Origin of the sequence: Bittarella massiliensis (ex Durand et al. 2017), assembly GCF_017566145.1 — a bacterium.
Classification (GTDB): Bacteria; Bacillota; Clostridia; order Oscillospirales; family Ruminococcaceae; genus Bittarella; species Bittarella massiliensis_A.
Map to the genome: position 1 here is coordinate 1 of NZ_JABFCL010000004.1, position 57311 is coordinate 57311.

At 59.6% G+C, this 57311-nt stretch carries 53 protein-coding genes and 2 tRNA genes (1 of these 55 running past the window's edge); 19 read left to right on the plus strand and 36 right to left on the minus strand.

The window, feature by feature from the left end; translation table 11 throughout:
- The first annotated feature begins 305 nt into the window (after window positions 1-305).
- Entirely contained in the window at window positions 306-1235 is a 930-nt protein-coding gene (gene metA / locus HJY11_RS06125) for a homoserine O-acetyltransferase MetA (protein ID WP_208075123.1), read from the plus strand.
- A 78-nt stretch (window positions 1236-1313) separates the two neighbouring features.
- Here metA and HJY11_RS06130 read toward each other — a convergent pair whose 3' ends face one another.
- Window positions 1314-1631, minus strand: a complete 318-nt coding sequence (locus HJY11_RS06130; RefSeq protein WP_208075124.1) for a hypothetical protein — start codon at window positions 1629-1631, stop codon at window positions 1314-1316.
- 137 nt (window positions 1632-1768) lie between these two features.
- Between HJY11_RS06130 and HJY11_RS06135 the strand changes: the two genes are divergently transcribed.
- Together HJY11_RS06135 and HJY11_RS06140 are read left to right on the plus strand one after the other, a co-directional pair.
- Complete coding sequence (locus tag HJY11_RS06135) at window positions 1769-1960, plus strand: hypothetical protein (RefSeq protein ID WP_208075125.1); 192 nt, start codon at window positions 1769-1771, stop codon at window positions 1958-1960.
- 131 nt (window positions 1961-2091) lie between these two features.
- On the plus strand, window positions 2092-2553 hold the full coding sequence (locus HJY11_RS06140) for a hypothetical protein (RefSeq protein WP_208075126.1): 462 nt from the start codon (window positions 2092-2094) through the stop codon (window positions 2551-2553).
- Between the two features lie 77 nt (window positions 2554-2630).
- On the opposite strand, the gene HJY11_RS06145 is transcribed toward HJY11_RS06140, so the two are convergent.
- From HJY11_RS06145 to HJY11_RS06170, 6 genes are all read right to left on the minus strand, one after another.
- Entirely contained in the window at window positions 2631-3302 is a 672-nt protein-coding gene (locus HJY11_RS06145; protein ID WP_243764279.1) for a sigma-70 family RNA polymerase sigma factor, read from the minus strand.
- Window positions 3268-3708, minus strand: coding sequence for an anti-sigma F factor (spoIIAB, locus tag HJY11_RS06150; RefSeq protein WP_044993271.1), 441 nt, complete (start codon window positions 3706-3708; stop codon window positions 3268-3270). The genes HJY11_RS06145 and spoIIAB overlap by 35 nt, the downstream gene beginning before the upstream one ends.
- 16 nt (window positions 3709-3724) lie before the next feature.
- The gene (locus HJY11_RS06155; RefSeq protein ID WP_208075127.1) at window positions 3725-4030 is read right to left on the minus strand and encodes an STAS domain-containing protein; all 306 of its coding nucleotides are present in this window, start codon (window positions 4028-4030) and stop codon (window positions 3725-3727) included.
- 211 nt (window positions 4031-4241) lie between these two features.
- On the minus strand, window positions 4242-5543 hold the full coding sequence (locus HJY11_RS06160; protein ID WP_208075128.1) for a bifunctional folylpolyglutamate synthase/dihydrofolate synthase: 1302 nt from the start codon (window positions 5541-5543) through the stop codon (window positions 4242-4244).
- 116 nt (window positions 5544-5659) lie between these two features.
- Window positions 5660-8275 carry a valine--tRNA ligase gene (locus HJY11_RS06165; RefSeq protein ID WP_208075129.1) on the minus strand — a complete coding sequence of 872 codons (2616 nt, stop codon included), beginning with the start codon at window positions 8273-8275 and terminating at the stop codon, window positions 5660-5662.
- 148 nt (window positions 8276-8423) lie between these two features.
- Window positions 8424-9929, minus strand: a complete 1506-nt coding sequence (locus HJY11_RS06170) for an FAD-dependent oxidoreductase (RefSeq protein WP_208075130.1) — start codon at window positions 9927-9929, stop codon at window positions 8424-8426.
- A 360-nt stretch (window positions 9930-10289) separates the two neighbouring features.
- Here HJY11_RS06170 and HJY11_RS06175 point away from each other — a divergent pair.
- Window positions 10290-10366: transfer RNA gene (locus tag HJY11_RS06175), tRNA-Pro, on the plus strand.
- Window positions 10367-10561: 195 nt separating this feature from the next.
- Here HJY11_RS06175 and HJY11_RS06180 read toward each other — a convergent pair.
- A complete protein-coding gene (locus HJY11_RS06180; protein WP_208075131.1) occupies window positions 10562-11707 on the minus strand; it encodes an IS3 family transposase in 1146 nt (381 codons plus the stop codon).
- Between the two features lie 281 nt (window positions 11708-11988).
- Here HJY11_RS06180 and HJY11_RS06185 point away from each other — a divergent pair, with 281 nt between their 5' ends.
- The 15 genes from HJY11_RS06185 (at window position 11989) to HJY11_RS06255 (ending at window position 31363) form a co-directional block, all read left to right on the plus strand.
- Window positions 11989-14094, plus strand: coding sequence for a DEAD/DEAH box helicase (locus HJY11_RS06185; protein ID WP_243764284.1), 2106 nt, complete (start codon window positions 11989-11991; stop codon window positions 14092-14094).
- Window positions 14087-14746: a DUF2290 domain-containing protein gene (locus HJY11_RS06190; protein WP_208075133.1), complete on the plus strand. Its 660-nt coding sequence runs from the start codon at window positions 14087-14089 to the stop codon at window positions 14744-14746. Before HJY11_RS06185 ends, HJY11_RS06190 begins: the two co-directional genes overlap by 8 nt.
- A gap of 422 nt (window positions 14747-15168) precedes the next feature.
- Window positions 15169-16107 (plus strand): DUF4145 domain-containing protein, encoded by a 939-nt coding sequence (locus HJY11_RS06200; RefSeq protein ID WP_208075134.1) that lies wholly within the window; start codon window positions 15169-15171, stop codon window positions 16105-16107.
- Window positions 16108-16310: 203 nt separating this feature from the next.
- Window positions 16311-16676, plus strand: a complete 366-nt coding sequence (locus HJY11_RS06205; RefSeq protein WP_208075135.1) for a cupin domain-containing protein — start codon at window positions 16311-16313, stop codon at window positions 16674-16676.
- 416 nt (window positions 16677-17092) lie between these two features.
- Window positions 17093-17722, plus strand: coding sequence for a TetR/AcrR family transcriptional regulator C-terminal domain-containing protein (locus HJY11_RS06210; protein ID WP_208075136.1), 630 nt, complete (start codon window positions 17093-17095; stop codon window positions 17720-17722).
- Between the two features lie 106 nt (window positions 17723-17828).
- Window positions 17829-18974 (plus strand): lactaldehyde reductase, encoded by a 1146-nt coding sequence (gene fucO, locus HJY11_RS06215; protein ID WP_208075137.1) that lies wholly within the window; start codon window positions 17829-17831, stop codon window positions 18972-18974.
- 200 nt (window positions 18975-19174) lie between these two features.
- Window positions 19175-21871, plus strand: a complete 2697-nt coding sequence (locus HJY11_RS06220) for a putative bifunctional diguanylate cyclase/phosphodiesterase (RefSeq protein ID WP_208075138.1) — start codon at window positions 19175-19177, stop codon at window positions 21869-21871.
- A gap of 249 nt (window positions 21872-22120) precedes the next feature.
- Entirely contained in the window at window positions 22121-22468 is a 348-nt protein-coding gene (locus tag HJY11_RS15770; protein ID WP_438820426.1) for an SDR family NAD(P)-dependent oxidoreductase, read from the plus strand.
- Complete coding sequence (locus tag HJY11_RS15775) at window positions 22362-22787, plus strand: SDR family NAD(P)-dependent oxidoreductase (protein WP_438820427.1); 426 nt, start codon at window positions 22362-22364, stop codon at window positions 22785-22787. The genes HJY11_RS15770 and HJY11_RS15775 overlap by 107 nt, the downstream gene beginning before the upstream one ends.
- A 664-nt stretch (window positions 22788-23451) precedes the next feature.
- Window positions 23452-23742 carry a hypothetical protein gene (locus HJY11_RS06230; protein ID WP_208075139.1) on the plus strand — a complete coding sequence of 97 codons (291 nt, stop codon included), beginning with the start codon at window positions 23452-23454 and terminating at the stop codon, window positions 23740-23742.
- Window positions 23739-25436: a sulfatase-like hydrolase/transferase gene (locus tag HJY11_RS06235; protein ID WP_208075140.1), complete on the plus strand. Its 1698-nt coding sequence runs from the start codon at window positions 23739-23741 to the stop codon at window positions 25434-25436. The genes HJY11_RS06230 and HJY11_RS06235 overlap by 4 nt, the downstream gene beginning before the upstream one ends.
- 86 nt (window positions 25437-25522) lie before the next feature.
- The gene (gene yidC, locus HJY11_RS06240; RefSeq protein WP_243764280.1) at window positions 25523-27592 is read left to right on the plus strand and encodes a membrane protein insertase YidC; all 2070 of its coding nucleotides are present in this window, start codon (window positions 25523-25525) and stop codon (window positions 27590-27592) included.
- A gap of 383 nt (window positions 27593-27975) precedes the next feature.
- Window positions 27976-28689, plus strand: coding sequence for a DUF2461 domain-containing protein (locus HJY11_RS06245; RefSeq protein WP_208075142.1), 714 nt, complete (start codon window positions 27976-27978; stop codon window positions 28687-28689).
- 50 nt (window positions 28690-28739) lie between these two features.
- A complete protein-coding gene (locus HJY11_RS06250) occupies window positions 28740-29564 on the plus strand; it encodes an MBL fold metallo-hydrolase (protein ID WP_208075143.1) in 825 nt (274 codons plus the stop codon).
- A 164-nt stretch (window positions 29565-29728) separates the two neighbouring features.
- Complete coding sequence (locus HJY11_RS06255) at window positions 29729-31363, plus strand: putative polysaccharide biosynthesis protein (RefSeq protein ID WP_208075144.1); 1635 nt, start codon at window positions 29729-29731, stop codon at window positions 31361-31363.
- Between the two features lie 67 nt (window positions 31364-31430).
- Here the strand turns inward: HJY11_RS06255 and HJY11_RS06260 are convergent, their stop codons facing one another.
- The 28 genes from HJY11_RS06260 to ffh all read right to left on the minus strand — a co-directional run.
- Window positions 31431-32378: a nucleoside hydrolase gene (locus tag HJY11_RS06260; RefSeq protein WP_208075145.1), complete on the minus strand. Its 948-nt coding sequence runs from the start codon at window positions 32376-32378 to the stop codon at window positions 31431-31433.
- Between the two features lie 181 nt (window positions 32379-32559).
- Window positions 32560-32635: transfer RNA gene (locus HJY11_RS06265), tRNA-Gln, on the minus strand.
- 194 nt (window positions 32636-32829) lie between these two features.
- Window positions 32830-33021 carry an alpha/beta-type small acid-soluble spore protein gene (locus HJY11_RS06270; RefSeq protein ID WP_059003892.1) on the minus strand — a complete coding sequence of 64 codons (192 nt, stop codon included), beginning with the start codon at window positions 33019-33021 and terminating at the stop codon, window positions 32830-32832.
- A gap of 107 nt (window positions 33022-33128) precedes the next feature.
- Complete coding sequence (locus tag HJY11_RS06275; RefSeq protein WP_208075146.1) at window positions 33129-33608, minus strand: hypothetical protein; 480 nt, start codon at window positions 33606-33608, stop codon at window positions 33129-33131.
- 248 nt (window positions 33609-33856) lie between these two features.
- Complete coding sequence (locus HJY11_RS06280; protein WP_208075147.1) at window positions 33857-34720, minus strand: hypothetical protein; 864 nt, start codon at window positions 34718-34720, stop codon at window positions 33857-33859.
- 138 nt (window positions 34721-34858) lie between these two features.
- A complete protein-coding gene (gene ftsZ / locus HJY11_RS06285; RefSeq protein WP_021658878.1) occupies window positions 34859-35923 on the minus strand; it encodes a cell division protein FtsZ in 1065 nt (354 codons plus the stop codon).
- 205 nt (window positions 35924-36128) lie between these two features.
- Window positions 36129-37199: a cell division protein FtsQ/DivIB gene (locus HJY11_RS06290; protein WP_208075148.1), complete on the minus strand. Its 1071-nt coding sequence runs from the start codon at window positions 37197-37199 to the stop codon at window positions 36129-36131.
- A gap of 3 nt (window positions 37200-37202) precedes the next feature.
- Complete coding sequence (locus tag HJY11_RS06295; protein WP_243764285.1) at window positions 37203-38444, minus strand: UDP-N-acetylglucosamine 1-carboxyvinyltransferase; 1242 nt, start codon at window positions 38442-38444, stop codon at window positions 37203-37205.
- Between the two features lie 152 nt (window positions 38445-38596).
- Window positions 38597-39718: an undecaprenyldiphospho-muramoylpentapeptide beta-N-acetylglucosaminyltransferase gene (murG, locus tag HJY11_RS06300; protein WP_208075150.1), complete on the minus strand. Its 1122-nt coding sequence runs from the start codon at window positions 39716-39718 to the stop codon at window positions 38597-38599.
- A 153-nt stretch (window positions 39719-39871) separates the two neighbouring features.
- Window positions 39872-40960: a putative lipid II flippase FtsW gene (gene ftsW, locus HJY11_RS06305; RefSeq protein WP_208075252.1), complete on the minus strand. Its 1089-nt coding sequence runs from the start codon at window positions 40958-40960 to the stop codon at window positions 39872-39874.
- Window positions 40961-41107: 147 nt separating this feature from the next.
- Window positions 41108-42118, minus strand: a complete 1011-nt coding sequence (mraY, locus tag HJY11_RS06310; protein ID WP_208075151.1) for a phospho-N-acetylmuramoyl-pentapeptide-transferase — start codon at window positions 42116-42118, stop codon at window positions 41108-41110.
- Window positions 42119-42200: 82 nt separating this feature from the next.
- On the minus strand, window positions 42201-43577 hold the full coding sequence (locus HJY11_RS06315) for a UDP-N-acetylmuramoyl-tripeptide--D-alanyl-D-alanine ligase (RefSeq protein ID WP_208075152.1): 1377 nt from the start codon (window positions 43575-43577) through the stop codon (window positions 42201-42203).
- On the minus strand, window positions 43574-45019 hold the full coding sequence (locus HJY11_RS06320) for a UDP-N-acetylmuramoyl-L-alanyl-D-glutamate--2,6-diaminopimelate ligase (protein WP_208075153.1): 1446 nt from the start codon (window positions 45017-45019) through the stop codon (window positions 43574-43576). The genes HJY11_RS06315 and HJY11_RS06320 overlap by 4 nt, the downstream gene beginning before the upstream one ends.
- Before the next feature lie 131 nt (window positions 45020-45150).
- Window positions 45151-47364: a penicillin-binding transpeptidase domain-containing protein gene (locus tag HJY11_RS06325; protein ID WP_208075154.1), complete on the minus strand. Its 2214-nt coding sequence runs from the start codon at window positions 47362-47364 to the stop codon at window positions 45151-45153.
- Window positions 47365-47440: 76 nt separating this feature from the next.
- Window positions 47441-47905, minus strand: a complete 465-nt coding sequence (locus tag HJY11_RS06330; RefSeq protein ID WP_208075155.1) for a hypothetical protein — start codon at window positions 47903-47905, stop codon at window positions 47441-47443.
- A gap of 7 nt (window positions 47906-47912) precedes the next feature.
- Window positions 47913-48875 (minus strand): 16S rRNA (cytosine(1402)-N(4))-methyltransferase RsmH, encoded by a 963-nt coding sequence (gene rsmH, locus HJY11_RS06335; protein ID WP_208075156.1) that lies wholly within the window; start codon window positions 48873-48875, stop codon window positions 47913-47915.
- Window positions 48876-48897: 22 nt separating this feature from the next.
- Complete coding sequence (gene mraZ, locus HJY11_RS06340; RefSeq protein WP_208075157.1) at window positions 48898-49320, minus strand: division/cell wall cluster transcriptional repressor MraZ; 423 nt, start codon at window positions 49318-49320, stop codon at window positions 48898-48900.
- A 430-nt stretch (window positions 49321-49750) separates the two neighbouring features.
- Complete coding sequence (locus tag HJY11_RS06345; RefSeq protein WP_208075158.1) at window positions 49751-50203, minus strand: ATPase; 453 nt, start codon at window positions 50201-50203, stop codon at window positions 49751-49753.
- Window positions 50200-50691 carry a pantetheine-phosphate adenylyltransferase gene (coaD, locus tag HJY11_RS06350; RefSeq protein WP_208075159.1) on the minus strand — a complete coding sequence of 164 codons (492 nt, stop codon included), beginning with the start codon at window positions 50689-50691 and terminating at the stop codon, window positions 50200-50202. The genes HJY11_RS06345 and coaD overlap by 4 nt, the downstream gene beginning before the upstream one ends.
- On the minus strand, window positions 50692-51234 hold the full coding sequence (rsmD, locus tag HJY11_RS06355) for a 16S rRNA (guanine(966)-N(2))-methyltransferase RsmD (RefSeq protein ID WP_208075160.1): 543 nt from the start codon (window positions 51232-51234) through the stop codon (window positions 50692-50694). It abuts the gene before it with no gap.
- Between the two features lie 125 nt (window positions 51235-51359).
- The gene (uvrC, locus tag HJY11_RS06360) at window positions 51360-53180 is read right to left on the minus strand and encodes an excinuclease ABC subunit UvrC (protein ID WP_208075161.1); all 1821 of its coding nucleotides are present in this window, start codon (window positions 53178-53180) and stop codon (window positions 51360-51362) included.
- Window positions 53181-53264: 84 nt separating this feature from the next.
- Window positions 53265-53528 carry an HPr family phosphocarrier protein gene (locus tag HJY11_RS06365; RefSeq protein WP_021661156.1) on the minus strand — a complete coding sequence of 88 codons (264 nt, stop codon included), beginning with the start codon at window positions 53526-53528 and terminating at the stop codon, window positions 53265-53267.
- A 216-nt stretch (window positions 53529-53744) separates the two neighbouring features.
- The gene (locus HJY11_RS06370; RefSeq protein WP_208075162.1) at window positions 53745-54461 is read right to left on the minus strand and encodes a DUF554 domain-containing protein; all 717 of its coding nucleotides are present in this window, start codon (window positions 54459-54461) and stop codon (window positions 53745-53747) included.
- Window positions 54458-55216 (minus strand): tRNA (guanosine(37)-N1)-methyltransferase TrmD, encoded by a 759-nt coding sequence (trmD, locus tag HJY11_RS06375; protein WP_368041548.1) that lies wholly within the window; start codon window positions 55214-55216, stop codon window positions 54458-54460. The genes HJY11_RS06370 and trmD overlap by 4 nt, the downstream gene beginning before the upstream one ends.
- A complete protein-coding gene (gene rimM, locus HJY11_RS06380) occupies window positions 55213-55713 on the minus strand; it encodes a ribosome maturation factor RimM (RefSeq protein WP_208075163.1) in 501 nt (166 codons plus the stop codon). Before rimM ends, trmD begins: the two co-directional genes overlap by 4 nt.
- Window positions 55714-55802: 89 nt before the next feature.
- A complete protein-coding gene (locus tag HJY11_RS06385) occupies window positions 55803-56036 on the minus strand; it encodes a KH domain-containing protein (RefSeq protein ID WP_208075164.1) in 234 nt (77 codons plus the stop codon).
- A gap of 23 nt (window positions 56037-56059) precedes the next feature.
- Window positions 56060-56302 (minus strand): 30S ribosomal protein S16, encoded by a 243-nt coding sequence (gene rpsP / locus HJY11_RS06390; protein WP_185916596.1) that lies wholly within the window; start codon window positions 56300-56302, stop codon window positions 56060-56062.
- A 156-nt stretch (window positions 56303-56458) separates the two neighbouring features.
- A protein-coding gene (ffh, locus tag HJY11_RS06395) for a signal recognition particle protein (protein ID WP_208075165.1) crosses the window boundary here: on the minus strand, window positions 56459-57311 show its 3' portion. The gene runs 470 nt beyond the window's last position; only the last 853 of its 1323 coding nucleotides appear in the window; its start codon lies beyond the right edge, outside the window — the gene reads right to left on this strand; it ends in the stop codon at window positions 56459-56461.

The following is a 57311-nucleotide window of genomic DNA, read 5'->3' on the forward strand; positions in this document are numbered from 1 at the left end:
CTCGGAAACCGCACTCCCGTGCGCTCCCCTCGCGGACAGCTTTTGTATAATACCATGTCCCCCTCCCCCCTGTCAATAGATTTTTAAGACCTTTTTTTAGTTTTTTGCAGGGTTATACACAAGGTAATCATTTTCCCCTTTTTGCGCCGGGTTTCGGGAGGATTTTCTACCGATCGTCAACTTTCTCTCCGCCCTCTTTGGCGGCGAAATCGGTCTTTGCAATCGGGGCGGAGCTGTGCTATACTTTTTCCATTCGCTCAAAAGGGGGCTCGCCCCTATTTATATAAGAGAAAGGAGAGCGGCTCATGCCCATCAACATACCCGCCAGCCTACCGGCGGCGGAGACCCTCATTTCGGAGAACATCTTCATCATGACCCAGGAGCGGGCGGTGAGCCAGGACATCCGCCCCCTGCGCATCGCCATCCTCAACTTGATGCCCAAGAAGATCGAGACCGAGACCCAGCTGCTGCGGGTGCTCTCCAACTCGCCCATCCAGGTGGATGTGGAACTGGTGCAGACGGTGACCCACGTGTCCAAAAACACCCCGGGGGATCACCTGCTGAAATTCTACAAGAGTTTCGAGGACATTCGGGACGAGCGCTTTGACGGGATGATCGTCACCGGGGCCCCGGTGGAACAACTCCCCTTTGAAGAGGTGGACTACTGGGCGGAACTCTGCGAGATGATGGAGTGGAGCAAGTCCCACGTCTACTCCACCTTTCACATCTGCTGGGGGGCGCAGGCCGGACTCTACTACCACTACGGCATTGACAAGGTGCCCCTGGCGCAAAAGCAGTTCGGCCTCTTTCACCACCGGGTGCTGCAGCCGGAACACCCGCTGCTGACCGGCTTTGACGAGTGTTTTCTGGCCCCCCACTCCCGCCACACCGGGCTGCGGCGGGAGGATATTCTGGCCCAGCCGGAACTGGAATTGCTCACCGACTCGGAGGAGGCGGGGGTGCACATCATCGCCAGCAAAAACGGGCGGCAGTTTTTTGTCACCGGCCACTCGGAGTACGACCGCTACACCCTGCGGGGCGAGTACCTGCGGGACCGGGAGGCGGGGCTGCCCACCGCCCCGCCCTGCAACTACTTTGCCGGGGACGACCCGGCGGGCGAGGTGCCCTTTGTCTGGCGCTCCCACGGGAGCCTGCTCTACACCAACTGGCTCAACTACTTTGTCTACCAGCGCACCCCCTACCACCTGGAGGAGTTGCGGCAGCTGGAAATTTAGACAGGCACAGCAAACCAGCGCCCCCTCCCGCCGCGGCGGGAGGGGGCGCTGTTCTATTGAGCAGAAGGCCACAGCCCGTCACAGGTAGGAGAGGTCGTCGATCAGGGCGATGAGCCGGCACTCCAGTTCTTTGAGGGCCTTGATCCCCGCCTGCCGCCCCTGCCAATGCCCTTGGGCCACCCCCTCCTCAAAGGCGTGGAGGTGCTCCTGCTCCTCGCAGACGAGGAGGGCGTGCACCAGCTGTTCGTAGAGGCGGGCGGGCTCGCCCCCCATCTGGTTGAAGGCGCGCTCGATTTCATTCCACTGGGCGGCGGCCCGCCGGTAGCCGGGGGAGCGCCGCCGGCAGCTCTCGGAAAAGGAGCGGCTCTGCCGGTACGCCTTTTTGATGCGGCTCATCTCCATCCCCTCCTTTTTCTTTATTATATCTCCGCTTTTTTAATATGCAACTACTTTTAATATCATTTTCAATTATATATTTGAGACTAAAAATGGAATAGTATTACTAGTAGAACTTATAGAGAGGAGGGGACACCGTGTTTGAAATTAAGCCAATCAGTTATAAAAAGGCTAATAGTCCAACAACCATACGTTTTACTGAGGAACTTTTCAGCGAACTAAAAGAAGTTGCCGCAAACGCTGGTGTTTCTTTCAACTCGTTGGTTTTACAAGCCTGTGAGTACGCCCTCAAAGATCTGCCGGAGGAGATCAAGACGCCCCACGAGTAGGGGGTGGGCCCGCCCAGGAGACCCAACCGCCGAAGCCGGCGGTTTCTTTTTGGGAAAAACGCCCCCTTGTGCAGGAGGGGGCGAGGGGGTATAATGGGGACAAACTCGTCCTTGCAAGAGGGGGGAAAAGGATGGACAACGAACAACTGCTCCGGCAGATTGGCGGGATGTTTGGCCAGGTCAACCAGCAGATGGAGGAACTGGCCGGCCAGATGGGCCAGCTGACCCGGCGGATGGACACCATGGAGACGCGGCTCAACCAGCGAATGGACACATTGGAAAGCCAGTTGACCGAGCGCCTCGATGGCATTGACGAGCGCCTCGATGGCATTGACGAGCGTCTCGATGGCATTGACGAGCGCCTTGACCAGGTGGAGGGGCGGCTCGACCAGGTGGAGAGTACCCTGACCCGGGTGGCCGTGACCCAGGAGAACGTGGTTCTGCCCGCCCTGAAGCAGCTGGCGGAGGGACACGAGGAACTCACCCGGCAGATCGGCGTGGTGGCCACCCAGGTGGAGCGCAACACCGAGACCATCGAACTGCACACGGTGCAGATTGCGGGGTTGCAGGAAAAGGTAAAGGCCCTGGCCTGACGCCCCCCTTTCAAGCCAAACTACATACAGAGCGCCCCGACAGACGGTCTGGTCTGCCGGGGCGCTCTTTCTTTCGGTCATTCGGCCAGCATCTCCCGCAGGCGGGAGAGAATCTTCTTCTCCCTGCGGGAGACCTGTACCTGGGTCATGGAGAGGGCCTTCCCCACATCGGCCTGGGTCTTTTCCTGGAAGTAGCGCAGCACCACGATCTGCCGCTCCACCGGTTCCAGGCGGCCCACCACCTCCCGCAGGGAGAGGCTGTCGGTGATCTTCTCCTCGCAGCAGGGGACCGGGATGTCGATGGTCTGGCCGGTCTCGTCCCCGGCGGTGAGGGAGACGGTGGGGTTATAGATGCCGATGGCCTCGACGATCTTCTCCTCCTCGATCCCCAGGGCCTGGGAGAGTTCGGCGATGGTGGGCTCCTCCCCCCGCTGGTGGGTCATGCGCTCCCGCTGGCGGGCCACCTTGAGGGAGACCTCTTTGAGGCTGCGGGAGACCTTGACGGCCCCCCCGTCCCGGAAGAGGCGCTTGATCTCCCCCAAGATGACCGGGACGGCGTAGGTGGAGAACTTGTACCCCAGGCTGGGGTCAAAGCCGTCGCATGCCTTGATGAGGCCCATGCACCCGGCCTGGTAGAGGTCGTCGTACTCCACCCCCCGCCCCCGGAACCTGCCCGCGCAGGCGTGGACGAGGCCGAGGTTTTCCTCTACAAACTTATCTCGCTGCTTTGCTGGCGATGCGCTTTTCAAGATAGACGCTGGTCCCCTTTCCGGACGTACTTCTCACCTGCAGACGGTCGGTGAACGCCTCCATAACCGCAAAGCCCATCCCCGCGCGCTCCCCGGTGTCGCAGGTGGTGTAGAGGGGCTCCATGGCCCGCTCGATGTCGGGAATGCCGCAGCCGGCGTCCCGGATGATGATGCGCACCCGGTTGTCGGGATAGATTTTTGCCGTTATGTAGATTTTGCCGATGCAGTCTTTGTACCCGTGGACCACGCAGTTGGTCACCGCCTCGGAGACGGCGGTCTTGATGTCGCTGATCTCCTCCACCGTGGGGTCGAGCTGGGCGATGAAGGCCGCCACCGCCACCCGGGCAAAGGACTCATTTTGGGAGCGGCTCTCAAAGGCCAGCTTCATTTCATTGGTCGGTTTCACTTCCTGGTTTCCTCCTCTATTCGATTCTCACGAGCTTGTCCAGCCCCGAGAGGAGCAGGATTCGCCGGATGGTTCCCTTGGCCCCCTGCACCCGCAGCTCGCCCCCCTGTTGCTGCATGGTCCGGTAGCGGCCCATGACCAGGCCGACCCCCGAGGAGTCCATAAAGGTGATGCCGGAAAAGTCCAGCACCAGCAGTTTGGGGCCGAGGGAGGCCACCCGCTCGTCGATGCAGTCGCGAAAGGATCGGGCGGAGTGGTGGTCGATCTCCCCCTCCAAAAAGGCGGTGAGGGCCTCGCGGTCCCCCTGCAAGTTCACATTCATCTGCGCACCTCCCGCGCGTGTTCTCCGGGCACACCGCCCGGGCAGGGCCTGTCCCCCTTTGAGATTTGGCAAAAAGAGAGAGGACATCCCCTGGAATACCTCTATCCTACGGGATGTCCTCTGCGATTTTTGCCGAAACGGGAGCCTCTGCCCCGGTTTCCATTTTTTCCCGCCCGCCGACTGCCCCGCCGCTTGGGCAGTGGGCAATCTCTTATCGGTGAGGCGGCTCCTCCCCCCGCCCCATGGCCAGGAGGAGGGGCCTCGCCTTGCTCGCCAGGTAGAGGGAGCCGCAGACGGCCAGCAACCCCTCAGGCGGCAGCTGGGCACGGGCGGCGGCTAGGGCCTCCTCCAGTGAGGCGCAGGGGGTGGCGGGCAGTCCCTGGGCGGCAAAGGCGGCGGCCAGCCGGGCGGGGTCGGCCGCCCGCTCGCTGGGGGGCGCCACCAGGTAGAGGGCGTCGAAGGCCCCGGCCAGCGAGCGGCCGATCCCCGGCGCGTCCTTGTCCCGCAAGAGGCCGGTGACCGCCACCTTGCGGGGGGCGTCCTGGGCGGCAACCACCTGGCAGAAGGCCGCCATCCCCGCCGGGTTGTGGGCCCCGTCGAGCAGGAGGGTGGGCCGCTCCCCCAGCCGCTCGCAGCGGGCGGGAAATCGGACGGCGGCCAGCCCCGCCCGAACGGCCCTCTGGGAGATCGCCAGCCCCTGGGCGGCCAGGACCCGCAGTACCTCGATGGCGGTGAGGGCGTTTTGCAGCTGGTACTCCCCCGCCAGGGAGAGGGCGTAGGGCAGCCCCCGGTAGGCAAAAGTGCTGCCGGAGAGACCGCTTTTCGCCACCCGCAAAGCCGTCGGGTCCGGGAGGAAGAGGGGGGAGCCCCGCCGGGCGCACTGCCGGCGGATGACGTCCAGTGCCGCCCCATCCTGCCCGGCACAGCAGACCACCGGTGTGCCCCCCTTGACGATGCCGCACTTGCGCTCGGCAATGGCGGCGGTGGTGGGGCCGAGGGCTGCGGTGTGGTCCAGGCTGATGGGGGTGATGGCGCAGCAGAGGGGGGCGGGGATGACGTTGGTGGCGTCGGTGTCGCCCCCCATCCCCACCTCCAGGCAGACCAGGTCCACCCCCTCGGCGGCAAACCACAAAAAGGCGATGGCGGTGTCGATCTCAAACTCGCTGGCGTAGAGGCCCTCCCCCTCCATGGCGTCGCAGACCGCCTTCACCTGCCCGGTAAGGGCGGCCAGGGCGGCGGGTGAAATCATCTCCCCGTCGATCTGAAAGCGCTCGCGAAATGTGAGGACAAAGGGGGAGACGTTCCGCCCCACCCGGTAACCGGCGGCCTGTAAGACAGCGGCCACCATGGCGGTGGTGGACCCCTTGCCGTTGGTGCCGGTGACATGGATGCAGCGCAGCCGGTTCTGGGGGTCGCCCAGCCGGCGCATCAGCTCTCGCATCCGCGCGAGGCCGGGCTTGGGCAGGCCCCGGCGGCGGCCGTGGATGTAGGCGAGGGCCTGTTCATAGGTCATGGCGCACCTCTCTTTCTCCGCCCCATAGGCGGGCAAAAAAGTGCGGGCGGCGGGGTGAATCCGCCGCCCGCACAGGGCAATTTGACAAATTGACAGCGATTGGGCGAAGGGAGGCGTTAGAGGGCAACCAGGCTCTCCTCCACCTTTTTGAGCCGCTCCTGGGCGCGGGCCAACTTCTCGCGCTCGGCGTCCACCACGTTCTGGGGGGCACGGCTGACAAACTTCTCATTTTGCAGCTTGCCGGTGAGGCTGGCGATCTCCTTCTCGCAGCCCAGCTTCTCCTTCTCCAGGCGCTGGCGCTCCTTCTCCCGGTCCACCAGGTCGTCCATCGGCATCCCGATCTTGGCCTCGGCGGTGATGGCCATCACCATCCCCTCCAATTCCAGCTGGGGGGCGACGGCCACCTCGCTGGCGGAGGCCAGGCGCTTGATGAACTCCTCCCCCCGGGCGAAGACGTCGGCCTGCTCGGTCTCAATAAAGACCTTGGCCTTTTTGGAGGGGGGGACCTGCAGCTCGCTGCGGCGGTTGCGGATGGCGCGGATGGCCTTCATGATGATCTCGAACTGCTCCTCCTCCTTGGCAAAGGAGAGGGCGGGATCGCAGACCGGCCAGGGGGCGGTCATGATGCTCTCCCCCTGGTGGGGCAGGGCCTGCCAAATCTCCTCGGTGATGAAGGGGGCGAAGGGGTGCAGCAGCTTCATGGTGCCCTCAAAGAGGGTGCAGAGGACCCGCAGGGCGTTTTTCTTCTGCTCGCCGCCGGCCTGCAGCCGCAGCTTGACAATCTCGATGTACCAGTCGCAGACGATGTCCCAGACAAACTCGTTGACCTTGCCCAGGGCGATGCCCAGCTCGAACTTGTCGATGTTCTGGGTCACCTGGCGGACGATCTCATTGTACTTGCTCAAAACCCACTTGTCCTCGATCTCCAGTTCACTGGGGAGACCGGGCTCCAGCTCCTCATCCCCCAGGTTCATGAGGATGAAGCGGGCGGCGTTCCAAATTTTGTTGCAGAAGTTGCGGCTGGCCATGATCTTGTCGTCGGAAAAGCGCATGTCGTTTCCGGGGCTGTTGCCGGTGGCCAGGGTGAGGCGGAGGGCGTCGGCCCCGTACTGGGCAATGACCTCCAGCGGGTCGATGCCGTTGCCCAGGGACTTGGACATCTTGCGGCCCTGGGCGTCCCGCACCAGGCCGTGGATAAAGACGGTCTTAAAGGGGACTTCGCCCATCTGCTCGATGGAGCTGAAGATCATCCGGGCGACCCAGAAGAAGATGATATCGTAGCCGGTGACCAGGGTGTCGGTGGGGAAGAAGTAGTCCAGCTCTGGGGTCTTGTCCGGCCAGCCCAGGGTGGAAAACGGCCAGAGGGCGGAGGAGAACCAGGTGTCCAGGGTGTCCTCGTCCTGCCGGAGCTTGCCGCCGCAGTGGGGGCAGCAGGCGGGCTCTTCCCGGGCGACGATGGTCTCGCCGCAGCCGTCGCAGTAGTAGGCGGGGATGCGGTGGCCCCACCACAGCTGGCGGGAGATGCACCAGTCGCGGATGTTTTCCATCCAGTTGTAGTAGGTCTTGTCAAAGCGGGCAGGGACAAACTGGGTCTCCCCCTCCCGCACCGCCCGGATGGCGGGGGCGGCCAGCTCCTCCATCTTCACAAACCACTGCTTGCTGACCATCGGCTCGACGGTGGTGCCGCAGCGGTAGCAGGTGCCCACGTTGTGGGTGTGGTCCTCGATGCGCACCAGGTAGCCGCCGGATTCCAAGTCGGCGACAATGGCCTTGCGGGCCTCATAGCGCTCCATCCCGGCGTACTTGCCGGCGCACTCGGCCATGTGGCCGTCCTCGGTCATGACGTTGATGATGGGCAGGTCGTGGCGGGCACCCACCTCAAAGTCGTTGGGGTCGTGGGCGGGGGTGATCTTCACCACGCCGGTGCCGAACTCCCGGTCGACGTACTCGTCGGCCACCACCGGGATCTCCTTGTCCACCAGGGGGAGGATGACCGTTTTGCCCACGCAGTCGCGGTAGCGCTCGTCCTCGGGGTGGACGGCCAGGGCGGTGTCGCCGAGCATGGTCTCGGGGCGGGTGGTGGCGATCTCCATGTAGCCGCTGCCGTCGGCAAAGGGGTAGCGGATATGCCAGAAGTGGCCGGCCTGCTCCTCGTACTCCACCTCCGCGTCGGAGATGGAGGTCTTGCAGTGGGGGCACCAGTTGATGATCCGCTCGCCCTGGTAGATGAGCCCCTTCTCGTAGAGGCGGCAAAACACCTCGCGCACCGCCTTGGAGCAGCCCTCGTCGAGGGTGAAGCGCTCGCGCTCCCAGTCGCAGGAGGAGCCGAGCTTTTTCAGCTGCTCGATGATGCGGCTGCCGAACTTGTCCTTCCACTCCCAGGCGCGCGCCAAAAAGCCCTCGCGGCCCAGGTCCTCTTTGGTGATCCCCTCCTGGCGCATGGCCTCGACGATCTTGGCCTCGGTGGCGATGGAGGCGTGGTCGGTCCCCGGCAGCCAGAGCGCCTCATACCCCTGCATCCGCTTGTAGCGAATGAGGATGTCCTGGAAGGTCTCGTCCAGGGCGTGGCCCATGTGGAGCTGCCCGGTGATGTTCGGCGGGGGGATGACGATGGTGTACGGCTTTTTATCGGGATTGGGTTCGGCGTGGAAATACCCGCCGGAGAGCCAGAAGTCGTAAATGCGGTCCTCGACCTGCCCCGGGTCGTATTTCTTGTCGAGCTCTTTACGCATGGCGCAGATGCCTCCTCAATTCTCTAATAGTCTTATTATGAGTGCGCGGCCCACCCTTGTCAATAGCCGACAAAAGATTGCGGAAGGTTTTGTCAATTCGGCGAAAAAAAGGAGGAGGAACGGCTTCCCGCAGGGACAGAATTCCCCCTTATTCTCCCTTTTTGAGGGGCCACTTCACCCGGGCGAGGGGGGTGTCGGCGGGGCCGCAGAGAATGTCGCCGTCCACCGAGAAACGGGAGCCGTGGCAGGGGCAGTCCCAGCTGGTCTCGGCGGCGTTCCAGTGGAGGGCACAGCCCAGGTGGGTACAGGTGAGGGAGACCAGGTGCAGCTCCCCCTCATCGTCCCGATAGGCCCCGCACCGGCGGCCGCCAATGCGCACCACTGCCGCCTGGCCGGGGCGGGTGGGGAGTTCGCCGGTGGGGCGCAGCCGCTCCCCCACCCAGTAGGCGGCGGTGGCCGCCCCTTCTTTTATATAGGAAAAGGAGCAGACGTCGCCGTGGCGGGCCGGGTCGTAGAGGGGCGAAGGGGCCCCCGACGGGTCGAGACTGCGGCCGGCCAGGTAGAGACCGGCGGCGGTGCCAGCAGTCATCCCCCACTTGCCAAAGCCAGCACAGAAGAGGACGCGGGGGTCGCCTCTGTCCACCTCTCCGGCGTAGGGCAGCTCGTCGGGGGTGCGGTAGTCCTGGGCGGCCCAGCGCCAGACAAATTTCCCCAGGGAGAAATGGCGCAGGCCGTAGAGTTGCAGGGTGGAAAACTCGTCCCCCGCCGTCCGCCCGGTGCGGCAGGTCTCCCCCGCCACCACCAACACCGGGCGGTTGTCCCGGTCGCGGCAGACCGCCAGCGAGCGCACCGGCTCCTCGGCGCTGATGTACTGGCCCCAAAAGGGCTCGCCCTCAAGCCGGGCGGCCACGGCGTAGGAGCGGGTCGGGTAGAGCCGGGTGAAGTAGAGCCCCTTCCCCTCGTACAGGGGGTAGTGGGTGCAGAGGAGCACCTGCCCGGCGCGGACGCGGCAGCCGCTTTCCGCCGTGAGGGTGACGCCGCCGGCGCGCTTTTCCAATTTGGCGACAGGGGTCTGCTCGCAGATGGTGCAGCCCGCTTTGGCCGCGCGGGCAGCCACCCCCTCCAGGTAGCGCACCGGGTTGAGGGTGGCCTCGCCGTCGGCGCGCAGGGCCAGTTCCACCCGCAGGGGGGCGGGCAGGCAGTTGACCGCGGACAGAGGGAAGTCCAGCCGCTGGGCAAGAGCGGCCATCCGCTGCAGTTCGTCCACCGTGGCGGGGGTCTGGCTGTACAGGTAGGAGGGGGCCTCGCACAGGCGGCAGGGGATTTGGTGTTCCGCCACCATCCGGCGGACAAAGGCGGCTCCCCGCTTGTTTTCCGCCAGGTAGGCGGCGGCCATCTTCGGCCCGTAGCGGTCAGAGACGGCAAGCAGCCGGGTGCCCTGCAGACAGCTGAGCTTGCCGGTGTTGTGGCCACTGGTGCCGCCGCCGATCCGCCCCCTCTCCAGCAGCGCCACCGACCGGCCTGCCCGGGCCAATTGATAGGCGGCGGTGACCCCCGCAACGCCGGCCCCCACCACGGCAAACTCCACCTCCATGTCCCGATGCAGGGACGGGTAAGCCGTCCCCCGGGGAAGATCGCTCCAAAACGCCTGCAAACCAACCACTCCTTTTTTCTGCATCGCCCCCCACAGGGGGCTTTTTTAAAGTGTGGGCCGAGTAGCGGGGAAATACACCGGCGAAGGACAGTTCTTTTCCGTGCCGGCGTGGCAGGCTTGCCGCCCCCTGCCGTTTGTCTCAATGGATGCCAGCCGACCCCGCTCTCCCGGAGGGGGACGATCGGGGGAATGCGCCGCAACGGGCTTTATCGGCCGCCGGGTCAGAAGGGCCGGCAGCACCTGCGGGAGAGAGAATCCCCACTCCCCCGCCCCGTGAGCCGGCAGAAAAGAGGGTGACCACCTGCAAAAAAGGGGTTGCTTTTTTGGCGGGAACGAGTATAATATTGAAGGTAACAGTATCGAGGTGTGGCTCAGTTTGGTAGAGCGCTGCGTTCGGGACGCAGAGGCCGCAGGTTCAAGTCCTGTCACCTCGACCAAGTGAACAGAGGTCGAAATTTGGAACTCAAAAATGAGACATTCCAAATTTTGGCCTCTTTTTCTATACTATAAACCTTGCGTTTAAGCCAATTTTTGAACTTTTACTGCTTTTGAGAAAATGAGACATCAAAAAGTAAAAACCTGAAAATCGTAATGTAAAAAACAAAAAAGGATTGATTTTGAACCGGGAATTCTCATTTTATGGAGAGTTCCTTGTTTTTATCCAAATATTCCTGCTCTTTTTGTTCGGGTGTTTTATACTGTATCGTCGAATGCGGACGTTCTTTGTTGTAGAAGTCCATATAGCCATGAATGCCGCGTAGTAAATCTGCCTCAGATGTATAATGTTGGCGATATAGCTCTTCCTTTTTGAGTATGGAGAAGAACGCCTCTGCTACCGCGTTATCATGTGGACGCCCAGTTCGAGAGAAAGACTGTTTTACTTCTGAATTCTTCAGAAGCTGTGCAAACGCATAGGACATGTATTGGGTGCCTCGATCACTGTGAAACATAAGCGCTGCTTTCGGTTTTCTTTCACAATAAGCTTGTTTGAATGTTTTCGTAACCAGTTGCGTACTGCTTTGTTTGGAAATCCGATGGGCGATGACTTTTCTGGAAAACAGGTCAATGATTGCGCAGATATAATAATAAGTATCTCGAAACTTGAAAACAATAATATCACTGACCCAGATTTCGTTCAGACGTTCTGCGTGAAACTGTTGCTGTAATAGGTTTCTGTTTTTCCCTTTCTCCCATTTTTCAAAATCTTGTTTTGCTGACTTACCAACGCTGCTGATGCCTAATTCTTGCATCAAGCCAGATACATATTTGGGGCTGGTCGTAATCCCTTGCTTTTTCAAAATGGCTGTAATTTTACCTGCGCCATAAATCTGTTTACTGTCATCAAAAATGTTCTGAATGTGTATTTTTATCTCTTCCCGTCGTTTAGCGGCCAATGTGTTTTCTTTTTTGTTTCGTAGAATGTGGTTGTAAAAAGTACCGCGGGATACTTCCAATGCATCGCATAATGTATGTACGCTGAACTGACCATAAAGGGCTTCTAAAGCTTTTAATTTATCCTGTAGTGGCGAGGACACAGTACAGTCAACCATCTTCAAGACTTGAATTATACCTTCTAATTTTTCCACTTTTCTTTTCATGTGCATGAATTCTTGAGGTGTAACGATTGTACCGGTTTCGGTTACGGTTTGTTGATACTTTTGTATCCAATGATAAAAAGTACTTCTCGGTATTTGATTTTCATTGCAGATTTGAATGACGGGTGTCCCATTTTGATAGCATTTGACAAATACTTCTTTTTCTTCTTCTGTATAGTTCATTGAGGTTACCTCCCTGTTGTTTTGTAGAGTATCATAACATGGAGGTTACAAAAATTCGTTTCACCGGCAGATTTGATAGCATCTGTTTACTCTACTATCGAAAGAACCTGATTGTCATACATGTTGTTGATGTATCTTTGTATTGCTTTGTTTGTTTGAAAAATATGGAGATTTGTGGTATACTATTATAATAGTATGATGAGTGAATTGAAGAGATGTTTTTTCCTTAGTCAGGTTTAGAGAAAAAACACTTGATTTTCGAGGAAGGGCGTGTGAAATATATGTTCTGTCTGATAGGTAAACATAGCAATCACAGGATTAACGATATTGCAAATAGCTTAATTCAGTTGTTGCAGAAAACAGATTTAAACGGTGAAATATATATTGGTTATCCCATTTTTTACGATCCAATTAGTTGTAATGAGGTGCGTATAGATATTCTTGTGGTTTCTTATTCTGGTGTTGTAATAATTAATTACGTTGATGATGTGGCATTAGATTATACCGAACTGCAAGATCGCTTATATAATAAAGTTGATTCGAAGTTGAGAAATTACGACTTCTTAGTCAAAAAACGCAAGTTGTTTTTCGATATATCACAAGTAACCTATTCGGAGAGAGAAGTACAGCCTATTGACGAATATAATATCGTTTTTTCTAATGAAGAACTCTGCGCAAAAATTGAAGAATTAATGACTTTTGATTTTACCGAAGATCAATATTCAAATATTTTGTCAGGATTCCAAGAGGCATACGGAATCAGCAAAAGAACATATCGCCCGATCGTTGTTCCAGGCACAAAATCAGCATTGGTCAACAATATGGAAAAAATAATTGAGAGATACGATAGTAATCAAATGGAGGCGATTTTAAGTGATCCGATAGGGATACAAAGGATTCGTGGTATGGCCGGAAGTGGAAAAACCGTAATTTTGGCCCGTAAAGCAGTGGAACTTCACACTAAACATCCAGAATGGGACATTATTGTCACTTTTAACACTTGGGCGTTAAAGAAACAGATTGTAGCACTGATTGATAAATTCTACAGCATAAAGAATAATGGGCAGAAGCCCAATTATAAAAAATTGAAAGTTATGAATTCTTGGGGGTCAAGTAGAAATCCAGGGGTTTATTATGACATTTGCATTAATACTGAGTCCGAGTATTATACTTTTTCAAGAGCCAAAAGCGCATTTGGCAAGAATAATGTGTTTGAAAAGGTTTGCGCAGAGTTGTTAAAAGTTTCAGGGTTTCCGAAAAAATTATACGACTGTATCTTAATCGATGAAGCTCAAGATTTTGGACCCAATTTCTATAAACTATGTTTAAGTGTTTTAGACAATAATCGCAGGTTAGTATATGCATATGACGAACTACAGAATATTAATGAGCAAACCATGAAAAGCCCCGAAGAAATCTTCGGCTTTTCTATACAAAATGATACGCCTCTTGTTACCACCTATCGAAATCAGAGCCATGTTATCGTTGCTGCGCATGCAATAGGTATGGGGCTATATAGCGAAGATGGCCTTATTCAGATACCAAGTGCACCCGATGTGTGGGCTTCTATTGGTTATGAGAGCGAAAATGGAATTGTTCCAGGAAAGGAAGTCGCTCTTTATAGGCCCAAAGAAACAAGCCCTGATTTTTTAAAGGCGGATGCCTCGACTCTAGTTTCTGTAAAGAAATGTGAATCTTTCGAAGAACAGTTATCTGTATTGGCTAAAAGTATACTTTCTGATATTGAGGAAGAACATCTAATTAATACCGACATTATGATCATCGACATGGATTCCATTGGGCATGAAGGAAACAGAAATAGGTTACGGAACTACCTTTTGGAAAACAATTTATTGGAAAGGCTTCATATTCATTTGGCTGGTGCCGCTTCTCCAGAGGATTTCTTTCGTAGCGAGTCAGATCCACCTTCGATAGTTTATTCAAGTATTAACAGAGCCAAAGGCAATGAAGCATATCAGGTTTATATAATCAATGCGCAAAAGTGTGTCAATACTCTTTCCGTTATGCGGGATCGAAATGCGCTTTTTACTGCGATAACCCGCAGCAAAGGTTGGGTAACAATCTTGGGATATGGTTTTGGAATGGATGAATTAGTGCAAGAATTTGAGAAAATTAAAGAAAATGAATTTAAGTTGCACTTTCCCAAATATCCTACTGATGATGAGATTAAGGATATAGTGCGTAACAATCAAGATATTGCACAGCAGGATCAAACTATATTAACTAAAGCGCGCAAAGTGATTGAGGACATTTCCAAAACAAAGGTAGAGAGTAGCACCAAACTCAAGATTGCAATGGAACTATTTGGTGTTTCCAGTCAAGAAGAATTAATGGAAATGCTCAAGCGAGATGATAATAATGCCTAATTTGAAATTGGATGCTACATTGAGAAAAGAATATGATGCGGTTGCTGATATTCTATATACTGAAGGCCTTGTGGTAGATGCAAATCCATTTGTTGTAAAATCAACCGGGACAAATACGTTCGATGTGACTTGGTCAGGGAAAAACTCAACAAGTAACATTCTGTTTGACGAAGAAAAATCTGGAATCGAGTTATTGGAACCTATTAGGAGTGAAAGGCAGTACACGTTTTTATGTTACGATAAAAGTATTATTCAGGCAGAATATAAAATTGACAACGATATTGTCGTAAAAGGGCGATTACTCTTTTTAAAGCTACAAAACAAAGTATGGAGCCACGACGAAATATCAGAATATGCGGATGATCCCAACAAACTAGATGATATGTTAAATGAGGAGTTGGGCTTGCCTATAATGATTCGTATTGATTTTGATCCTCAAAATCATGTTGACTGCCATCATCCCAAGGCTCATTGTGTTTTTAGTAATGTAAAAGATTGTAGAATTCCGATGAAGTCTGTATTGTCTCTTGGTCAATTTGTGGATTTTATTTTTAGGCAATTTTACCATGTCAAATTACCTAAATTCGACATGGTAAAATTTAATGAAACAATTACGCAAGCCGAAAGTAAGATGATACATATCAACTGGTAACATCTCCATACCACTTCGTTTACGCTTACGCCTAAACAATGGATTACCCATACGCAAGCAAAAGGATTACTTTCAAAACCAGGAAAAAATGGCGGTACTTACGGAGTAGAATTCCTTTGGTATGATTTTGTGGCCTGGATTTCACCACGCTTTAAATATAATCTGTTTCGTGGGCTGATTACATTTAGCAAGTGATTATGTTTTATCGGTAAACAAACCAATCGGAGCATACTTGAGGGAATTATTAAATAATAGACGGAGAAAGAATATGGCATTAACTAATGCACTAAGCACGATTCAAAAATTTGAATTAAATAATAAATGCGGTGACAACTGTGAAAGCACCTTAAAGACTTACAGACAAGTTCCTTGAAAATCTAGGATTTTAAAGCAGCATTAAGAATAAAGTAGGGGATAATTATATGGATGCAGAAGAATTTATTGACTACATTGAGGAGAAAATATATCCTTATACGTTGCACGAGAATGGGCGTGCAAATATATCATCTTTATTTAGAAAATATTCAGAAGATTTACTTATAGAATGTGTTGATATTGGAGTAAGTCAATATTTCCAATACGATTCAAATGGTAATTTGACGCAGGACTCTGCTCAGCAATTTCTTAACAAATTAGGGGGAATTGCTTATAATAAGTCACGCGATCCGATAGATCAAGAAATTCATCATCAGAAAAATAAATGCAAAAAATCTTATGCATATTGGAATGATGGTAAAGCAGAAGAAATTTTTAATGATTACATACGAGCACTCAGAAATGCGGGATGGAGCGATGAACAAGTTTTAAATGATTTACAGACCGAAGTTAGTCGATTGACAAATAGTTCCCATAATTGGACACAATGGTCAAATCAAATGCTTAGTTGGCTTCATGACATAGAGCACTGGAATGATAAAGATACCATTACCATCCAACAAGAAGAATCTATTCTACCTGAGGCATTGTTTCTAGATTTATCTCCAAATTTCCAATCTCTTTGCAAACAAATAAATGCAAGCTACGAAAATAATCTTTTCGATTGTACGGCAGTAATGATGCGTCGCCTTTTAGAAGGCTTATTAGTATTATCGTATCAAAATTATGGTATAGAATCCGAAATTACTGCGAAGGATCATGTTCATCACGTTACACTTGATAAAATAATTAAAAATGCAGAACAGAATACGGTATTAGAACTAAGTGGTAATACTAAAAAGGAATTAATGATATTTAAGGATTTGGGAAACTACTCTGCTCATAAAATTTGGTATAATTGCACGCAACAAGACATCAAGCCTCATATTTTAAAATATCGCGTAGTTATAGAGGAACTTATTTATAAATCTGGATTAAAAGGGTAGGCGAAGTTTAGAAAAGTCAAAGAGATAAAAATGAACAGAGGTCAAAATTTGAAACCGGTAATTCTTATTTTTGACGGGTATCTATTTTGTCAAGAGAACACACAGATTAGCTGGCGGATTTTCCTGGAAATTCTGCCAGCTTTTTGTTTTTTTGGCAGAATATAAGTGGAAGCGATCGACACACGATGGGAGAGAGCAACTGTATGGAATTTATGGCAGAGCAGGACATGATAGAATTATCAAATCCAGGGGTTCTTTCAAAACAGATACTGAACCCAGAAAACTCGGCAAGCGCTCGAGTCACCATCACAGAAGTGCATCTCGAATCGGGCGCTTGTCAACCAAGGCACATACACGAGACATCGGAACAAACATGGTACGCCGTCCAAGGCGATGGCAAACTGCTGTTGGCGGACAAGCAAACAAAAGCGTTTCGCAAAGGGGATGTCGTCCGATTCGCCGACGGAGAGGTTCACGGACTACTCAATGATTCAGAGGCAGCGTTTATGTACATCTCTGTCACCTCGCCGCCAATTGATTTCGGCTATGCTTACGAGAACAAAAAATAGCCGCCTCAAGCGAATCAGCGCAGTCGCCACGCAAGTTTAAACCCCCGCACAACAAAATTTACCTGCACCTATTTTGAATACACCCGCCACGCCGGAGCAAGCGATCAACAGCTTGTTCCGGTTTTTGTGATTGGAAAGCAGAGCGCACTCCCGCCGCCGTTTTTCGCAAGAGGCCTCGGTCGGTTCACCAGCTCGGCAATTGCTGTTCATCTTCTACAACACCCCTGCCGCAGAGAGCGACCTCTTCGCCGCGCGGTCATGTGCGGATTCAGTTCGTATACCTCTCTTGTAGGGGGCTTTTTTGCACTCTTTCTCACATGGGATATTCCCCGACAGCCCTTTTGCAAAGGGGTTTGAAAACCCGCTGCCGCCTTGGTACAATGGAGAAAAGACAGCTGAGGGGAGGGATCACGCTAATGGAGCGATCGGCCAGCCGCCAGGAGGCGACCAAGTACCGCCTCGCCGAGGCGATCAAGACCTGCATGAAAAACACCTCTGTCGACCGCATCACCGTCTCCCAGATCGCCGAGACCTGCGGCGTCACCCGGCAGACATTTTACCGCAACTTTCTCGACAAGTACGACCTGGTCAACTGGTACTTTGACAAGCTGCTGCTGGAATCCTTCGCCCACATGGGCAGCGGCCGCACCGTGCTGGAGGGGCTGGAGCGCAAGTTTGCCTACATCCGGGAGGAGCGGGTGTTTTTCTCCGGCGCCTTCCGCTCAGACGACCAAAATTCCCTCAAGGAACACGACTTCGCCCTCATCCTGCGCTTTTACACCGAGAAGATCGAGGAGAAGACCGGCCTGCCGCCGGACGAGCAGACCCAGTTTTTGTTGGAGATGTACTGCCGCGGCTCGATCTACATGACGGTGAAGTGGGTGCTCGGCGGAATGGGCGAACCGCCGGCGCAGATGGCCCGGCGGCTGGTGGAGGCGATGCCCGCCAAGCTGGCCCGGCTCTTTGTCCGGCTGGGGCTTCTGTCTCCCGAAGAGCCCCCTCTCCCCACGCGGGCGCAACCGCCCAAAAAGTCCGCTCCGATGTGACAGCCAGGCCGGTTTGTCACTTTACTTCCCCCCTGTTCCCCTTTACGATGGAGGGGAAGGGGGCTGTCAGGCCCACCGCTGATTTTGAAAAGGGAGTAGAGGACTTATGGCAGACAGGATCATGCTCAACCAGACTTCTTACCACGGCACCGACGCGATTTTGGAGATCGCCAACGAGGTAAAGGCGCAGGGCTTTCAAAAGGCCCTGGTCTGTTCTGACCCGGACTTGATCGAGTTTGGGGTCACCTCCAAGCTCACCGATGTGTTGGAGGAAAACGGCCTTCCCTACGAGATCTATTCAGACATCAAGGCCAACCCCACCATCGAAAACGTCCAAAACGGCGTGCGGGCCTTCCGCGCCTCGGGGGCCGACTACATCGTCGCCATCGGCGGCGGCTCTTCCATGGACACCGCCAAGGCCATCGGCATCATCTCCGCCAACCCCGAATTTGAGGACGTGCGCAGCCTGGAAGGGGTCGCCCCCACCAAGCATCCCAGCGTCCCCATCATCGCCGTCCCCACCACCGCCGGCACTGCTGCCGAGGTGACCATCAACTACGTCATCACCGACCTGGAGAAGAGGCGGAAATTCGTCTGTGTAGACCCCCACGACATGCCGATCGTCGCCATCGTCGACCCGCAGATGATGGCCTCGATGCCCAAGGGGCTGACCGCCTCCACCGGGATGGACGCCCTGACCCACGCCATCGAGGGCTACACCACCAAGGCCGCCTGGGAGATGACCGACATGTTCCACCTCAAGGCCATCGAGATCATCGCCCGCTCGCTGCGGGGGGCGGTGGCCAACACCCCGGAAGGCCGCAAGGACATGGCCCTGGGCCAGTACATCGCCGGCATGGGCTTTTCCAACGTGGGGCTCGGCATCGCCCACTCCATGGCCCACACCCTGGGTGCGGTTTACGACACCCCCCACGGGGTCGCCTGCGCCATGATGCTCCCCCTCGTCATGGAGTACAATGCCGCCTGCACCGGCGAAAAGTACCGGGAGATCGCCCGGGCCATGGGGGTCAAAGGGGTGGACGAAATGTCCCAGGACGAGTACCGCCGGGCAGCCGTCGACGCGGTCAAGCAGCTTTCGGCTGACGTGGGCATCCCCTCCAAGCTGGAAGCCCTGCGGGAGGAGGACCTTCCCTTCCTGGCCGAGTCGGCCTTTGCCGACGCCTGCTGCCCCGGCAACCCCAAAGACGCCAGCGTGGAGGACTTGAAGGCCCTTTTCCGCAAATTAATGTAGTTTTTTAAAGTATTTTTTTAGCACTTAAAAAGCCGGCTTCTCCCCGAGAGAGCCGGCTTTTTCTGTTTTTTATCCCCTATTTCAAGCAGCCAAAGGCCGCCTTTCTCACTTCCCAAATAACCCCTTTTGCGGTTGCTCTTTTCAACAGATATTGATATAATAGACAAAATAGATGCGGACCCTCGGTCATGGAGGACAAGATGCACAAACGATTGATACCGGCTCTGCTGGCCGCGGCCCTGCTTCTCACCGGACTGCTCTCTGTCCTGTCGATCCGGGGGCTGCAGGGAAACGCCCGGGTGATCAACTACGCGGGGGTGGTGCGGGGCGCCACCCAGCGCCTGGTCAAAGAAGAGTTGGCCGGCCACCCCAACGACGCCCTTGTCGGGCGGATCGACGGCATTCTGAACGAGTTGGCCACCGGCGAGGGGGAAAACGGCCTCGCCCGGCTGGAGGACGACGCCTTTCAAGACCTCATCGCCCAGATGCAGGCCGGTTGGGCAGAGATCGAAGACGCCATTGACCAGGTGCGCGGGGGAGCCGATGGAGAGGCGCTCTACCGCTTGAGCGAGTCCTATTTTGAACTGGCCGACCGCACCGTTTCGGCGGCTGAAATCTACTCCGAACGGCAGGTGGAAAGGGCTCAACTGGCCCTGCTGCTTCTCAGCGCTGTCTTTTTGGCGCTGGCCGGCCTCCTTGCCTGGTATGGGGCGGTGCAGGCGCGACGGCAGCGGGAACTGCAGGCAGGGGAAGAGGCCAATCGCGCCCGCCAGGAGAGCCTCTCGCGGATGTCGGAGGACCTGCGCGCCCCCCTCAACGACATTTCAGAGCTGATGTACGTCGCCGACCTGGAGACCCACGAACTGCTCTTCATCAACGAGACCGGCCGCAAGACCTTCCACCTGGACAAGGTGGCGGGGCGGACGTGCTACCAGGTGCTGCAGGGATTTTCACAGCCCTGCCCCTTCTGTACCAATCAGTACCTGGTTCCCGGCGAGACCTACACCTGGGAGTACACCAATCCCGTCACCCAGCGGCACTACCTGCTTAAAGACCGGCTGCTGGAGTGGGAAGGACACCCCGCCCGGCTGGAAATCGCCTTCGACATCACCGAGGCGGAGATGGAGAAGCAGGCCCTTAAGCGAACCCTCGACGCCGAACAGATGCTGATGGAGTGCGTGCGCACCCTCTACCGGGAACACGATCTAAGCCAATCGGTCCCCCTGGTGCTAAAGCAGTTGGGCCGCTACCTCTCGGCCGACCGCGCCTATCTGATTTTTGAGAGAGAGGGGCTGCTCTACAACGACTACGAGTGGTGTGACGACGGGATCGACTCTCAAAAAGAGCTGTTGCAGGGAATGCCCCTGTCCACCATCAACCGCTGGCGTCCCTTTTTTGACCGCCAGGAATGCGTGGCCGTGGAAAATATTGAGGAGCTGCGGGAACACTCCCCCGCGGAGTACGAGTTGCTTCGCAAACAGGATATTGTCAGCCTGGTGGTGGCCCCTCTGGAGCAGGACGGTCAACTGCGGGGCTGCGTAGGGGTGGACAACCCCCTCGCCTTAAATATGCGCACCATCTCCTCGCTGCTGCAGACGCTGGGGTACTTTCTCATGCTCGCCTACCGCCGCACCGAGAGCGAAAACGAGCTCTCCCGCTTGAGCTATTACGACACCCTGACCTCTTTTTTCAACCGCAACCGCTTTATGGAAGACGTTGAAGCCCTCGCCGCCCAGGCCGAACCGGTGGGAATTGTCTACCTGGATGTCAATGGGCTCAAGGACATCAACGACCGGCACGGCCACGCCTTTGGCGACAAGGTGCTGGCCGAATGCGCCAAGCAGATGCAGGAGGCCTTTGACGGGGCCAACTTCTACCGCATCGGCGGGGACGAGTTTGTCATCATCTGCCCGGGGATGGCGCAGGGCGACTTTGAAGCGCAGGTCAAGGCGCTGCGTCAGCGCTTTCAGGTTAAAACCAGCTGCCGGGCGGCCATCGGCGCCCGCTGGGCCCAGCAGTTTGAAGACCTGCAGCAAATTATCGCCAGCGCCGACGCCGAGATGTACGAGGACAAAAAGGAGTTCTACCGCCAAAATCCCGCCTCCAACCGCTACCGCCACCACAGCGACGAAGTGCTCCACCTGTCCGACCCGCAGGTGCTGCAAAAGGAAATTTCGCAAAACCGCTTTGTGGTCTATCTGCAGCCCAAAATCTCCTCCAGCGACCGCACTGCGGTGGGGGCCGAGGCCCTGGTGCGATACCAGCCCCGGTCCGGTTCCCTGGTGCTGCCGGGCAACTTCCTCCCCCTGCTGGAGGAGAGCCAGACGGTGAGCCAGATCGACTTCTATGTCTTTCAGTTTGCCTGCTCCCGCCTCAAGGAGTGGGCCGACCAGGGAAAACAGGCCATGCCGGTGTCGGTCAACTTCTCCCGCTGCTCCCTGGCCCAGCCGGACTTTGTGCAGCGGCTCGACGACCTCTGCCGGCAATACGGGGTGGAAAAAAAGTACCTGGAAATCGAGATCACCGAGACGGTGCGGGAGTCCGACGGGGTGAATCTCAAGGCGCTGATCGACGACCTGCGGCGGGCAGGCTTCATCGTCTCCATCGACGACTTTGGCACCGAGTACGCCAACCTGGCCCTTCTCTCCGCGGTGGAGTTCGATGTGCTCAAACTGGACAAGACCCTGGTGGACGACGTGGCCGGCAACAGCCGCGCCCGCACCGTGGTGGAGTCGATTGTGGACATCTGCAGGAAGATGAACATCCAGGTGGTGGCCGAGGGGATCGAGACGGAGGAGCAGCTCTCAGCGCTGCGCGACTGCGGGGTGGAACTGGCCCAGGGATTTTTGTTCAGCCGCCCCATCCCCATTGAGGAGTACGAGAAAAAATATCTGTAACTCTGTCCTGTCAGGCCCGGCAAGACTTTTTGACCTTGCCGGGCCTTCTTTCCCCCTCGAATTGGTGTGAAGCCGGTCGTTTTGGACAAATATGCCCCTGGGCGAAAACCTGCCGAGCGTCAACTCGTGGAGACAGGGGATAAAAGATGGGAAACCACATTTGACAGTATTCTGACAAACGAGTGCAATCCCCTTTGAAAAGCCCAATTAAAACAGCTGTACTCTGTCGATTTTAAGGAGATGGGCAAAATGGGAATCTTTGACGGAAGGGTCACAATCATCACCGGCGGAGGGAAGGCCAAGTCGATCGGCTACGGCATTGCCGTGGCATATGCCAAAGAGGGGGCCAGCTTGGTCCTGACCGGCAGAAACGAGAAGAAACTGCTGGACGCCAAGGAGGAGCTGGAGCGCCTCTATAACGTCAAGGTGCTGCCGCTGGCGGTGGAGGTCACCCCCCAGCGACGAATCGGAGGACCGGGTCAAAGCAGCTGTGCAGAAGGCCATCGCCCAGTTCGGCCGCATCGACGTGCTGATCAACAACACCCAGGCGTCGGTCTCGGGCAGCCCCCTGCCCATGCAGACCAGGGATCACTTTGACCTGGGCATCTGCTCGGGGCTTTACGCCACCTTCTACTACATGAGGGAGTGCTATCCCTACCTGAAGGAGACCCAGGGCTCGGTCATCAACTTTGCCTCTGGCGCCGGTCTCTTCGGCAACGTGGGCCAGTGCTCCTATGCCGCCGCCAAAGAGGGCATCCGCGCGCGCTCCCGCGTCGCAGCCACCGAGTGGGGCAGGGACAACATCAACGTGGTCTGCCCCCTGGCCATGACCGCCCAGCTGGAGAACTTCAAGCTCTCCTACTCCGAAGCTTACGAGAAAAACCTCAAAGGGGGGCCCATGGGGCAGCGCCCCTAGCCCTCCCGCAACTACTCCCCTTTTCCCCGCACACAAAAAGGCTGACGGCAGGTTGCCGGCGGCCTTTTTGTGCCGCCGCAAAGCCCTTTTCACCGGCCAACGCCGCCAATTTCCCTTTCAGCCAAACCGGCATCGCGCCTCCCTGCCCCGTGTCGGCCCACGCGCATCCTTTGAAAAATGGAGCCGGCCGCTCCCTTCTATCCTGTTTTCCACTCTGCCGCTGCAGAATCTGCCGCCAATTCCCTCTCCCCTCCAGTGCCCCGCAAAAGCCCCTCTCCTCTGGGCGGCGCACCCCTATGCCGCACAAGGTGGCGCGCCAAGGAGAGAGGCGGCAATTTTACACTAAAAGCAGGCATCTGCCCATCAAATGGAGAATCCGCGCTTTCTCTCTGTCCTTTACAGCTGGCTCTTTTCTATGGCAAGCAACGGAAATCCCACGGCTGTGTAACTCTGCGACAGATGAGATGGAAAATTATACCTTTTCATTCGCACAAAAAACTGTCTAAATACCCCAAAAGCAGCAATCCCATTTGAAAAAGAATCAGGCTGTCTCTACATAGTTCCCCATTCAAATTTACAAGAACGATAAATTATGCTATAATACAAAAAGTTTTGCAAACTTTGCAGGTTTTTGTAAAAATCAGGAAAGTAGAGGAGTTTTATTATGCTTTTATACATTGATCCGGCGGCCACCTCTTACATCATTCAGGTCATTGCGGGATTGGTCATCACCCTGAGCGTATCGGTGGGCATTTTCTGGAAGAAAATTCGCCTGTTCTTTTTAAATCGGAAGATGAAAAAGGTGGAGCAGCAGTTGAAAGCCCAGACCGGTACCGAAGAAACAGAATCGGCTGGTCAAGTTGCTGAGGGGCAGTCCGCCCTTTCACAGGACATGACCGAAGAGGACGGGGTCGTTGAGATCAAACTGGACGACGAGGAGGATGCCGTCCGATGAAATCGGGAAGATGGTCTGCCCTGGTGCGCGACGACCGGCCCTTTAAAAAGAGACTTCTCCCCTCCCTGCTGGTCAGCGGCGCGATCTCCTTTACCTTTATTGTCTTTGGCATTTTAGACCTCTATGTGGGAAACAGCGACATCTTCCCCTTTTTGCTAAAGGACATCCTGCTGCCGGTGCTGCTGGCTGGGCTCCTCTGCTTTGTGGTGCTCGCCGCCATCTTGCTTCTGCTGCGGGGAAAGCTCTTTGACATCGCCCTCTCTCTGGGACTTGGAGTTTTGCTGGCCGGGTATCTACAGGGCAATTTCTTGAACCTGAATCTGGGGCAGCTCACCGGCGACCGCATCGCCTGGGAGGACTATGCCGTCCACAGCCTGCTCAATGCGCTGCTGTGGGTGGTGATCGTCTGCACTCCCCTGGCCCTGCGGTATTTCAGCCAAACGATCTGGCGGGGCGCCACCGTCTTTGTGCCGGTGCTGCTCATCGGCATGCAGCTGGTGGGGCTGTTGACCTCGGTCTTTACCAGTGGAGTGCTGGAACAAAAAAGCGCCAACCGCTATCTCTCTACTCGGGGGCTCTACGAAGTATCCTCCCAGAAGAATGTGATCGTCATCATCCTCGATCGATTGGATGGAAAGTATGTGGACGCCGTCCGAAAAGATGACCCTGCATTTTTTGACGGAATGGACGGTTTTACCTACTACGGCAACAACACTTCCCAGTATGGCCGTACCTTTCCATCCGTGACCACAATGCTCACCGGCAAGCCCTCTTTCTATCAGGAGCCCGCTGACGAGTACTTTGACGAGGCGTGGGGAAACGCCACCTTCCTGCCCACCCTGAAAGAAAACAACTTTACCACAAAACTGTATATTGAAAAAGGATATACCTATTCCAATATTGAGCAGTTGGAGGGGCAGGTTGACAATATTGATACCGGAGAGATGACTGCACAGACCCTTCCCCTCATGCGGAGGATGGCCGTTCTCTCCGCCTACCGGTATGTGCCACACGCCCTAAAGCCCAGCTTCTGGATGCCAACCAGTGTGTTCAACGACTATGTAGAGGCAGATGCAGAGATCGGCGCCTATAAAACCGACGATGTCGCTTTTTACAAGGGGCTAAAAGCAGAAGGGCTGACGGTGCAAAACAGCCAGAACAACTTTGCCTTCTATCACCTGCACGGCTGCCACGACCCCATCTACAACGAAAACATCGAGTATGTTCCAGAAGACCAGACCTCCCTACTTCAACAAACCAAGGGCGCCTTCAAAATCGCCTTTGAGTATATGGATCAACTCAAGAAGCTGGGTCTCTACGATGACGCCACCATCATCATCACCGGCGATCACGGGAAGTCTGGCGATTGGATGCGGCTGGATATGTACAAGACCACCGGTCTGTTTTACAAGCCCAGTGGCAGTTCCGGCACCCCGCTGGTCAATTCGAATGCCCCCACTTCCCTCTCCAACTTTGAGGCCACTGTGTTGCAGCAGGCCGGCATCGACTACAGCGATTACGGCAGCGCCATCTCCGACATCCCGGAGGACGCAGACGTCACCCGGAAGTTTTACTATCGGATGAACAACGAGACTGAAGATGTGCTGGAGGAGTTTGAGATCAAAGGCGACGCCAGAAAGTTCTCCAACTGGCACAAGGTGGGAGAGACGGTCAACAAATACCCCCACGGGTAATTCCTTTTCCTTACAAGCCCCTTATCCCTGTCCCCCGCCCCGTGGGCGGGGGACGACTACGATGCGAGGATGTGTAGCTGTTTATGATGGACGTCATCAATACCGTCCTGGGGGTTCCCCTGGGCTATATCATGTACTTTTGTTACTGGCTGGTGCGGGACTACGGCTGGGCGATCATACTCTTTACCGTGCTGGCCAAGGTGGTCATGTTCCCCATCTCCTTGAGCGCGCAGAAAAACTCCATCAAGATGGTCAAACTGCAGCCCCAGTTGGAGGAGATCAAGATCAACTGTGCCGGCAACGCCGACATGGCGGCCGAAGAACAGATGCGGCTGTTCAAAAAAGAAAAATACAGTCCCTTTGTGAGCATGGTTCCCACCCTGCTGCAGATCCCCATCATCTTGGGACTGATCAATGTGGTCTACAACCCCCTGCAACACCTCTTCCACCTCAGCCAGGAGGCCATCACCATGCTGGCAGGCTGCGTGGGCATCACCGACATCGGCTCGGGCGCCCAACTGCAGGTGCTCAACGCCATGCAACAGACCCCTGAGGTCTTTTCCTCTTTACAGGGGTCCATTCCGGGGTTTGACCAACTCTTTGCCAACGTCTCCAAGATCAACCTGCACTTCATGGGTTTTGACCTGTCCCAGACCCCCTCCATCACCGATCTCTCCATCCTGATCTGGATCCCCATCCTCTCTGGATTGAGCGCGCTGCTGATGTGCATTGTGCAAAACAAAATCAACGTCTTACAGCGGGAACAGGGCTTTCTCGGCAAGTGGGGGATGACCATCTTCCTGGTGATCTTCTCCACCTACTTTGCCTTTGTCGTGCCCGCCGGGATCGGCCTGTACTGGATCGTGGGCAACCTGCTGGCCATTGCGGTCATGTACATCTGCAACCTGGTCTACAACCCCCGCAAGTACATCGACTACGAAAACCGCTCCGCCAAGCCCAAGCTCTCCAAAGAGGAGAAGGCGGCCGCCCGCCGCGCCTCCAAGGAAAACCGCGAGCGGTCCAAGGCGGACGAAAAGCGCTTTTTTGCCGAGCCGGACAAGCAGCTTGTCTTCTACTCTGAGTCCAGCGGCTTCTACAAGTACTTCGAGCGGTTTATCGACTACATCACCGCCCACTCCGACATTCCCATCCACTACGTCACCAGCGACCCCAACGACCAGATTTTTCACACAGCCAACGACCACATCCGCCCGTACTTCATCGACAACCGGGACATGATGACCTTTATGATGAAGATGGACGCAGACATGGTGGTCATGACCATGCCCGACCTGGAAAATTACTACATCAAGCGCTCTCTGGTGCGCAAAGACATCGAATACCTCTATCTGGACCACGCCATGGCCAGCTTCCACCTGACCCTGCGGGAGGGGGCGCTTGACCACTACGACACCATCTTCTGCTATGGGCCCAATCACGTGGCGGAAATTCGCGCCATTGAAAAAGAGTACGGTCTGCCCGCCAAACGGCTGGTGAAAACCGGCTATGGCCTGCTGGACTCGATGCTGGAAAACTACAATGCCCAGGAGCACCGTGAAAACCCGGTCAAAGAGGTGCTGATCGCCCCCTCTTGGCAGAAGGACAACCTGCTCGATCTCTGTCTGGACCCCATAATGGAGCAGCTGTTGGGGAAGGGCTACCACCTGACCATCCGTCCCCATCCCGAGTACGTCAAGCGCTTCCCCGCCAAGATGAAGCGGATCACCGAGAAGTACCAGGACAAACTGGGGCAGGAGCTGGAGATTCAGACCGATTTCTCCTCCAACAGCACCGTCTATGACGCCGATTTGATCATCACCGATTGGTCGGCCATCGCCCAGGAGTTCTCCTTTACCACCAAAAAGCCCTCCCTCTTCATCAACACCCCCATGAAGGTGATGAACGCCGAGTACAAGCGCATCCCCCTGGAGCCGCTGGACATCTCGCTGCGAGACCGCATCGGCGTGTCGGTAGACGTGGACAAGTTGGACTCCCTCGGCGAAGTGGTGGGCGAACTGCTCTCCCACACCGAGGACTACCGCGAAAAGGTCGCCGCCGTGGTGGAGGAGACTGTCTACAACATCGGCCACAGCGCCGAAGCGGGCGGGAAGTACATCCTCGCCTCCCTGGCACAGAAAAAACAGGCGCGACACTGACCTTTCAAGCAGGCGGCTGCCCGTGGGCGGCCGCCTGCTTTTCTGCCTGAATCGCCCCCTTCCCGTCCCCGCCCTCCTCTGTCCGCCCTCTCCCTACTCCTCTCCCCTTTCTCCGCCCTGGCGCTTCGTCTACCCGGTGTCCGGCCATCTGCCGGTGGGCGGCGTGACCCTCTTCAGCAAGGCCATCGCCATGACGGGCCCAAACGCTCGCCGGCACGACCCACCACAAGGCCCTTGACCCATCCGGCTGGGTCTTTTGGCCATCCGCTGCCCCCCAAAAGGGGGCCGGGCCCCAACATTCGACTTTTTCCCCGATTCGTGGTATCCTGTTGCTGTGAAATTGTGCGGCCGCCGGGCGGTTCGCAGTGCAGGAGGTCTTTTTCATGCCCTTTTCCGCCGACACCCTGGATTTCTTGTTTGAAAATCGAATGCACGACAGCCGGGAGTGGTTTGCAGCGCACCACGACCGCTACCGCAAGAGCGTTTTGGAGCCGCTGCGCCAGCTGGTGGTGGAGCTGACCCCCAGCATCCTCTCCATCGACGGGGAACTGGGGTGCGAGCCCAAGGTGGACCGCACCATCTGCCGCATCTGGCGGGACACCCGCTACACCCACGACCCCTCCCTCTACCGGGACAACATGTGGATCATCTTCAAGCGGGGCGGGCGGATGCACGGCACCGACTATCCCGGCTTCTACTTCGACCTGTCGGGAAGCGGTTTTGGCTACGGCTGCGGGTTTTACGCCGCCTCCACTGGGTATATGAATACCCTGCGCGGCCTGATCTTGGAGGGGGACCCCGACTACCGCCGGGCGCAAAAATCCCTCGCCAGGTGCAAACAGTACCAGATGGACGGCGACTTCTACAAGCGCCCCCACTACCCCGACCGCCCAGCCCCGGAGCGCCAGTGGCTGGAGCGCCGCAACATCGGCTTCAATGCCCTCAGCAAGGACTTTGAGCTGCTCTTCTCCGACCGGTTGGCAGCCTTTTTGGAGGGGGAATTGCTCCAGTTGGCCCCAGTCTACCACTTCCTGCTCAAGGCCGCCAAATTGGAGCAGCAGCGGCTGGCCGCCCTGGACAGCGCGCAGCGCCAGTAGCGGCAGATTGGTGCACAATTGGCCCCAGAGGCACAGAAAGGGAGATTGGCATGGTTCTCACCGTCCTGTCGGAAAACCGCTCAAACAGCCCGTTTTTGGGCGCTGAACACGGCTTGAGCCTCTATCTGGAGGCCGGCGGCCGCCGCCTCCTCTTCGACATGGGGGCCAGCGGCCTCTTCTGGGAAAACGCCCGGAAGTTGGGGATCGATCTGTCCTCGGTGGAGATGGCCTTTCTCTCCCACGGGCATGACGACCACAGCGGCGGACTGCACACCTTTTTGCAGGGAAACGCCCACGCCCCTGTCTACCTGCGGGAGGGGTGTTTTGCCCCCCTCTTCTCCCGCTCCGGCGATGGCTGTCGGCCCATCGGGCCCGACCCCGCCCTCGCCTCCTCCCCCCGGCTGGTGTTCACCGGCATGCAGGAGCGCCCTGCGGAGGGGCTGTTCCTCTTCTCCGACCTGCGGCACCGGGCGCACTGGCCCTCCACCAACCGAAATCTGCTGCTGGAGGAAGGCGGTTCTCTGGGTCCCGATCCCTTTTTGCACGAGCAGTACCTGCTGGTGCAGGAGGGAGGGAGCACCCTGCTCCTCTCGGGCTGCGCCCACCGGGGGATTGAAAACATCGTGGCCCGCTGCGCCGAACACCTGGGCCGGGCGCCAGACGCGGTGGTGAGCGGCTTTCACCTGACCAGTCCCCGCAGCGGCCAGGCTGCCGGAGAGGCGGAGGTGCAGGCGGTGGGCCGGGCCTTGGCCGCCTTTCCCCGCACCCGCTACTACACCTGCCACTGCACCGGGGAGAGGCCCTTTGCCCAACTGCAGGGGGCGCTGGGCGGCCGCCTGTTCCCCCTGCACGCGGGGCAGCGCCTCACCCTGTGATTCCTTGCCGGCAAACCGGTAAGGGCGCGGTCCCAGAATTTTAGAAAAGTCGGGAAATAGGCGGCGTTTTGTGGTAAACTAGATAGGAATGTTTGGCGGTCAAACCGCATTTTTCCAGGGGGCAGTCTGCCTGACCCCGGCCGCCGGTAAAGAGGGGGAAGCCCATGGCATCCAAACAAAAGCAGAACTTTCTGGTACAGGGGACCATTCTGGCAGTGGCTGGCATCCTGGTCCGCCTCATTGGAATGGTCTACCGCATCCCCATGGCCAACATCCTGGGGGAGGACGGAAACGGCATCTATTCAGTGGCTTTTGGCATCTACAACATCGCCCTCACCCTCTCGTCCTACGCCCTGCCGCTGGCCCTCTCCCGGCTGGTGAGCCAGCGAATCGTCCAAAAGCAGTACCGCAATGCCCACAACGTCTTTCAAAAGACCCTGTTGCTGGGGCTGGCCACCAGTACCGCCGTCTCGCTGGTCCTCTATTTCGGCGCCGGCTGGCTGGAAGATCTCTACGCCAGGGATGGACTGGCCGCCCCCCTGAAGGTGTTGGCGATCACCACCTTCATCATGTCGATGGTGGGCACCCTGCGCGGCTTCTTCCAGGGGCGTGGCACCATGATGCCCACCGCCCTCTCGCAAATTTTTGAGCAGATCGTCAACGCAGTGGTGAGTGTGTGGGCCGCCTATGCCTTTGTCACCTCCAGCCCCAGCCTCTCGCAGACGGCCTCGCGCGGGGCGGCGGGGGGAACGGTGGGCACCCTGGCCGGCGCCGCCACCGCCCTGCTGCTGCTGGCCGCATTCTACGCCCTCTACCGGCCCACCGCCATGCGCCAGATTCGCCATGACCACACCGATATAGAGGAGAGCGGCAGCCAGGTCTTTCGCATTCTACTGCTGACCATCCTCCCGGTAATCCTCAGCCAGACGGTCTATCAGCTGGGGAATACCGCCGATGACCTGATCTTCGGCAACATCATGCAGGCCAAGGGGATGGCCGCCACCGCCGTCAGCTCGCTGCAAGGGGTCTTCAACTCCCAGTACGTACTGCTCATCAATGTGCCGGTGGCCATCGCCTCGGCCATGGCGGCCTCGGTCATCCCCAGCATCGTCGCCTCCCATACCCTGGGGGACCGCCGCGAGGTCTGCCGCAAGGCCGACTCGGTCATCAAGTTCAATACGGTCATCGTCCTGCCCTGTGCGGTGGGATTGGCGGTGCTGGCCCGGCCGATCATCACCCTGCTCTTTCCCAGCCTGGTCACCTACCGCGATCTGGCGGTACACCTATTGGAGGTGGGGTCGTCGGCCGCTGTCTTCTATGTCCTCTCCACCATCACCAGCGCCATTTTGCAGGGCCTGGGCTTTATGCGCACCCCGGTCAAGCACTCCGCCATTGCCCTTGCCATCCACCTGGCGCTGATTCTGGGGCTGCTCTGGTTCACCGACCTGGGGGTGTACGCCCTGGTCATCGGCAACATCACCTTCCCCATGACCACCTGCCTGCTCAACTGGCGGTTTTTGCGAGCCCGCCTCCCCCACCGGCAAAACCTGAAAAAAATCTTTCTGGTCCCTCTCCTCTCCTCCGCCCTCATGGGGGTTGCGGCCTGGGGCGGGTACCACCTGCTGCACCTGCTGGTTGGAAGCAACCTGGTCTGTACCCTGGTGGCCATTTTACTGGCTGCCGGAAGCTATTTTGTGCTGGTGCTGGCCCTGCGGTGCTTCTCCAAAAAAGAGCTCTACGAGCTCCCCCTGGGCCGCACCATCGCCACCCTGGCAAGGCGGCTGGGGTTGCTAAAGTAAATTTATCTAAAAAAGTGCTGTCCCGTCGGACAGCACTTTTTTTGCAAATCTTTAGATATTGGGAAAACTACTCCATCTCCCGGTAATACCGGCACATCTGCAGCAGGAGTTCCCTGTAGCGCCCGGTGTCGGTGGTCATGGCCACCCAGGTATTGGCAGGGGCTGTCCCTACGGGGTCCGCCACCGTCTCGCCGTCCCGGTCTCCCGCGTCGTCCCGCACCCAGACATGGCGCTTTTCCCCGCCGCAGACGGCATCGTCCATTGCCCAGGCCACGGCGATGGCGTCGTGGATGATGTTGGAATCCTGGCCCTTGACAAAGGCGTTGTGGCGAGAATAGGCGAAGAGCTCCTTGAGCAGCGCGGCTTTGGGGCTGTCGCCGCAGGCGGCGATGAGCTCATCTAAATCCCCCTCGCTGAGAGCGCCGTCACAGGTGGCGTTGAGCCCCACCATATAGGTGGGCAGCTTTTCAAAGCAGATGCGGGCAGCTGTGGGGTCTTTAAAGATGTTCGCCTCGGCGTAGGGGCTCTGGTTGCCCATCTCAATGCCGCCGCCCATGATGTAGAAACGGGAGATGAGGCCCGGCAGGTCGGGATAGCGCATCAGGGCCTTGGCCACGTTGGTCAGGGGGCCGACGGCAAAGAGGAGCAGCTCGCCCCCCGCCCGCACTGCCTCGCGGTAGATGACGTCGCAGGCCTCCTCTTCATCCAGGGGCTGGCGGCCCTCCGGCAGAAGGATACTGGCGATGCCGGTGCTGCCGTGGACCGGGCTCACATAGTCGTCTCCCCGATCGTATTTTTTGAAAAAGGGCTCTTTTGCACCCGATGCCACCTGGGCGCCGATGGCCAGCACCTCATTGAGGGCACGGGCGTTGTAAAGGGTCTTTTTCAGGGGCATGTTGCCATAGACGGCCGTGATGGCCCGGATGTCAAAATAGGGGCAACTCTGGGCGAGGGCCAGGGCAAAGGCGTCGTCCACGCCGGGGTCGCAGTCGATGAGTACGGGAATGCGCGTCATAGGGATCGCCTCCAAACAATTTGATCTTGCTTTTATCATACCAGATCACCAGCGAAAGGGCAAAGGACAAAAGACCTTTTAAGGTGGGGGAAAGCCTCTTTTCCCCCGGCCGAGGTGCGGAGGGTCCCCGTCGGCCACTGAAAAAAGCAGAAAAAAGGCCACATCTTTCGATGTGACCTTCTGGCTGGGGTAGAAGGATTCGAACCTTCGGAATGACGGAGTCAGAGTCCGTTGCCTTACCGCTTGGCGATACCCCAATATTTTCTTGGCGCCAGCAGTATTTATTATACCCCAAAAAGGGGAAAAGTCAACCTGTTTTTGAATTTCTTTTTCATTTTTTCTGCAGATCAACAGGCGGGAAAAATGGGCACGCCTTCCTTTTCTGCAACGGGAAAAGCGCCCCGCCGATTGGCGGGGCGCTCCCTGCGAGAGAAAAAAGCGAGAGGCGAAGTTACTTCGCGGAGTTCTCGTAAGCCTCGATCATCTTTTTGACCATCTGGCCGCCCACGGAACCGGCCTGCTTGGAGGTCAGATCGCCGTTGTAGCCCTGTTTCAGGTTCACGCCAACCTCGTTGGCGGCTTCCATTTTGAACTTGTCCATCGCTTCGCGAGCTTCGGGAACAACAATTTTATTGCTAGACATGGTACATACACTCCTTAAAAAATAGATGTTATTTGCGTTTGCAATAGTAGTATGGCCGCGCCCGCCAACACTATAGCTGGAAATGTTTTCTCGTCTTTTTCTGCATTTTAAAAGGAGCCCGCCGACGGCGGAAGCCCGAGAAAGAGGGCGACTGCTGCCGCTGCCAACAGGGTGTACCCGCCGCTGATCCCCGGCGGCAGAGGCAGGTCCTGGGGATCGGCCAGCCGCCCAAAAGGGCCGTGGATAGGCCGCAGCAAACTCACCACCGTCTGGCCGTCCTGACAGCTGGAGTAGGTGAGGGTATCCCGCAGGGACATGCCGCAACTGATGACCTGCCCCTGCGCCTTCCCTGTCTGGTGGAGCCAGGGAGCGTCCTCCTGCCGCACCACAAAACCGCCGGCAAGGGCACTGGGCGGCAAAAGCACCCCCCTCGCCCCCTCTTTGACGACCACCAGGCTCTGCCGCCAGCGCAGGGCGTCCCAGCTCTCGCTCTCGAACAGGCCGTAAACCCGGCCCTCCCGGGAAAATACGGCGGTCTGTCCGCTGCGGCAGAGAAGGGCCTCTCCCCGAAAGAGAAGTTTTTCCACCGCCCGGGGAATCCTTCTGTCCCCGCTGGGACCCAAAAACAAAATCGGGATCAATCGCTCATCACCACTTTGCCCTTTTTGCCGCCGTCCGGCGGCCATTCCCCCTTATTCTGCCCAGGATTTGCCGCCGCCACACTTTTGCGCAAAAAAAGAGACCGCCTCTCAGAGGCGATCTCACTTTCGCACGATTTGATTGCTTTGACGAGCACAAATTTCAAAAGGGCTCACAGCCATTCCCCACCTGCCCGTCAACGTCCGCCCAACAGCTTGGCAATGGTCTTGAGCAAGCCGCCCGCCTGGCTGCCGGCGCTCACCAAAACGGGGCGCTCCTGGCAGAGGGGCGGTTCCGGCCGCACCGGCGCCGCCTTTTGGGGCGGGGGCTCCTCCCCTTTGGGAGGGGCGGGGGGCGCCGCTTTGGGGGGCGGCGAGGGGGCGACAGGGGTCTTGCCGCCGCTGATCTGGCCGCGCATCTCCTCCAACCGCAGCTGGTATAGTTCCACGGTGTCCTCCATCCGGCGGAGGTTTCCCTGCATCTGCGCCGCAGCCGCCCGCAGGGTTTCGCTCAGCCCAGCTACCTGGTCCCCCAACTGCCCCATCTCCCGGGAGAGGGACTCCAGCTCCGAAAGGGCCCGGTCCCGCTCCTCCCGGCCCTGGCGTTTGCCCTGGCGCACCAGGTCGGCGGCCATCCGCTTGGCCTCCACCAGAGCGCTCGAAATTTCACCCTGGCGCTCCTCATAGCCCTTGATCTTCTCCTGGTACTGGCGCACCATCTCCTGCAGCTCATCCCTCTCGGAGTGAAGGCTGTGAATCTCCAGGTCGCTGCGGCTGAGCTTGTCCCGCTGGGCGTTGATCTGGGAGTTGAGAAAGACCACCTTTTCCCCCAGCTCTTTGGCGCCCTCCTTCTCCTTCCCCAACAGCCCGTCCAGGCTGTCAATCCGCTCTCGCAGAGCGGCGTTTTCATCCCGCAGGGCGTGGGTCTCCCCCTCCAGCTCGTCGATGCGGCTCAACAATTCGCTGCTGGTCTTCTGGTTTTCGGCGTTGAGCTGCTCGATATAGGCCAGCACATCCGCCTTGCGGAAGCCGCCGATCGCGCTCTTAAACAATCCGTCCATGACACCCACCCTCTGCTCGGTTTCGATGTTGCCAGTATACCACGCCCGCCCTCAAAAAACAATCGAATTGCCTCTCCGGGCAGCAAAAAGGGAACCGTTCCCTCCCGGGGCCGGTTCCCACTCTCGCAGGGGCGACGATCAGTTGCCCTTGTTTTTGAAGATGTTCATGATGGAGTCGATGTCCTCCTCCATCGAGTCGTCCCGGGACTTAAAGGTGTAGTCGGGAATGCCGAAATCGGCCTTGTTCTTCTCGTCAAAGCCGGTGGCGATGACGGTAATCTGCATCTCGTCCTGGTAGCTCTCATCAAAGGCGGCGCCCCAGATGATGGTGGCGTTGGGGTCGGCTGCCTTGGTGATCTCGTTGGAGGCGATGGACACCTCGTCCAGGCTGATGTCGGGGGAGGCGGTGATGTTGATGATGACCCCCTTGGCCCCGGAGATCGAGGTCTCCAGCAGGGGGCTGGAGATGGCGGCGGCCGCCGCGTCGACAGCCTTGTCCTTCCCGCTGGCGCGGCCGACGCCCATGTGGGCCAGCCCTGCGTCCTTCATGACGGTGGTGACGTCGGCGAAGTCCAGGTTGACCAGGCCGGGGACGTTGATCAAGTCGGTGATGGACTGCACGCCCTGCTTGAGGACGTTGTCCGCCGCCGCAAAGGCGTTGATGAGGGTGATGGGGGTCTCGGAGATGAGGCTGAGGCGCTCGTTGGGGATGACCACCAGCGAGTCGACGTGCTCGCGCAGGGCGGCAATCCCCTCTTCGGCCTGCTCCATCCGCCGCTTGCCCTCAAAGGGGAAGGGCTTGGTGACAATGCCCACCGTGAGGATGCCCTGCTCCTTGGCGACTTCGGCCACCACCGGCGCAGCGCCGGTGCCGGTGCCGCCGCCCATTCCGGCGGCGATAAACACCATCTGGGTGCCCTTGAGGGCGGAGGCGATGGTCTCGCGGCTCTCCTCGGCCGCCTTCTGCCCCTTTTCGGGGAAACCGCCGGCGCCGCGGCCCTGGGTCAGCTTGTCGCCGATCTGAATCTTTTGGGTGGCCACCGAGCGGTTAAGCGCCTGGCGGTCGGTGTTGACAGAGATAAATTCCACGCCCTTCATCCCGTCGTTGATCATTCGGTTGACGGCGTTGCCGCCGCCGCCGCCCACGCCAACGACGCGGATGGAAGCGACCTGGTCGAAATCGTCATCGAGAATAAAGCTCACTGTTTTCGTCCCCCTAAATCGTTTGTATCACAAGGCACAGCGCGGGGTGAAAGGGTTTTCATCTCCGCCGTGACGGCATTTTCAAAAAAATGTTTACCTACTCTTAAATTTAACAGATGTCACGAAAAATAGCAAGGGTTTTTTACACTTTCACACAGGAAACCGGGCTGCTCGCCGCCGGTTTTCGTCTCTTTTGCCACCCCTGTCACTGGTCGTTCCCCCCGCCTCCTTCGCCGGCGTCCTCCGGCTGCTGGGTGGGGGCTTCCCCCTCTTGGGGGGCCTCCTCCCCGCCCTCGGGGGGCGGCTCCTCATCGGGCGCTGTCCCCTCCCCGCCGGATGCGCCGTTGGCCGCCTCCAGCGCCTGTACGGCGGCGGTCCCGGTCTTGGCCGTCACCTTGCCGGGGATCGAGGCGTCGAGGATGGTGGGTTCGGGCGAGAGGTCTTTTTGGACAATGATCTCGTGCACCAGCTGCAATTTGTACTCCAGCTGGTAGTCCGACCCCAGCTTGACCAGGAAGTGCTCCCCGACCCGCAGGGAAATGTTTTGGGTGTCGCTGAGGTCCACCGACTGCAGCTCCTCCAGTCCCACCGCGCTCACCGCCTGGTGGATGCCCTCCAGCAGGGGGAGCTTGTCCGGGTCGTCAAACTGCAATACCTCCCCCAATTCGCCCAGCTTGGCCTTGACCCCGGCGATGAGGTAGACCCCCTCGGGCAGGGAGGACTGGTTTTTGGCCATGATCCGCCCCGACTCAGAGAGGAGGATATAGCCGCCCCCCTCCTGCCTGACGGCGGTGCGGGCCATCGCGTCCTTGGCGGTGATGGTCACGGTGGTGGGGAGGGTGCGGCTCACCTGGATGTCGTCCAGGAGGGGGAATGCGCGATAGAGGGCCTCCTGCACCTCCCCCGTTTTGAAGCGAAAGAGGTTTTCCCCGATGCTCACCGGGCAGCCGTCCTCGACCTGCTGGGCGGTGTAGGCGGTGATCTCCCCCTCAAAGCGGACGGTGTCGATCTTGAAGAAGATGGAGACAGCCACCGTCGCCCCCACCACCAGCAGGCAGCAAAACAGCAGGAAAAAGCGGAACGCCGCCTTTTTGCGGCGCCGCTTCTGCCGCTTTTGGGCGATCGTCCGCTTGATCCGCTCCCGCTCCTCCAACTCCTCCTGGGTCATGGCGACGGCCCGGTAAAAGCCCTCTTCGGTGTACCCGGTGTTGTGGGTGCGCGGGATGTCCCGGCGCTGCGCCTGTTTTTTGACCTGCTTTTTTGGTTTCTTTTTCATCTGCTAAACCTTTTCCATCCGTCCGCCCAATGTCTGGACGGCTCTGTCCAACTGTTCATATCCCCGCAGGATGTGTTCAATGCCGCCGATCTCGCTCTGCCCCGCCCGCAGGGCGGCGATGCAGAGGGCTGCGCCCCCCCGCAGGTCCACCGCCTCGGCCCGCCCGCCGGTGTAGCGGCTGCCGCCGGGAATGCGGGCCAGCCGAGGGCTCTTGAGCTCCACCTCGGCGCCCAGCTTGCGCAGCTGGGGCAGATAGGCAAAGCGGTTTTCAAAGACCGTCTCCCGGATTTCGGTCTCCCCCTGGGAGGCGGCCAGAACCGCCGTCAACAGGGGCTGAATGTCGGTGGGCAGCCCCGGGTGGGGGGCGGTCACCAGGCCGCCCAGCCCCCGCAGCCTCCCCGTGGAACGCAGGCCCACCCGGTCGTAGCGCAGATCCAGTTCGCACCCCATCTTCTGAAAGAGGGGGAGGATGTTGTAGAGGGTCATGGGAGTGGTGTTGGTGAGGGCGATCTCTCCCCCACAGAGGGCGCCCATGCAGAGGTAGGTGGTGGCGGCGATGCGGTCCACCATCACTGTGTACTCGCAGCCGTGAAGGGGACGGCCCCCCTGGATTTTCAGCTCCCCGGTCCCCATCCCCCCGATCTGGGCCCCGCAGGCGGTGAGGAACTGAATCAGGTCCACCACCTCCGGCTCCCGCGCCGCGCCCCGCAAAAACGTCTCCCCCTGGGCGCTCACCGCCGCCAGCAGCAGGTTTTGGGTGGCCCCCACGCTGGGGAAGGGAAGGGTGATCGCCGCCCCTGTCAACCGCGGCCCCTCGATTTCGATGGAGCCGTTTGCCCGGCAGACTGCCCCCAGCCGCTCAAAACCGGTGAGATGGTAGTCCAGCGGGCGGCGGCCCAGGTCGCACCCACCGGGATAGGCGACCTTCACCCGGCCAAAGCGGCCCAGCAGCGCCCCCATGAAGATGGAGGAGGAGCGCAGCGAGTGGGTGAGGGCCGAGGGAAGAGGCCGGTAGATGGCGCAGGAGGCGTCCACCTCCCACTCATCCCCTGAGCGCAGGACCCGACAGCCCAGATACTCGAGGATCGCCGCCATGCTGCGGGTGTCCGCCAGGTCGGGGCAGCGGCGGAGAACCACCTTTCCCCCCACCAAAAGGGCCGCCGCCAAGATGGGCAGACAGCTGTTTTTCGACCCCTGAACGGCCAGTTCCCCCCGCAGGGGACGTCCCCCTTCCAATCGGTACATCGCCACAAAACCATCCCTTTCCGCAAGTGCTGTCCCCCTCTTGCAGGGGGTATGCACCAGGGTATGCCCGGGGTGGATTTTGTGTGATTTCGCCGCTTGGGCGGGCTATTTTCGCAAAAAGCGGGGCAAAAACGGCGGGTGGTAGAAGGGGGTCAACGGGCCAGCAGTTCCGCCAGCTCCCGGTAGATGCGCTCGTTTGCGTCGACAATGGCCAGCTTGCTGCTGGCTTTGCCCCAGGCCTCGATGGTCTCGGGGTGCTCGATGAGGGAGCGCACCTTTGCGATGAGGGCCGGGCCGGTCAGGTCCTTCTCCTCGATGATGGCGGCGGCTCCCGCCCGCTCCAGCACCTGGGCGTTTTTGAACTGGTGGTTTTCGGCCACGTAGGGGGAGGGGATGAGGATGGCCGCCTTCCCCGCCGCCTCGATCTCCGAAAGGGTGATGGCCCCTGCCCGGGAGATGACAATGTCCGCCGCCGCCAGGCAGCGGTCCATGTCCTCTATGTACTCCCGGCAGTCCAGCCCCGGCCGGGGCAGTTCGACCCCGCCCGCCCGCAGCCGGGCGACAAAGGCGTCCCGCCCATTGCCGCCGTAGGCGTGGATGTGGCAGACGTTCGGGCAGTGCTTCTGGGTGTAGGCCATCAGGTCGGCCACCACCTCGTTGAGGGGGCGGGCTCCCAGACTGCCGCCGAAGGAGAGGATGCAGATCTTCCCCTCCAGCTGGTAGTGGGCCCGGCTCTCCTTTGGCATGGCCAACAACACGCTCTCCCGGATGGGGTTGCCGGTGACCACGCAGTCCCCCTTGGGCTGTAAAAACCGCTGGGCCTCGGGCACCGCCAGCAGGACCTTGTCCACCTCTTTGGCCAACAGCTTGTTGGTGATGCCGGGAAAGGCGTTTTGCTCGTGGATGGCGGTCTTGATCCCCTGTTTGGCCGCCGCCTGCAGGATGGGGCCGGCCACATAGCCGCCGGTGCCCACCACCAAGTCGGGGGCAAAGTCCCGGAGGATTTTTTTGCAGCGCCCCGGCGAGGCCGCCAGGCAGCCCAGGGCCTGCAGGTTGTGGGCGATGTTCCCCGGCGAAAAGGAGCGCCGGAAGCCCAACACCTTCATGGTGTAGAGGGGGTAGCCCTCCCGGCCCACCAGCCGCTCCTCCATTGAGCCCTTGTTGCCCACAAAGGCGATCTCGGCGTCGGGGTGATGCTTTTTGACGGTGTTGGCAATGGCGATGGCCGGGTTGATGTGCCCGGCGGTGCCGCCGCCCGCTAAGAGTATGCGCATACTGTTCTTCCCCACTTTCTGCCGCCCGGACCCGGATGGGGCGGGCGGGGTCTCTGGCGGCCCCCGGCCGGGGGCCTTTGAAAAAGCCAAAGCGCGAAAGGCGCGGGGCGGACCCCGGACAGCGGGACCCGCCGCCCCTTTCGCGGCAAACGGCTATTTTTTCTCGATGTTGGCGTGCCGGGAGACCGAGAGGACGATCCCCATCTCCCCCAACAGCATCAGCAGCGAGGTGCCCCCGTAGCTGAAGAAGGGCAGGGAGATGCCGGTGTTGGGCACGGTGTTGGTGACCACGGCGATGTTCAGCAGCGCCTGCAGCCCCACCTGGAAGGTCAGACCCAGCGCCAGCATGCTGCCGAATTTGTCCTTGGCCTTCATGGCGATGGCAAAGCCCCGCACCACCAGGAGGATGAAGAGGATGATGACGATCAGCCCCCCCACCAGCCCCAGCTCCTCACAGAGGATGGAGAAGATGAAGTCGTTGTGGGGTTCGGGCACGTAGAGGTGCTTCTGGCGGGAGTTGCCCAGCCCCAGCCCAAACACCCCGCCCGAGCCGATGGCCAGCAGGGATTGCACCGTCTGCCAGCCGTCGCCCTGCTTGTCGATAAAGGGGTTTTGCCACATCTCCAGCCGGGGGATGGCGTGCTCCAGCAGCGGGGTGAAGAGGAGGAGGAAGGCCAGGGCGCCAACGATGGCCACCCCGCCCATGACAAACCACTTGGTGCCGGTGCCGCCGACAAACATCATGGTAAAGCCAATGGTGACGATGAGGATGGTGCCCGACAGGTGGGGCTCCAGCACCATCAGCCCGCAGATGACCGCCAGAACCGCCATGAAGGGCAGCACCCCGTAGCGAAAGGTCTGCAGCCGCTTGTAGTTGACGTTGATCAGATGGGCAAAGAGGACGATGACGGCGAACTTGGCCACCTCGGAAGGCTGAAAGGTGGTGAAGCCCAGATTGATCCAGCGGCGGGCGTTGTTGTGGGGTTCCATAAAGAGCACCACGATCAAAAGCGCCACCGAGAGGCCGATGAGGATATAGCTGAACTTCTCGTAGATGTGGTAGTCGATCTTGGAGACGGCCAACATCATGGTGACCCCGCCCACGGCGAAGATGCCCTGGCGGATGATGAAGTGAAAGGAGTTGCCGTAGTTGTAGTAGGCAAAGGCGTAGCTGGCGGAGAAGAGCATCACCAGCCCGAAGACCACCAGCACCAGCACCAGCACCAAAAAGGTGGTGTCCATCTGGCCGGATTTGCGGACGGCCTGGCCGCCGCCCCCCCGCTCCTCGCGAATTTGCTTGCGCAGCTCCCGGTTCCGCTTTTTCACCCGCGATCACCCCATTTCTCACACCGGCGGGCAGGGCCGCCGTTCACACCGTTCGCCTGTTTCTCACATCCCCAACACCCAGAAGACCGCCAGCACGCAGCCGGCCAGGGCCACCAGGGAAAAGACCGTCACGATTTTGACCTCGCTCCAACCGCTCATCTCGAAGTGGTGGTGGATGGGGGCCATCTTGAAGACCCGCTTGTGGGTCAGTTTGTAGCAGCCGATCTGGATGATGTCCGAGAGGGTCTCACAGATGTAGACGATCCCGGTGAAGACCAGCACCACCGGCAGCCCGATGCCAAAGGCCATGGCCACCACGATCCCCCCCAAAAAGAGGGAGCCGGTGTCCCCCATAAAGACCTTGGCGGGGTGGAAGTTGTAGAGCAGGTAGCCGATGCAGCCGCCGGCCACCGCCGCGGCCAGCAGGGTGAACCCGGCGTAGCCCAAAATCCCCGAGAGGACCAAAAAGCCCAGGGCCACCACAAAGGTCACCGATCCCGAGAGGCCGTCGATGCCGTCGGTGAGGTTGACGGCGTTGACCGTGCCCACAATGATGAACAGGGCCACCGGCCAGTAGAGCCAGCCCAGTTCCACCGCGCCGAGGAAGGGGATGCGCAGGGCGGTGGAGCGGCTGCCGGAGAAGTAGAGGGCCATCAAATAGACCGCGCCGATGAGCAGCTGCAGCAGGAACTTCTCCCGCGCCCGCAGGCCCATGTTGCGCTTTTTCACCACCGAGATGTAGTCGTCTAAAAAGCCGACAAACCCAAAGGCCAGGGCCATCAAAATGCCGTAGACCAGCCGGCTCCACTGCTGGGCGCCCACCGTCTGCAGGGCGGTCTTATCCCCCCAAAACAGGGTGCAGGCCCCCAGGGCGGTGGCCACCACAATGCCGATGATGAACATGATCCCCCCCATGGTGGGGGTGCCGCCCTTGTCCTTGTGCCAGGTGGGGCCGATCTCCTTGATGGTCTGGCCGTAGTGCAGCCGCTTTAAAAAGGGGATCAAAAAATACCCGGTGACGGCGGTGATGACAAAGGCGGACACCGCCGCCAATACCACTGGTAATTGACTCATTGCTTCCCTCCCGGCAGCGCCCAGGGCGCCGCCTTCTCCTCTCTTTTTGCCCGTTTTTTCCGGCTTCTATTCCAAAGCGAGGTCACTCCATCGCCCCGTAGACGATCTCCAGCACCTCTTCCAGCTTCATCCCCCGGCTGCCCTTGACCAAAATGCAGTCCCCGGGGGCCAGCCAGCGGCAGAGCGCTTCGGCCAGCTGGTCTTTTTCATCAAAGGAAAAAACTTCCTTGCAGCCGGCCTCCCTCGCCCCTTCGGCGATCAGTCGGGCCTGCTCCCCGTAGCAAAACAGGGCGTCGATCCCCTCGGCCGCTGCGTCCCTGCCCACCTGCCGGTGCATCTGGGCAGAGCGCGCGCCCAGCTCCAGCATGTCGGCCAGGACGGCGGCCTTGCGGGCGCCGCCGAAATTCTGCCCCAGCAGGGCGAGGCTGGCCCGCATCGAGTCGGGGCTGGCGTTGTAGCAGTCCTCAATGACGGTGATGCCCGCCAGCCTTTTCACCCGCTGGCGCATGCCGGCGGTCTGGTAGGCCTGCAACCCCGCCACCGCCGTCGCCCGGTCAAGGCCAAAGGCCTCGGCCGCCCCCAGGGCCAGCAGGGCGTCGTAGACGTTGTGTTTCCCCAGGCAGGGAATGCGCGCGGGGTAGGCCGCTCCATCGGCATAGTGTACCACAAAATGGGTGCAATCGCTGTCGGAAGAGAGGGCGTCGGCCCAGATGTCGGCGTCCCGGTCGCACAGGGAGATGCGGATGATCCGCCGGGCGCCGTCGGCCCGCTCCACGGTGGAGAGCAGGTCGTTGTCCTCGTTGAGGACCAGGGTGCGCACCCCCTGCAGCCCCCGGGTGATGCTCAGCTTCTCGGCGAGGATGTTCTCCCGGGTGCCCAGCTTCTCCAGGTGGGAAACGCCGATGTTGGTGAGCACCGCCACCTCGGGGCGCACCGCCCGGGTCATGGGCTCGATCTCGCCAAAGCCGCTCATCCCCATCTCGATGACCGCCAGCCGGGTGTCGTCCGTCAGCTGAAAGAGGGTGCGGGGCATCCCGATCTCGTTGTTCTGGTTGCCCTCGGTCTTGAGGGTCTTGCCAAAGGGGGAGAGGGCGGCGTAGAGCATCTCCTTGGTGGTGGTCTTGCCCACGCTGCCGGTGACCCCCACGCAGCGCACCTCTGAAAACAGCGAGCGGTAGAGCCCGCCGATCTGGATCATGGCGTCCAGGGTGTTGGGGCAGACCAGGCAGGGCCTGCCCTCCACGGCAAAGGCCGGGTCGGAGAGGACGGCAGCCGCCGCCCCCTTCTCAAAGGCTTGGGCCACAAAGGCGTGGCCGTCAAAGCGCTCCCCCCGGATGGCCACGAAGAGGCTCCCCTCCCCGATGGCGCGGGTGTCGCTGCTGACGCCGGAGACCGTCAGCTCCCCGGTGTAGGACGCGCCGATGGCCTCGGCGATCGCCTGTAAGCGCAGTGGTTTCACGGGCGCTCCCTCCTCTCTTCCAGAGCCCGCTTGACGATCTCGTGCTCGTCGAAGTAGACAGTGCAGGTGTCAATGGCCTGGTAGTTTTCGTGCCCCTTCCCGCAGAGGACCACCACGTCCCCCGGCCCGGCCTCGTCAACGGCCCAGCGGATGGCGTAGTAGCGGTCCACCTCCAGGTGGTAGGGGACGCCCCGGTCCCGCACCCCGGCGACGGTGTCCTCCAAAATCACATAGGGGTCCTCGTCCCGGGGATTGTCCGAGGAGATGACCATCAAGTCGGCAAAGTCGGCCACGGTGTTTGCCATTTTGGGGCGCTTGGTGCGATCGCGCTTGCCCGCGCAGCCGAAGAGGACGATCAGCCGCCGCTTGACAAAGGGCTTGATGGTCTCCAGCAGGTTTTGCAGGGCGTCGGGGGTGTGGGCAAAGTCGCAGATGACGGTGAAATCGCCGCTGTAGAGCACCTCCGCCCGGCCGTAGACCCCCTGGCAGTGGCAGAGGCCCTTGGCCACCACCGCGAGGGGCAGCCCCAGGGAGAGGCAGACCCCGGCCACGCTCAAGACGTTGTAGACTGAAAAGAGGCCGGGCATCTTGATGTCCACCGGGCAGCTCTCCCCCCGGTAGCAGAGGGTGAAGGAGACCCCGTCGGCCCGCTGGCAGATGCCGCTGGCCATCAAATCGGCCTCCCCCTGGGCCGAGCAGGTCAGCACCGGGATGCCGGTCAGCTGGGGGACACGGCGGCCGTAGGGACAGTCGATGTTGGTGACTGCCCGCCGGCACTGGGAGAAGAGCTTTGCCTTGGCCTGAAAGTAGTTTTCCAGGGTACCGTGGTAGTCCAGGTGGTCCTGGGAGAGGTTGGTGAAGGCCCCCACCTGAAAGGTGACCCCGGCCAGCCGGTTTTGGTCCAGCGCCTGGGAGCTGGCCTCCATCACCGCGTACTCGCACCCCGCCCGGCACATATTGGCCAGCAGGCCGTGCAGGTCGTCGGGCTCGGGGGTGGTAAATTTGGCCGGCAGCTTCACCTCGCCGATCTCATTTTGAATGGTGCCGATGAGCCCCACCTTGGCGCCGGTGTACTCCAGCACCTGTTTGATGAGGGTGGTGACGGTGGTCTTGCCGTTGGTGCCGGTGACGGCGATCATCTTGAGCCGGTCGGCGGGAAAACCGTTGAAGGCCGCGCAGAGGGCGCCGTAAGCCGCGCGGGTGTCCTCCACCAGCAGCTGGCAGGGCAGCCCCAAGTCCCGCTGGGCCACCACGCAGACAGCCCCCTTCTCCACCGCCTGGGCGGCAAAGTCGTGGCCGTCGGCACTGCCGCCGACGATGCAGCAAAAGACACTGCCCTCCACCGCCTTGCGGGAGTTGGACACCACCGACGCCACCTGGGCGCCGCCGGCAGCGGCCGGGGCGGGCAGCCCCGCCGCCTGTAAAAGCTCTGCTAAAACCATTGCGCTACTGCCTCCAACCGTTTTGGATTTCCGGGTCCGATCACCTCTCCGCCCTTTGGGGGCGAAAAGCCTCTCTAAAAGTAAACAGTATACTCCATTTTGCCCGCCAATGCAATTTTTGGGGGGATGGGCTAGCCGGCGGTGTCGTCGCTGACGGTCTTATCCCGCAACTCCACCGTGACCACCGTGCCGATGGGCACTTCCTCCCCCTCGGCCACCGACTGGGCCACCGAGACCGAGCCGGTGTTGTCCGAGCCGCCGCCGGAAAACTTGATGTTGATCTTGGCGTTGGTGGCCATCTGGTTGACGGTGGAGGCCGACATCCCCACCAGGTTTGGCACCCGGGTCATGGTCTGTTCGGCGTCCTCCTCGGTGTAGAGGGTGATGGTGGAGCCCGCCGGGATGGCGGTGCCCGCCGCCGGGTACTGCTTGACGACGGTGTCACCGCTGCCGACCTTGTTGTACTTAAAGCCTTTGGCCCGCAGATCGGTCTCGGCCGTCTCCACCGCCTTGTCGGTGACCTTGGGGGCCGACACCATGGCCGCGGCGTCCCCCTCCTCGTACTGGGGGTCAATGCCGATGTAGGGCAGAATGTCCGCCATCAGCTTGCCCACCGACGGCGCCACCAGCGAGGAGCCGTAGATGCTGTAAGAGTGGGCCTCGTCCAGGAACATCAACACCAGGATCTGGGGATCGTCCACCGGGGCAAAGGCCAGGAAGGAGGCCACGTAGGACGACTCCTGCCCGGAACTCAGCTTCTGGGAGGTGCCGGACTTGCCGCCGATGCGAAAGCCCTTGACATAGGCGTTTTTGCCCGAGGCGTTGGGGTCGGCGATGACGTGCTCCATGATCTCGGCGATCTGCTTGGAGGTGGACTCGCTGATGACCTGGCGCACCTCGGTGGGCTCGTAATTTTTCACCACGTTGCCGTCTTTGTCCTGAATCTGCTTGACCACGTGGGGCTGGTAGAGGTGCCCGCCGTTGACCACGGCGCACATGGCGGTGGCCATCTGCAGCGGGGTCACCGAGTTGGTCTGGCCAAAGGAGCTGGAGGCCAGGTCCACGGCGCTGAAGGTCTCGTGGTAGATGCTCTGCGCCTCGCCGGGCAGGTCGATGCCGGTCTTTTCGGTGAAGCCGAAAGCCTTAAAGTAGGTGGCGAACTTCTCCGCCCCCAGCTTTTCGGCGGTCATCATAAAGCCGGGGTTGCAGGAGTTTTTCATGATCTCCATGAAGTTTTGCTGCCCGTGGCCGCCCTTGGCGTAGCTGGCGCACTTGATCATCCGCCCGGCGACCATGTAGTAGCCCGGACAGTAAAAGCTGCTGTCCTGGCTCACCACCCCCTCCTCGAGGGCGGCGGAGGCGGTGATGGGCTTGAAGACCGAGCCGGGCTCGTAGAGGTCGTTGAGGACCTTGTTGCGCCACTGGCGGGAGCGCTCGTTGGCGAGGGCGGTCTTGAGTTCGTCCCCCTCCAAATTGGCCACCCGCTCCTGGGCGGCCGGGTCGTAGAGCTCCATCGGCTCGTTGGGGTCAAAGTCGGGCTTGGTGGACATAGCGAGAATCTCGCCGGTCTTGACGTTCATGACAATGCCGCCGCCCCGCTCGGAGGCATGGTGTTCGTCCACCGCCTCTTGGAGGTATTTCTCCAGATAGTGCTGAATGACCTCGTCGATGGTGAGGACCACCGTGTTGCCCTGCACCGCGTCGTAGATCTTTTCGTACTCAAAATCCATCTCGGTGCCGCGGGCGTTCTTGGCCGAAACCACCCGCCCGGGGGTGCCGGTGAGGTATTTGTCGTAGTAGCTCTCGACCCCGGCCAGGCCCTGGTTGTCGCTGCCGACAAAGCCCAGCACGGTGGAGCAGAAATTGCCGTAGGGGTAGTAGCGCTTGGTGTCCTCGGCGGTGTAGATGGCGCCGATCTTGTTCTCGCTGGCAAATTGGAGCACCTTGTCGACGGTCTCTTTGTCCACCTTTTTCTTGAGGTACTCGCGGAAGTTGCTCTTGTGGCTCTTCTCGAGAATCTCGTCCTTGTCGACCTCCAAAATGGCAGAGAGCCCGGAGGCGATCAGTTCCCTCTGGGCGTCGTCTTCGATGTCGTTGGGGGAGAGGATGACGTTCCACACCGTGTTGGAGGTGGCCAGAACGTTGCCGTTGCGGTCGGTGATGTCGCCCCGGGTGGGGTTGATGACCGTATCGCGCAGCTGCTGTTCACTGGCCAGGTCGCGGTATTCCCTCCCCTTGAAAATCTGTATGTTCACCAGGCTGCCGAACACGGCGCCAAAGCCGATAACCACCACCAAAAAGAGGATGATATAGACCCGCATGTGCATCTTTTTCGTCGGTTTCATAATGCAGCTCTCTGCCCCCTTTGCCAAAAAAAGGGTCAAGATTTTCTCTCAACCCTCTCAACTCATTCCTATTGGATTAAAGGCCCAGGTATTCCTTTATTTTGCTGCCGATGGTCCCCAGAATGCCCTTGGCCGGAGAGTCGTTTTTGGCCACATAGACCTTGTTCTCCTGGTTGAGACTGACGTACTCGACCTGCTGGTTGTCCACCTTGACCAGCCCCAGGGTGTTCTGGGCGTATTCCTCCACGTGGGCGAGGGACATCTTGCTCTCCACCTGCATGTTCAGCCGGGTGGTCTCGCTCTGGGTGCTCTCCAGTTCGGTCTTGGCCGCCCGCAGATCGTCCCCCAGCTCCACCAGCTGTACCCGGGAGTAGAGCATCATCCCCGCGAGGATGACGATCACCGCTGCCAGCAGAATCTTGGCCGCCGGGGTGCTCTTTTTCTGGGGCAGGGGCTTCTCATTTTTGATGACCCGCATCCGGGGCTCCCGGTTTTCAAAGAGCGACAGGTCGTAGGCCTGCGCCTCGCTGGTGTTTCGCATGATCACTTCATCCTCTCTCTGTGGGAATCGGCCCGCCCGCCTCCGGCAGCTTTTCGATGACCCGCAATTTGGCGCTGTGGCTGCGCGGGTTCTCGGCCAGCTCCTCCGGGGTGGCGGTGATGGGTTTCTTGCAAATCAGCCTGCCCCGCGGCTTCTTGCCGCAGACGCAGACGGGAAAGTCGGGCGGGCAGGTACAGCCCACCGTCCAACTGGCAAACTGGCGCTTCACCATCCGGTCCTCCAGGGAGTGGAAGGTGATGACGCAGAAGCGCCCGCCCGGGGCCAGCCGGTCAAAGATGGCCTCCATCCCGGCGGCCAGGCTCTCAAACTCCCCGTTGACCTCGATGCGGATGGCCTGAAAGGTCTGCCGGGCAGGGTTTTTCTCTTTTCGCCGCACCGCGGGTGGAAGGGCCGACTTGACCGCCTCCACCAGCTGGGCGGTGGTTTCGATGGGGTGCTGTTCCCGGAGCCGCTCGATCTTGCGGGCGATCTGCCGGGCGTATTTCTCCTCGCCGTAGGCGAAGAGGATGCGGGTCAGTTCTTCAGTGGAATAGCCGTTGACCACGTCGTAGGCCGAGAGGCCAGACTGGCTCATCCGCATGTCCAGCGGGGCGTCCACCCGGTAGGAAAACCCCCGCTCGGGGGTGTCCAGCTGGTGGGAGGAGACCCCCAGGTCCAGCAGGGCGCCGTCGATGGTCCTGACGCCCAGTTCGTCCAGGGCGGGGGCGGCGTTTTTGAAGTCCTCCTGCACCACCTGGGCGCAGGGGTAGGGGGCCAGCCGCGCGCTGGCGGTCTTGACCGCGTCGGGGTCTTTGTCCAGGGCGATGAGCCGGCCGGTCGTGAGCCGCTTGGCGATCTCCTGCGAGTGGCCGGCCCCGCCGGCCGTGCCGTCCAGATAGATGCCGGCGGGGTTGATGGCCAGGTTTTCCAGGCACTCCCCCAGCAGCACCGGTTTGTGGGAAAATTCCACCGGCTCTCCCCCCCTCCGCGGGCTAGAAGCCCAGCTCGTCCATGATCCCGGCGATGTCGTCCGAGTCGAGTTTGGCGCACTCCTCGTCCCAGCGGGACCTGTCCCAAATCTCGGCGTGGTTGGAGGCGCCGACCACCACCACGTCCTTTTCCAGCCCGGCGTATTCCCGCAGGGCCGCAGGGAGGAGGATTCGCCCCTGCTTGTCCGGTTCGCACTCCACCGCACCCGCAAAGAGGATGCGCTGGAAGGGCCGCGCTTTGGACATGGGCAGGCCCTTGATCTTTTCGGCGAGGAGGTTCCACTCTTCATAGGAATAGGCCGCCAGGCAGGCGTCGCCCAGGCTCTTGGTCACCACAAAGCGCACCCCCAAATCGTCCCGCAGCCGGGCCGGAAAGATCATCCGCCCCTTGGGATCGATGTTGTGGCTGTACTCCCCGATGAGCATCTCCTCACCCCCTTTGTGGTGTTTCGTGCCTTTTTCCACCACTTTTCACCACTTGAACCTATTATAGGGCCCGTCCCCTCAAAAATCAAGGGCCGGGCTCGTTTTTTTGGAATGTTTACATTTCCAATTGTTTCCTGAATTGCTGTTTTTTCAGGCTGTTTTTCACAAAAACAACAGGGTGGTTCTTCTTTTTTATGCGCTCTTTTCCAGTCCTTTCCTCCCTCCTTTTCCGGTGGGGAGAAGTGGGGGGCTGGTTGCCGGGCGGCGCAGCCCCTCCCCCTCTTGGGCGCGGCAAAAAAGTTGAAACCGGCGGGGCGGCCCCTGTGCAGCAACACCAGCCCCCGCCGTCTCGGCAGGCCGCGCAGCCCACAAAAAAACACCGCGGGGAGCCGGTTGGCTCTCCGCGGCGCGAACGCAGACAAAACAGGGGCTATTTCTTTCGGCCCCGCAGCTTGGCGCGGGTCTCCTTGACCTCTTCCATCGAGGCCACCAAAAACTGCTCGGTGCTCTTCATCAGGTTGTCGGCAAACTCGGTGGCGGCCTGCCGCATCTCCCGGGCCTGCATCTGGGCCTGGCTGATGATCTCGGCCGCCTTCTGCTGGGCGGCTTTGGTCAGGTCGTCCTGGTTGACGATGGCGCGGGCCTTGTCCTCGGCCTTTTTGACAATGGAGGCCGCCTCCTTCTTGGCGGTGGTGATGATCTCGGCCCGGTCGTTGACAATGGCCTTGGCCTGGCGCACCTCGGCCGGCAGGTTGAGGCGGATGTCGTCGGTCAACTCCCGCATCTTCTCAATGTCCACCACCCGGCGGCCGCCGGAGAGGGGCAGGGTCCAGGCGTCCTCCAGGGCCTCGTCCAGCAAATCCAAAATCTCGTCGATGTTCATTTTGACACTCCTTTACTCAACCGCTGTTTGATGGGCTCAATGATCGCCTGGGGGACAAAGTCGTCGATGTCGCCGCCAAAGGCCGCGATCTGCTTGACCAGGCTGGAACTGAGGTACATGTACTTGGAATTGGTGTTGAGGAAGATGGTCTCCAGCTGGGGGTTGAGCTTTTTGTTGGCCAGGGCCATCTGAAATTCGTACTCAAAGTCGCTGACGGCCCGCAGGCCGCGAACGGAGGCGGTGGCCCCCACCTGGCGGGCGTAGTTCACCAAAAGTCCCTCGTAGGCGTCCACCTCGACATTCGCCAGATCGCCGGTGACTGCCCGAATCAGCTCCACCCGCTCCGCCACCGAAAAGGCGGTGCGCTTGTCGGGGTTGACCGAGACCAGCACCACCACCCGGTCAAAGAGGCGGGAGGCCCGCAGGATGATGTCCAGATGGCCCTTGGTGATGGGGTCGAAACTGCCGGGGCAGAGGGCGGTGCGCATCTACTCCTCCCCCTTTTGGTAGAGGGAGACGACCGTCTTGCCGTAGCGGTAGCTCTTTTGCCTTTGAAGGAGGCCGTAGCTCTCCTCCAAGGGCAGGTCCCGCTCCCCCTCCACCAGCACTTTGCCGCCGGGGGCCAGCACCGGCGCCAGGGCGGTGAGGATCTCGCCGTACTGGCCGCAGCGGTAGGGGGGATCGACAAAGACAAAGTCAAAGCGCTCCCGGCAGCGGGCCAGGTAGGACAGGGCGTCGGCCTGCAGAACGCGGGCCCGCTCGGCCACCTTGGCGGCCTGGACGTTGCGCTTGATCACCTCCTGGCTGCGGCGGTCCTGGTCGACAAAGACGCAGAGACTGGCCCCCCGGCTGAGGGCCTCGATCCCCAGCTGGCCGGAGCCGGCAAAGAGGTCGAGGGCGGTGCGGCCGGGCAGTTCAAAGTGGATGGCGCTGAACAGCCCCTCCTTCACCCGGTCGGCGGTGGGGCGGACATCCTGCCCAGGGACCGTCTCCAGCTTGACGCCCCGGGCTGTTCCGGTAATGACTCTCATGGCAGATTCCTCGTGCGGGCGGTTCGGGCGCGCCCGGCCGTCCGCTCTCTCCTGTTACTGTTCATATTATCCCGAATGGGAAAGGGGTTGTCAAGTTTTTTCGACAGCCTTTGCAGGGGCTGGCACTACTTCCCATTGAAGTAGTTGTAGACGGCCAGGGCGGCGCTCTTGGGCAGTTTGCCCCGGTCCATCAGCACCTGCACCGGCGCCAGGGAGATCTCCTCCAGCGACTGAAAGGCCCCCAGAAGCTGCTTGGCCCGCTTCTCCCCCACCCCGGGGATGTTGGTCAGTTCCGACTTGAGGGATGAATTCTTGTGCAGCTTGCGCTGGTAGGAGATGGCGTAGCGGTGCACCTCGTCTTGAATGGTGGTGACCAGCTTGAAGGCCGCTTTGAAGGAGGAGAGGGCCACCTCCGAGCCGTCCAGGGCGATGGCCCGGGTGCGGTGCTTCTGGTCCTTGACCATCCCGAACACCGGGATTTGCAGCCCCATCTGGGCCACCAGGGGGCGGATGGCCGAGACGTGCCCCTTGCCGCCGTCGAGGAGGATCAGGTCGGGGGTGGTGGCAAAGCCCTCGTCGGCGTCGCCGTTTTTCAGCCGGGTCAGCCGGCGGGTGAGGGCCTCTTTCATGGAGGAGTAGTCGTCCTGCCCCACCACCGACTGGATCTTAAAGCGCTTGTAGGCACGGCGGTAGGGGCGGCCGTCTTTAAAGACCACCATCCCACACACCTTGTAGCTTTCCCCCAGGTTGGAGATGTCATAACTCTCGATGTAGGCGGGGGGTTCTTCCAGCCCCAGCAGCTTGGCCAGCTCGTCCAGAGCGGCGATCTCCCGCGCCGGGCGGCGGCTGCGGTAGGAGATGCCGGTGACCGCGTTGTCATAGGCCATCTTCACCAGCCGCAGCTTCTCCCCCCGCTGGGGGATCAGCAGTTCGGCCTTGCTCCCCCGCCGCTCGCTCAACAGCTGTTCGATGAGGGGGCGGTCGGGCAGCTCCAGTTCCAGCAGCACCTCTTTGGGCAGGTCGGCGCGGGTGGTGTAGTAGCGGGCCACAAATTCGTTGAGGATGTCGGCGGGGGCGCCGTCGTCCTTTAAGAGGTACTCGTCCTTGTCCGAGAGGCGGCCCTGGCGGAACTTGAGGACCACCACGCAGACCTTCCCCTCCCCCTTGGCCAGGGCGATGGCATCCATGTCCACCTTGCTCTCAAAGACCACCTTCTGCCGCTCACCCAGCCGCTGCAGCGACTGCAGTTGGTCCCGCACGGCGGCGGCCTTCTCAAATTCCAGGTTCTCGCTGTAGCGCTGCATTTCGGACTGCAGGTCCTTGATGATCTTGTCGGCCCCGGTGGTGATGTAGGCGATGGCCCGGTCCACCATCTCCCGGTACTGGGCCTGGCTGATCTTGCCGGTGCAGACCCCGCAGCACTGCTTGATGTGGTAGTTGAGGCAGGGCCGCTCCCGCCCGATGTCCTGGGGGAAGCGCTTTTTGCAGCTGGGAAGCAGAAAGGCCTTTTTGGCCAGCTCCACGCTCTGGGTGACGATGAAGGAGCTGGTGTAGGGGCCGATATAGGTGCTGCCGTCGTCGATTTTCTGCTTGGCGGCCTGGATGTCGGGCCAGTCGCCGGGGGTGATTTTGATGTAGTGGTAGCCCTTGTCGTCCTTTAAGAGGATGTTGTACTTGGGGCTGTACTGCTTGATGAGGCTGCACTCTAGCACCAGGGCCTCGAACTCGCTCTGGGTGACGATGAAGTCAAAGTCGTTGACGTGCAGCACCATCTGATAGACCTTGGGCAGGTGGCTCTCCACCGCCATGAAGTAGCTGGAAACCCGGTTTTTCAGCTTTTTGGCCTTGCCCACGTAGATGACCTGGCCGGTCTTGTCCTTCATGATGTAGACCCCTGGCTCCAGGGGCAGCTGGTGGGATTTCTGCCGCAGCTGTTCCAGTGTCATGGCGCTCCTCCTCCCGCTCTGCAAAGACGCAAAAAAGGCGCAGCCGGAAAGGCCCGGCGGCGCCCGATCGCATATCCCAAATGCCTACTCTTTAAAGCCAGACTCCACCAGGGCCACCAGGGCCTCTACGGCCTGCTGCTCGTCGCTGCCGTCGGCCAGGATGCGGATGGCGGTGTCCCCCACGATCCCCAGGGAGAGGACGCCCAACAGGCTCTTGGCGTTGACCCGGCGCTCGTCTTTCTCGACCCAGATGGAGGACTTGAACTCGTTGGCCTTCTGAATAAAGAAGGTGGCCGGGCGGGCGTGCAGACCGACCTGGTTTTCTACAACAACATCTTTCACAAACATAGCGATAGACTCCTTGTCCGTAAATTCTGCCCCCGATTGTCTTGGGGCGGTGTGGCTGGCTTCCCCCGGCCGCGCGCCGGAGCATTTTGGATACACAGCGATTCTCAAACGACCCCATTATAGCAATCCCCATGGGATTTGTCAGCAGCTAGAGGGGATTTTCTGCTTTTGCGATAATACCGCCACTTTCCCGGCGACGGGCTTTGTACAATATTTCTATATTTTTATAAACATCATCAGCAGGTTGTACAGTGGCGGTACAAAGATGGCGGGCAGCAAATTGGCCGTTTTGATCCGCTCGCCAAAGAGGAAGTTGATGCCGATGACCAGGATGATGGCGTTGCCCACCATGGAGATCTGGTCCATGAGGGCGTCGGTCATCAGGGGGGCCAGGGCCCCGGCCCCCAGGGTCAGCGCCCCCTGGTAGAGGAGGACCGCCAGGGCGGCGAAGCCCACACTGGGCCCCAGGGAGGCGGTGAGGACCGCCGCCGAGACCAGATCGAGGGTGCTCTTGACCAAGAGGATGCTGGAATCGCCGGTGAGCCCCTCTTCCAGCGCCCCGAGGATGGCCATGGCCCCCACGCAGAAGATGACCGCCGCCGGCACAAACCCCTGGGCAAAGCCCTTGATCTTGAGTTTGCGCTCCACAAAGCCGCCAAACCGGCCCAGCCGGTCGTCAATTTTCAGCAGTTCCCCCGCCAGGACCCCCAGCACCAGGCTGACTAGGAGGAGCAGTCCCCCGTCGAAGGAGACCGCGCCCCCCTCCACCCTGCCCATGGCCCCCAGGGCGCCGGTGAGGCCGATGAGGATCACCGCCAGCCCCATGGTCTTCATCACCCCGTCCTCGATGCGCTTGGGAATCCCCTTTTTGCAGAGGAAGCCGACGCCGGTGCCCAACAGCACCGCGCCCACGTTGATCAGGGTGCCGATCATACCGTCTCCTCCCACTCCCCGCCCGGGGCTGCGAGGGTCTCTAAAAAGGCCCGGTCCGCCCCGTCCAGGGGGGCCTTTTGCAGCATGTCGGGGCGCTTTTTCCAGGTGTTGCGCAGGGCCTCTTCCCGCCGGTAGCGCTGGATGTTGGCGTGGTGCCCCGAGAGGAGGACCGGCGGCACCTCCCTGCCCTGCCAGACCGGCGGGCGGGTGTACTGGGGGTACTCCAGCAGGCCGTTCCAGTGGCTCTCCTCGGTGAAGCAGTCCTCGCTGGAGAGAACCCCCGGGCAGAGCCGCACCACCGAGTCCACAAAGGCCATGGCGGCGATCTCCCCCCCGGTGAGGACAAAGTCCCCCAGGGAAATCTCCTCGTCGATGATCTCGTCGAGGACCCGCTGGTCCACCCCCTCGTAGTGCCCGCAGAGGACAAAGAGGGACGCCTCCCCCGCGTACTCCCGGCTCACCTGCTGGGTGAGGACCCGCCCCTGGGGGGACATGTAGACGGCCTTGGGCCGCCCCCCCCGCTGGGCGCAGACCGCCTCAAAACAGCGGAAGATGGGTTCTGGCTGCATCACCATCCCCATCCCCCCGCCGTAGGGGTAGTCGTCCACCCGGCCGTGCTTGTCCAGGGTGTACTCGCGGATGTTGTGGCAGCGAATCTCCACCAGCCCGTCGGCCACGGCCCGGCCGATGATCGACTCCCCCAAAACGGCCATCACCATCTCGGGGAAGATGGTGGCGATGTCGATTTTCATCATTCAAACAGCCCCTCCAGCGGGCGGATGCGCATCTCCCCGGCGGCCAGGTCGATGGCCAGCACCACCTCTTTGATGGCGGGGATCAGGGTGACGCGCCCCTCCTTTTCAATGTGGTAGACGTCGTTGGCCCCGGTCTGGGTCACCTCGCAGAGGGTGCCGTAGCACGCGCCGCTGTCGGCGTCCTTCACCGTCAGGCCCACCAGGTCCTGCACGTAAAAGCTGCCCTCGGGCAGCTGCACGTCGCCCCGGTCCATGTAGAGGACCCGGCCGATGTAGCGGGTGGCCTGCTCCACCGTGTCGATCCCCTCGAACTTGCAGACCACCACGTTTTTGTGCACCCGGCTGCGCTCGATCTTGAGGGTCTCGGCCCGGCCCTCGGTGAAGAGCCGCTCAAAGCCCAGCAGAAAATCCGGCGAATCGCACCAGGGCTGAATGCGCACCTCGCCCCGCACCCCGTGGGTGGTGACGATCTTCCCCACTTCCAAATCCTGTTTCATCTCGTCCTCCCCCGGCCGCGCCAAAGGCGGCCCAATACAAACCGTAGGGAAAGCAAAGTCGCCCTCGCTTTCCCTACGGTGTGAAGCCTCTAGTCGATGTCCACCTGGACCTTTTCGCCGACGCGAACAGCGGCCGCCCGCATCACAGTGCGAATGGCCTTGGCGATCCGCCCCTGTTTGCCGATGACCCGGCCCATGTCGTCGGCCGCCACGTGGATGTGGTAGACGGTGACGCCCTCTTCATTGGGCTCGTCCTTCTGCACCTGGACGGCGGTCTTGTCCTCGACCAGACCGGTCACCAGGGCGATGAGCAGTTCTTCCATGCCACAGACCTCCCCGGGCGCGATTACTCAGCGCCCTGCTGTTTGAGCAGGCTCTTGACGGTGTCGGTGGGCTGGGCGCCGTTGGCGATCCACTTCTGGGCCTTCTCCATGTCGATTTTCACCACTTTGGGGTCTTTGGTCGGGTCGTAGTAGCCCAGCTCCTCGATGAAGCGGCCGCCGCGGGGGTAGCGGGAGTCGGCCACGACGATGCGGTAAAAGGGGGCTTTCTTGGCGCCCATCCGGCGCAGTCTGATTTTCACTGCCATGATACAATTCCTCCAATGATGTTTTCTGTTTATTGCTGTGCAATAAAGGGACTGGCGGCTGCAAGGCCGCGCTCTTTTATAGCACCGGCCGGTCTCCCGGGCCGGAATCTACCGGTAAAACAGGTTACAAAAAGGTTACACAAGGTTACACAGGGGTTACATGAAGGGCATCATCCGCCGCCGCTTGCCGGGGCGGCTGAACTGCTTCATCAGCTTGCTCATGGTCTCGAACTGCTTGAGCAGGCGGTTGACATCCTCCACCCGGGTGCCGCTGCCGGCGGCGATGCGCCGCTTGCGGCCGGGGTTGATGAGCTTGGGCTTGGCCCGCTCCTCCGGGGTCATGGAGCAGATGATGGCCCGCACCTGGTCCATCTGGCGGTCGTCCAGGTCGGCCCCGCTGAGCTTGTTGCCGATCCCCCCGGGGAGCATGCTCACGATCTGCTGCAAGCTGCCCATGTTCCGCATCTGGTCGAGCTGGACGAGCATGTCCTCCAGGTCGAACTTGTTCTTGCGGAACTTCTCCTCCATGGCCTTTTGCTGCTTTTCGTCGAACTGGGTCTGGGCCTTTTCGATGAAGGTGAGCACGTCCCCCATCCCCAGGATGCGGGAGGCCATGCGGTCGGGGTAGAAGGGCTCCAGGTCATCCAGCTTTTCGCCGGTGCCCGAAAACTTGATGGGTTTGCCGGTGACCGCCTTGACCGAGAGGGCCGCGCCCCCCCGGGTGTCGCCGTCGAGCTTGGTGAGCACCACGCCGGTGATCTCCAGCAGCTGGTTGAAGCTCTCGGCCACCGAGACGGCGTCCTGGCCGGTCATGGAGTCGATGACCAGGAGGATCTCGTCGGGCTCGACCGCGGCCTTGATGGCGGCCAACTCGGCCATCAGGGCCTCGTCGATGTGCAGCCGGCCGGCGGTGTCGAGGATGACGATGTCGTTGCCGTGGTCCTTGGCGTGGCCCAGGGCTTTTTTGGCGATCTCCACCGGGTCGCCCTGACCCATCTCAAAGACCGGG

Bases quoted from the DNA above. Each gene is read 5' to 3' on its own strand.
- metA (WP_208075123.1), top strand. From the start codon at position 306: ATGCCCATCAACATACCCGCCAGCCTACCGGCGGCGGAGACCCTCATT.
- HJY11_RS06130 (WP_208075124.1), bottom strand. From the start codon at position 1,631: ATGAGCCGCATCAAAAAGGCGTACCGGCAGAGCCGCTCCTTTTCCGAG.
- HJY11_RS06140 (WP_208075126.1), top strand. From the start codon at position 2,092: ATGGACAACGAACAACTGCTCCGGCAGATTGGCGGGATGTTTGGCCAG.
- HJY11_RS06155 (WP_208075127.1), bottom strand. From the start codon at position 4,030: ATGAATGTGAACTTGCAGGGGGACCGCGAGGCCCTCACCGCCTTTTTG.
- HJY11_RS06160 (WP_208075128.1), bottom strand. From the start codon at position 5,543: ATGACCTATGAACAGGCCCTCGCCTACATCCACGGCCGCCGCCGGGGC.
- HJY11_RS06165 (WP_208075129.1), bottom strand. From the start codon at position 8,275: ATGCGTAAAGAGCTCGACAAGAAATACGACCCGGGGCAGGTCGAGGAC.
- HJY11_RS06180 (WP_208075131.1), bottom strand. From the start codon at position 11,707: ATGAACTATACAGAAGAAGAAAAAGAAGTATTTGTCAAATGCTATCAA.
- HJY11_RS06185 (WP_243764284.1), top strand. From the start codon at position 11,989: ATGTTCTGTCTGATAGGTAAACATAGCAATCACAGGATTAACGATATT.
- HJY11_RS06190 (WP_208075133.1), top strand. From the start codon at position 14,087: ATGCCTAATTTGAAATTGGATGCTACATTGAGAAAAGAATATGATGCG.
- HJY11_RS06200 (WP_208075134.1), top strand. From the start codon at position 15,169: ATGGATGCAGAAGAATTTATTGACTACATTGAGGAGAAAATATATCCT.
- HJY11_RS06205 (WP_208075135.1), top strand. From the start codon at position 16,311: ATGGAATTTATGGCAGAGCAGGACATGATAGAATTATCAAATCCAGGG.
- HJY11_RS06210 (WP_208075136.1), top strand. From the start codon at position 17,093: ATGGAGCGATCGGCCAGCCGCCAGGAGGCGACCAAGTACCGCCTCGCC.
- fucO (WP_208075137.1), top strand. From the start codon at position 17,829: ATGGCAGACAGGATCATGCTCAACCAGACTTCTTACCACGGCACCGAC.
- HJY11_RS06220 (WP_208075138.1), top strand. From the start codon at position 19,175: ATGCACAAACGATTGATACCGGCTCTGCTGGCCGCGGCCCTGCTTCTC.
- HJY11_RS15770 (WP_438820426.1), top strand. From the start codon at position 22,121: ATGGGAATCTTTGACGGAAGGGTCACAATCATCACCGGCGGAGGGAAG.
- HJY11_RS06230 (WP_208075139.1), top strand. From the start codon at position 23,452: ATGCTTTTATACATTGATCCGGCGGCCACCTCTTACATCATTCAGGTC.
- HJY11_RS06235 (WP_208075140.1), top strand. From the start codon at position 23,739: ATGAAATCGGGAAGATGGTCTGCCCTGGTGCGCGACGACCGGCCCTTT.
- yidC (WP_243764280.1), top strand. From the start codon at position 25,523: ATGGACGTCATCAATACCGTCCTGGGGGTTCCCCTGGGCTATATCATG.
- HJY11_RS06245 (WP_208075142.1), top strand. From the start codon at position 27,976: ATGCCCTTTTCCGCCGACACCCTGGATTTCTTGTTTGAAAATCGAATG.
- HJY11_RS06250 (WP_208075143.1), top strand. From the start codon at position 28,740: ATGGTTCTCACCGTCCTGTCGGAAAACCGCTCAAACAGCCCGTTTTTG.
- HJY11_RS06255 (WP_208075144.1), top strand. From the start codon at position 29,729: ATGGCATCCAAACAAAAGCAGAACTTTCTGGTACAGGGGACCATTCTG.
- HJY11_RS06260 (WP_208075145.1), bottom strand. From the start codon at position 32,378: ATGACGCGCATTCCCGTACTCATCGACTGCGACCCCGGCGTGGACGAC.
- HJY11_RS06270 (WP_059003892.1), bottom strand. From the start codon at position 33,021: ATGTCTAGCAATAAAATTGTTGTTCCCGAAGCTCGCGAAGCGATGGAC.
- HJY11_RS06280 (WP_208075147.1), bottom strand. From the start codon at position 34,720: ATGGACGGATTGTTTAAGAGCGCGATCGGCGGCTTCCGCAAGGCGGAT.
- HJY11_RS06290 (WP_208075148.1), bottom strand. From the start codon at position 37,199: ATGAAAAAGAAACCAAAAAAGCAGGTCAAAAAACAGGCGCAGCGCCGG.
- HJY11_RS06295 (WP_243764285.1), bottom strand. From the start codon at position 38,444: ATGTACCGATTGGAAGGGGGACGTCCCCTGCGGGGGGAACTGGCCGTT.
- murG (WP_208075150.1), bottom strand. From the start codon at position 39,718: ATGCGCATACTCTTAGCGGGCGGCGGCACCGCCGGGCACATCAACCCG.
- ftsW (WP_208075252.1), bottom strand. From the start codon at position 40,960: ATGGACACCACCTTTTTGGTGCTGGTGCTGGTGCTGGTGGTCTTCGGG.
- mraY (WP_208075151.1), bottom strand. From the start codon at position 42,118: ATGAGTCAATTACCAGTGGTATTGGCGGCGGTGTCCGCCTTTGTCATC.
- HJY11_RS06320 (WP_208075153.1), bottom strand. From the start codon at position 45,019: ATGGTTTTAGCAGAGCTTTTACAGGCGGCGGGGCTGCCCGCCCCGGCC.
- HJY11_RS06325 (WP_208075154.1), bottom strand. From the start codon at position 47,364: ATGAAACCGACGAAAAAGATGCACATGCGGGTCTATATCATCCTCTTT.
- HJY11_RS06330 (WP_208075155.1), bottom strand. From the start codon at position 47,905: ATGCGAAACACCAGCGAGGCGCAGGCCTACGACCTGTCGCTCTTTGAA.
- mraZ (WP_208075157.1), bottom strand. From the start codon at position 49,320: ATGCTCATCGGGGAGTACAGCCACAACATCGATCCCAAGGGGCGGATG.
- HJY11_RS06345 (WP_208075158.1), bottom strand. From the start codon at position 50,203: ATGAACATCGACGAGATTTTGGATTTGCTGGACGAGGCCCTGGAGGAC.
- coaD (WP_208075159.1), bottom strand. From the start codon at position 50,691: ATGCGCACCGCCCTCTGCCCCGGCAGTTTCGACCCCATCACCAAGGGC.
- rsmD (WP_208075160.1), bottom strand. From the start codon at position 51,234: ATGAGAGTCATTACCGGAACAGCCCGGGGCGTCAAGCTGGAGACGGTC.
- uvrC (WP_208075161.1), bottom strand. From the start codon at position 53,180: ATGACACTGGAACAGCTGCGGCAGAAATCCCACCAGCTGCCCCTGGAG.
- HJY11_RS06365 (WP_021661156.1), bottom strand. From the start codon at position 53,528: ATGTTTGTGAAAGATGTTGTTGTAGAAAACCAGGTCGGTCTGCACGCC.
- HJY11_RS06370 (WP_208075162.1), bottom strand. From the start codon at position 54,461: ATGATCGGCACCCTGATCAACGTGGGCGCGGTGCTGTTGGGCACCGGC.
- trmD (WP_368041548.1), bottom strand. From the start codon at position 55,216: ATGATGAAAATCGACATCGCCACCATCTTCCCCGAGATGGTGATGGCC.
- rimM (WP_208075163.1), bottom strand. From the start codon at position 55,713: ATGAAACAGGATTTGGAAGTGGGGAAGATCGTCACCACCCACGGGGTG.
- HJY11_RS06385 (WP_208075164.1), bottom strand. From the start codon at position 56,036: ATGGAAGAACTGCTCATCGCCCTGGTGACCGGTCTGGTCGAGGACAAG.
- rpsP (WP_185916596.1), bottom strand. From the start codon at position 56,302: ATGGCAGTGAAAATCAGACTGCGCCGGATGGGCGCCAAGAAAGCCCCC.